The sequence below is a fragment of the Acidovorax sp. GW835-FHT14G06 genome, from assembly GCF_058793595.1.
In genome coordinates this window covers 1-49,037 of record NZ_JBXAGA010000011.1, presented here as the reverse complement: position 1 = coordinate 49,037, position 49,037 = coordinate 1, and the positions used below count along the sequence as shown (strand labels likewise).

At 61.5% G+C, this 49,037-nt stretch carries 40 protein-coding genes and 3 tRNA genes; 24 read left to right on the top strand and 19 right to left on the bottom strand.

The features are described 5' to 3' along the window. Positions 1-108 precede the first annotated feature (108 nt). The 7 genes from AC1Q64_RS19045 to folC all read right to left on the bottom strand — a co-directional run bounded on the left by AC1Q64_RS19045 (position 109) and on the right by folC (position 6,213). Positions 109-184, bottom strand: a tRNA-Glu gene (locus AC1Q64_RS19045). A gap of 32 nt (positions 185-216) precedes the next feature. Continuing rightward, positions 217-292: transfer RNA gene (locus AC1Q64_RS19040), tRNA-Ala, on the bottom strand. 65 nt (positions 293-357) lie between these two features. After that, positions 358-1,779: a glutamate--tRNA ligase gene (gene gltX, locus AC1Q64_RS19035; RefSeq protein ID WP_291437732.1), complete on the bottom strand. Its 1,422-nt coding sequence runs from the start codon at positions 1,777-1,779 to the stop codon at positions 358-360. 145 nt (positions 1,780-1,924) lie between these two features. Next, positions 1,925-3,430 carry an amidophosphoribosyltransferase gene (gene purF / locus AC1Q64_RS19030; RefSeq protein ID WP_291437730.1) on the bottom strand — a complete coding sequence of 502 codons (1,506 nt, stop codon included), beginning with the start codon at positions 3,428-3,430 and terminating at the stop codon, positions 1,925-1,927. 78 nt (positions 3,431-3,508) lie between these two features. Further along, positions 3,509-3,997, bottom strand: coding sequence for a CvpA family protein (locus AC1Q64_RS19025; protein WP_291437728.1), 489 nt, complete (start codon positions 3,995-3,997; stop codon positions 3,509-3,511). A gap of 25 nt (positions 3,998-4,022) precedes the next feature. Then, positions 4,023-4,865, bottom strand: a complete 843-nt coding sequence (locus AC1Q64_RS19020) for an SPOR domain-containing protein (RefSeq protein WP_291437726.1) — start codon at positions 4,863-4,865, stop codon at positions 4,023-4,025. A gap of 22 nt (positions 4,866-4,887) precedes the next feature. Next, on the bottom strand, positions 4,888-6,213 hold the full coding sequence (folC, locus tag AC1Q64_RS19015) for a bifunctional tetrahydrofolate synthase/dihydrofolate synthase (protein WP_492252423.1): 1,326 nt from the start codon (positions 6,211-6,213) through the stop codon (positions 4,888-4,890). Positions 6,214-6,265: 52 nt separating this feature from the next. On the opposite strand from folC, the gene AC1Q64_RS19010 reads away from it, so the two are divergent. The 6 genes from AC1Q64_RS19010 (at position 6,266) to AC1Q64_RS18985 (ending at position 12,513) form a co-directional block, all read left to right on the top strand. Next, complete coding sequence (locus tag AC1Q64_RS19010; RefSeq protein ID WP_291437723.1) at positions 6,266-6,658, top strand: arsenate reductase; 393 nt, start codon at positions 6,266-6,268, stop codon at positions 6,656-6,658. Between the two features lie 135 nt (positions 6,659-6,793). After that, positions 6,794-7,456 carry a glycine zipper 2TM domain-containing protein gene (locus AC1Q64_RS19005; protein WP_056063736.1) on the top strand — a complete coding sequence of 221 codons (663 nt, stop codon included), beginning with the start codon at positions 6,794-6,796 and terminating at the stop codon, positions 7,454-7,456. A 163-nt stretch (positions 7,457-7,619) separates the two neighbouring features. Then, positions 7,620-7,937 carry a pyrimidine/purine nucleoside phosphorylase gene (ppnP, locus tag AC1Q64_RS19000; RefSeq protein WP_015014470.1) on the top strand — a complete coding sequence of 106 codons (318 nt, stop codon included), beginning with the start codon at positions 7,620-7,622 and terminating at the stop codon, positions 7,935-7,937. Between the two features lie 85 nt (positions 7,938-8,022). Next, the gene (argG, locus tag AC1Q64_RS18995) at positions 8,023-9,360 is read left to right on the top strand and encodes an argininosuccinate synthase (RefSeq protein ID WP_291437718.1); all 1,338 of its coding nucleotides are present in this window, start codon (positions 8,023-8,025) and stop codon (positions 9,358-9,360) included. Positions 9,361-9,691: 331 nt separating this feature from the next. Beyond that, complete coding sequence (locus tag AC1Q64_RS18990) at positions 9,692-10,105, top strand: putative pterin-binding protein (protein WP_291437716.1); 414 nt, start codon at positions 9,692-9,694, stop codon at positions 10,103-10,105. Between the two features lie 8 nt (positions 10,106-10,113). Further along, positions 10,114-12,513: an ATP-binding protein gene (locus AC1Q64_RS18985; RefSeq protein WP_492252422.1), complete on the top strand. Its 2,400-nt coding sequence runs from the start codon at positions 10,114-10,116 to the stop codon at positions 12,511-12,513. A gap of 66 nt (positions 12,514-12,579) precedes the next feature. Here AC1Q64_RS18985 and murB read toward each other — a convergent pair whose 3' ends face one another. Then, complete coding sequence (gene murB, locus AC1Q64_RS18980; RefSeq protein ID WP_492252421.1) at positions 12,580-13,653, bottom strand: UDP-N-acetylmuramate dehydrogenase; 1,074 nt, start codon at positions 13,651-13,653, stop codon at positions 12,580-12,582. Positions 13,654-13,726: 73 nt separating this feature from the next. On the opposite strand from murB, the gene AC1Q64_RS18975 reads away from it, so the two are divergent. From AC1Q64_RS18975 to AC1Q64_RS18965, 3 genes are read left to right on the top strand one after another with little or no spacing between them, the layout of a single operon-like run. Further along, positions 13,727-14,212, top strand: coding sequence for a YajQ family cyclic di-GMP-binding protein (locus AC1Q64_RS18975; RefSeq protein ID WP_492252420.1), 486 nt, complete (start codon positions 13,727-13,729; stop codon positions 14,210-14,212). A 1-nt stretch (position 14,213) separates the two neighbouring features. After that, a complete protein-coding gene (locus AC1Q64_RS18970) occupies positions 14,214-14,984 on the top strand; it encodes a retropepsin-like aspartic protease family protein (RefSeq protein WP_492252419.1) in 771 nt (256 codons plus the stop codon). Positions 14,985-15,000: 16 nt separating this feature from the next. Next, a complete protein-coding gene (locus tag AC1Q64_RS18965; protein WP_492252418.1) occupies positions 15,001-16,020 on the top strand; it encodes an HD-GYP domain-containing protein in 1,020 nt (339 codons plus the stop codon). 35 nt (positions 16,021-16,055) lie between these two features. Here AC1Q64_RS18965 and plsY read toward each other — a convergent pair whose 3' ends face one another. The 3 genes from plsY to AC1Q64_RS18950 all read right to left on the bottom strand — a co-directional run bounded on the left by plsY (position 16,056) and on the right by AC1Q64_RS18950 (position 18,328). Continuing rightward, the gene (gene plsY, locus AC1Q64_RS18960) at positions 16,056-16,748 is read right to left on the bottom strand and encodes a glycerol-3-phosphate 1-O-acyltransferase PlsY (RefSeq protein WP_492252417.1); all 693 of its coding nucleotides are present in this window, start codon (positions 16,746-16,748) and stop codon (positions 16,056-16,058) included. Between the two features lie 57 nt (positions 16,749-16,805). Then, positions 16,806-17,297, bottom strand: a complete 492-nt coding sequence (locus tag AC1Q64_RS18955) for an aminoacyl-tRNA deacylase (protein WP_056063754.1) — start codon at positions 17,295-17,297, stop codon at positions 16,806-16,808. A gap of 71 nt (positions 17,298-17,368) precedes the next feature. Continuing rightward, positions 17,369-18,328 (bottom strand): LysR family transcriptional regulator, encoded by a 960-nt coding sequence (locus tag AC1Q64_RS18950; RefSeq protein ID WP_492252416.1) that lies wholly within the window; start codon positions 18,326-18,328, stop codon positions 17,369-17,371. Positions 18,329-18,505: 177 nt separating this feature from the next. Here AC1Q64_RS18950 and AC1Q64_RS18945 point away from each other — a divergent pair, with 177 nt between their 5' ends. Together AC1Q64_RS18945 and AC1Q64_RS18940 are read left to right on the top strand one after the other, a co-directional pair. Then, positions 18,506-19,504, top strand: coding sequence for a Bug family tripartite tricarboxylate transporter substrate binding protein (locus AC1Q64_RS18945; RefSeq protein WP_492252415.1), 999 nt, complete (start codon positions 18,506-18,508; stop codon positions 19,502-19,504). Between the two features lie 25 nt (positions 19,505-19,529). After that, complete coding sequence (locus tag AC1Q64_RS18940; protein ID WP_492252414.1) at positions 19,530-20,954, top strand: M20 family metallopeptidase; 1,425 nt, start codon at positions 19,530-19,532, stop codon at positions 20,952-20,954. 92 nt (positions 20,955-21,046) lie between these two features. Here AC1Q64_RS18940 and AC1Q64_RS18935 read toward each other — a convergent pair whose 3' ends face one another. Then, positions 21,047-22,108 (bottom strand): aldo/keto reductase, encoded by a 1,062-nt coding sequence (locus AC1Q64_RS18935; RefSeq protein ID WP_492252413.1) that lies wholly within the window; start codon positions 22,106-22,108, stop codon positions 21,047-21,049. Positions 22,109-22,265: 157 nt separating this feature from the next. Between AC1Q64_RS18935 and AC1Q64_RS18930 the strand changes: the two genes are divergently transcribed. The 9 genes from AC1Q64_RS18930 (at position 22,266) to AC1Q64_RS18890 (ending at position 33,386) form a co-directional block, all read left to right on the top strand. Further along, positions 22,266-23,174, top strand: coding sequence for an alpha/beta fold hydrolase (locus tag AC1Q64_RS18930; protein WP_492252412.1), 909 nt, complete (start codon positions 22,266-22,268; stop codon positions 23,172-23,174). Positions 23,175-23,375: 201 nt separating this feature from the next. Then, positions 23,376-24,480 (top strand): peptide chain release factor 2 gene (gene prfB / locus AC1Q64_RS18925; protein ID WP_099730502.1). Its coding sequence is split into 2 segments (ribosomal slippage): positions 23,376-23,456 and positions 23,458-24,480, totalling 1,104 coding nucleotides; the frame shifts between segments, so codons are not numbered across the junction. A 9-nt stretch (positions 24,481-24,489) separates the two neighbouring features. Next, complete coding sequence (locus AC1Q64_RS18920; RefSeq protein WP_291438991.1) at positions 24,490-25,164, top strand: HAD family hydrolase; 675 nt, start codon at positions 24,490-24,492, stop codon at positions 25,162-25,164. Then, a complete protein-coding gene (gene pepN, locus AC1Q64_RS18915; protein WP_291438988.1) occupies positions 25,148-27,904 on the top strand; it encodes an aminopeptidase N in 2,757 nt (918 codons plus the stop codon). The genes AC1Q64_RS18920 and pepN overlap by 17 nt, the downstream gene beginning before the upstream one ends. A 23-nt stretch (positions 27,905-27,927) precedes the next feature. Next, on the top strand, positions 27,928-28,935 hold the full coding sequence (locus AC1Q64_RS18910) for a class 1 fructose-bisphosphatase (RefSeq protein ID WP_291438990.1): 1,008 nt from the start codon (positions 27,928-27,930) through the stop codon (positions 28,933-28,935). Positions 28,936-28,946: 11 nt separating this feature from the next. Further along, a tRNA-Thr gene (locus tag AC1Q64_RS18905) sits at positions 28,947-29,022 on the top strand. A gap of 350 nt (positions 29,023-29,372) precedes the next feature. After that, entirely contained in the window at positions 29,373-29,927 is a 555-nt protein-coding gene (locus tag AC1Q64_RS18900) for a hypothetical protein (protein ID WP_492252411.1), read from the top strand. Between the two features lie 86 nt (positions 29,928-30,013). Continuing rightward, positions 30,014-30,973 (top strand): hypothetical protein, encoded by a 960-nt coding sequence (locus AC1Q64_RS18895; RefSeq protein ID WP_492252410.1) that lies wholly within the window; start codon positions 30,014-30,016, stop codon positions 30,971-30,973. A 406-nt stretch (positions 30,974-31,379) separates the two neighbouring features. Further along, entirely contained in the window at positions 31,380-33,386 is a 2,007-nt protein-coding gene (locus tag AC1Q64_RS18890; RefSeq protein WP_492252409.1) for a hypothetical protein, read from the top strand. 371 nt (positions 33,387-33,757) lie between these two features. On the opposite strand, the gene AC1Q64_RS18885 is transcribed toward AC1Q64_RS18890, so the two are convergent. The 6 genes from AC1Q64_RS18885 to AC1Q64_RS18860 form a co-directional block, all read right to left on the bottom strand. Next, entirely contained in the window at positions 33,758-36,895 is a 3,138-nt protein-coding gene (locus AC1Q64_RS18885) for a type I restriction endonuclease subunit R (RefSeq protein ID WP_492252408.1), read from the bottom strand. Positions 36,896-36,923: 28 nt separating this feature from the next. Further along, positions 36,924-37,790 (bottom strand): GIY-YIG nuclease family protein, encoded by an 867-nt coding sequence (locus tag AC1Q64_RS18880; protein ID WP_492252407.1) that lies wholly within the window; start codon positions 37,788-37,790, stop codon positions 36,924-36,926. Beyond that, on the bottom strand, positions 37,787-39,088 hold the full coding sequence (locus AC1Q64_RS18875; protein WP_492252406.1) for a restriction endonuclease subunit S: 1,302 nt from the start codon (positions 39,086-39,088) through the stop codon (positions 37,787-37,789). The genes AC1Q64_RS18880 and AC1Q64_RS18875 overlap by 4 nt, the downstream gene beginning before the upstream one ends. Next, the gene (locus AC1Q64_RS18870) at positions 39,085-40,830 is read right to left on the bottom strand and encodes a type I restriction-modification system subunit M (RefSeq protein WP_492252405.1); all 1,746 of its coding nucleotides are present in this window, start codon (positions 40,828-40,830) and stop codon (positions 39,085-39,087) included. Before AC1Q64_RS18870 ends, AC1Q64_RS18875 begins: the two co-directional genes overlap by 4 nt. Positions 40,831-41,667: 837 nt before the next feature. Further along, positions 41,668-41,868 (bottom strand): type II toxin-antitoxin system VapB family antitoxin, encoded by a 201-nt coding sequence (locus AC1Q64_RS18865; RefSeq protein ID WP_492252404.1) that lies wholly within the window; start codon positions 41,866-41,868, stop codon positions 41,668-41,670. A gap of 53 nt (positions 41,869-41,921) precedes the next feature. Further along, on the bottom strand, positions 41,922-42,611 hold the full coding sequence (locus tag AC1Q64_RS18860; RefSeq protein WP_492252403.1) for an SOS response-associated peptidase: 690 nt from the start codon (positions 42,609-42,611) through the stop codon (positions 41,922-41,924). Between the two features lie 36 nt (positions 42,612-42,647). On the opposite strand from AC1Q64_RS18860, the gene AC1Q64_RS18855 reads away from it, so the two are divergent. Both AC1Q64_RS18855 and AC1Q64_RS18850 read left to right on the top strand, forming a co-directional pair. After that, on the top strand, positions 42,648-43,094 hold the full coding sequence (locus AC1Q64_RS18855) for a LexA family protein (protein WP_492252402.1): 447 nt from the start codon (positions 42,648-42,650) through the stop codon (positions 43,092-43,094). A gap of 20 nt (positions 43,095-43,114) precedes the next feature. Next, positions 43,115-44,413: a Y-family DNA polymerase gene (locus tag AC1Q64_RS18850; RefSeq protein WP_492252504.1), complete on the top strand. Its 1,299-nt coding sequence runs from the start codon at positions 43,115-43,117 to the stop codon at positions 44,411-44,413. 152 nt (positions 44,414-44,565) lie between these two features. Here AC1Q64_RS18850 and AC1Q64_RS18845 read toward each other — a convergent pair whose 3' ends face one another. Next, positions 44,566-46,281: a GIY-YIG nuclease family protein gene (locus AC1Q64_RS18845; RefSeq protein ID WP_492252401.1), complete on the bottom strand. Its 1,716-nt coding sequence runs from the start codon at positions 46,279-46,281 to the stop codon at positions 44,566-44,568. A 347-nt stretch (positions 46,282-46,628) separates the two neighbouring features. On the opposite strand from AC1Q64_RS18845, the gene AC1Q64_RS18840 reads away from it, so the two are divergent. After that, positions 46,629-47,432, top strand: coding sequence for a DNA/RNA non-specific endonuclease (locus tag AC1Q64_RS18840; RefSeq protein WP_492252400.1), 804 nt, complete (start codon positions 46,629-46,631; stop codon positions 47,430-47,432). 591 nt (positions 47,433-48,023) lie between these two features. Then, positions 48,024-49,001, top strand: a complete 978-nt coding sequence (locus AC1Q64_RS18835) for a hypothetical protein (RefSeq protein WP_492252399.1) — start codon at positions 48,024-48,026, stop codon at positions 48,999-49,001. Positions 49,002-49,037 lie beyond the last annotated feature (36 nt).

The following is a 49,037-nucleotide window of genomic DNA, read 5'->3' as shown; positions in this document are numbered from 1 at the left end:
ACCCGCGACCCCCGGCGTGACAGGCCGGTATTCTAACCAACTGAACTACCACTCCTGGCAGGCAGCTTTTCGCTTGCATTTACCAACACAAGCCAAGCGCTACAAACTTGGCGACCCTACGGGGATTCGAACCCCGGTACTCACCGTGAAAGGGTGATGTCCTAGGCCTCTAGACGATAGGGTCAAAACCTTGGAACTAACCGTTGTCAAGTGACGTGGTGGAGGTAAACGGGATCGAACCGATGACCTCTTGCATGCCATGCAAGCGCTCTCCCAGCTGAGCTATACCCCCACTAAATGACTTCAAACACTTAGTATTTGTTGTCATCACCTGAGCCTTGAATTATAGACAGATTTTTAGCGGTTTCGCAAACGCGCTACAACTTTTTCGCGTCCGACCAGTTCCAGCACAGCATCGACCGATGGCGTGTGGGCTGTTCCAACCGTCAGCACGCGGGCGGGCATCGCCAGCTGAGGCATCTTTAGGCCGTGAGCCGCCAGCACCTGCTTGAACGCCGCGCTGATAGAAGCCTTGTCCCATTCACATGCCACCAGAGCATCAGCCAGTGCATCCAGAGCGGGCGCAATGGTATCGGTGACATGCTGGGCGCGCTCTGCATCCACAGGCGACACATCGCCATAAAAAACCTGTGCCCAATTGGCAAGCACGACTGTGGTGTCGCACCGGTCTTTGAACAGCGCACAGATCCGGGACAGACGGCCATCAGCCAACGCATCGGCCGAAACACCACGCGCCTGCAACTGCGGAGCAACCAGCGCGGCCAGCGCATCATCAGCCATCGCTTTCAAGTGCTGGGCATTCACCCAGCGCAGCTTGGCTTCATCGAACTGCGCAGCGCTCCGGCCCAGATGGTCCAGGTTGAACCACTGCAGGAACTGCTCGCGGCTGAAAATTTCGTCATCTCCGTGACTCCAACCCAGACGCGCCAGGTAGTTCACCATGGCATCGGGCAGATACCCTTCATCACGGTACTGCGTGACGGGCTTGGCGCCATTGCGCTTGCTCATCTTCTCGCCCTGCTCATTGAGCACGGTGGGCAAGTGGGCGTACACCGGAGGTTCCTTGCCCAGGGCGCGGAAGATGTTGATCTGGCGCGGTGTGTTGTTCACATGGTCGTCGCCACGGATCACATGCGTGATCGCCATGTCGATATCGTCCACCACCACGCAGAAGTTGTAGGTGGGCGTACCGTCGGGGCGCGCGATCACCAGGTCATCCAGCTCGTCATTGCTGATCTCGATGCGGCCCTTGACCTTGTCATCCCAGGCCACCACGCCTCCTTGCGGGTTCTTGAAGCGCAGCACTGGCAAAACCCCTTCGGGAACAGGCGGAAGAGTCTTGCCGGTTTCGGGGCGCCAGGTGCCGTCGTAGCGGGGCTTCTCCTTGGCAGCCATCTGCCGCTCACGCAGGGCATCCAGCTCAGCCACGCTCATGTAGCAGGGATATACGTGGCCAGCCGCCTGCAACTCCGCCAGTACAGCTTTGTAGCGATCCATGCGCTGCATCTGATAGAACGGGCCTTCGTCGTGGTTAAGGCCCAACCAGGCCATGCCCTCGATGATGACGTCCACTGCCGCCTGGCTGGAGCGCTCCAGATCGGTGTCTTCGATGCGCAAAATGAAATCCCCCCCCGTGGCACGGGCAAACGCCCAGGGATACAGCGCCGAGCGGATATTGCCCAGGTGAATGAAGCCCGTGGGAGACGGAGCAAAACGGGTGCGCACGCGGCCGGCGCTCGAGGCAGTGTTTTCAGTCATAACAATCAATTCTGGCCCTCAACGGGGCCAGTTTCACGGTGGAGTCAATCCAGCAAGGCGCAGCCAGCGCGGCTGCCGCATTGCCCGAAAAAGCCGGGGCTACACAGGGTGTGCAATGGCCCGCGGTGCTTGCGCAAGTCCTTGGCTACGCTTCCTGTGCATTGGGCAGAGCCAGGCGCGAGGTGTCTTCCTCTCCCTCCTCTGCGCCCACACGCCCTTCGTTCAAGCTGGCGATGCCTTCTGCTGTGATGTCGCCGGTCACATACACGCCGTCAAAACACGAGGCATCGAACCCAACGATGGCATTGTTGAGCGCGCCCACGGCCTTCTTCATGCCGTCCACGTCCTGGTAAATGAGAGCGTCGCAGCCGATGGCCTGGCGAATCTCTTCCACTGTACGGCCATGGGCCACCAGTTCACTGCTGGTGGGCATGTCGATGCCGTACACGTTGGGGTAGCGCACGGGTGGCGCTGCGCTGGCCAGGTACACCTTGCGAGCACCTGCGTCGCGCGCCATCTGCACAATCTCGCGGCTGGTCGTGCCACGCACGATGGAGTCATCCACCAACAGCACGTTGCGGCCTTTGAATTCGCTGCCAATCACGTTCAGCTTCTGGCGCACCGACTTTTTGCGCACTCCCTGCCCCGGCATGATGAAGGTGCGCCCCACGTAGCGGTTCTTGACGAAGCCTTCCCGGTAGGGGACGCCCAACAGATGCGCCAGTTGTGTGGCGCTGGGGCGGCTGGACTCGGGGATCGGAATGATCACATCGATTTCGTTGGGTGGCACGGTGGACACCACGCGTTTGGCCAAGGCTTCACCCAGGTTCAGACGCGCCTGATAGACAGATATGCCGTCAAGCACCGAATCAGGCCGCGCGAGGTACACAAACTCAAAAATGCAGGGGTTGAGCTGCGGGTTCTCTGCGCACTGGCTGGCGTGAACCTGTCCATCGAGCGTGATGAAAATCGCTTCGCCCGGGTTGATATTGCGCTCGAACACATGGGACGTGCCCTCCAGCGCTACCGACTCGCTGCCCACCATCACCGTACCGTCCTGGCTGCGCCCCATGGCCAGCGGGCGGATGCCGTGAGGGTCGCGGAAGGCCAGCAGGCCATGGCCAGCGATCAGCGCGATCACGGCATACGACCCCTTGATGCGCTTGTGCACCGCTCGCACTGCGGTGAACACGTCCTCAGGCTGCAACGGCACGCCACGCGTAGCGCGTTCGAGTTCGTGCGCAAACACGTTCAGCAGGACTTCCGAATCACTTTCGGTGTTGGTGTGACGATGGTCCGTCTGGAACAGCTCGGTGCGCAGTTCGCGTGCGTTCGTCAGATTACCGTTGTGCACCAGCACGATGCCGAACGGGGCGTTGACGTAGAACGGTTGCGCTTCTTCCTCGCTGTAGGCATTGCCGGCGGTGGGGTAACGCACCTGGCCCAGGCCCACGTTGCCCGGCAGAGCACGCATGTTGCGAGTGCGAAAGACGTCGCGCACCATACCCTTGGCCTTGTGCATGAAGAATTTGCGGCCCTGCTGGGTCACGATGCCAGCCGCGTCCTGGCCGCGATGCTGCAAGAGCAGCAAGGCGTCATAGATCAGCTGATTGACGGGCGCAGGACTGACGACGCCGACGATTCCACACATAGTTGTATTCCATCCGTTTGCGGGAACAGCCCCGCGGTCATCCAACAGCAGCAGCTTCTGGCCGCTGCCGCTTCGATCTCACGAAGGCAGATGCCTTCCAAATTCGTCCGGCAGCGCCGGTTTCAACCCCTTGAGCACGTCGGTTAAGACCGGTGCGCCCCGCGATTCCTGCCACCACTGCGCCTCGTGCACGGGGGTCATGCCAGCCACCACGGCCACGGCAAGCAACAGAACCAAACCACGCAGCACACCAAAAACGGCGCCCAAGGTGCGGTCCGCAGGGCGCAGCCCCACAGCTTCCACCAGCTTCTTGGCCAGCCAGGCCAGAAAACCGCACGCAAAAACCGAAGCCACAAACACCACCACGAAGCCCGCCGCATATCTCAGCGACTCCCCCGAACCACCCATGGGCAACAAGGCCGCCGCATCGGCTGCAAACCACTGCGCCACAAAAAACGACACCACCCAGCCCAGTACCGATAGCACTTCAAAAACCAGACCACGCCACGCACCAATCAGCATGGAGGCCAGCAGCACGGCCACAAACACCCAATCCAGCGCAGCCATGGACAACAGAGAACCTGATCGATGCTTACAGGGTCAGCACCGAAGCCGACAGGTCCAACGCCTTGATGCGCGCCGCCGCCTTGTCTGCCTCTGCCCGGTTGGTGAACGGGCCCACACGCACCCGGGTGCGCTTTCCGTCCTTGGTATCCACCACCTGGGTATAGGTCTTGAGACCCGCCCGCTCTACCTTGGTGCGGGCTTCCCGGGCTTTTTCAGCGTCAGCGAAGGCACCGACCTGCACGATAAAGCGGGCCTCTTCGGCGCTCGTGGCCGCTGGCGCTTCAGTGGTGCGGCCTTCCAGCAAGGCGCGGGCACGCGCAGAGTCGTCGGCACGCGCAGGCTTGGGCTCGGGTGCAGGAGATGGCGCGGGGGCCAAGGGCGGCTTGGCCTCGTGTTTTACCTCGGGCTTAGCGGGTACAGTTGCTGGCGCCGCCGCAGGTTTGCTCGTTGCTGGGCGAGCGCTAGGCACAAGTTCCTCACCCTCGGCCAAGCCGTTAGCGGCGGCGGTACGCGAAGGCGCAGGCCGTTGCGTAGTGGCAGTCGGGGCTGGCTCTGGGGTGGAGGGTGCAGCCGGCTTGGCGGCGGTAGTTTCAGCCACTGGCGCAGGCACCACCAAAGGCGCTACCTTGTTCCGGTCCGGGATTTCGATGGGAATATCCACCGGAATAGGCCTTGGCTGGGTATCAAACAGCAGGGGAAATCCGATGACCCCCACCAGCACCAGCACCGCAGCGCCAATCAACCGATGCCGGGCGCGGCGGCGCATCACTTCGATGCTCTCAGCCTGTGGTGTACGCGGGCGCTTGGACGGCTTTTCGGCCTGTTGCTGCTCACCCTGACCGGGCCACCGGAACTTGAAAAATGCCATGGACTAAGGACTCGTGAGGCGCTCAGGCGCCCAGATGTTTGGCGTGCAAGCGGGGTGTTCCATTGATCAACACTCCCCCCACCGTGTAGAACGAGCCAAAGACCACAATTCTATCAGCGGGGTCTGCGGCAGCCACCGCCGCCTGCAGGGCCTGCAGTGGGTCGGCATGCAAGCTGGATGTAACGTCCCGGCGACCACCAGCCACCATGTGCACGGCATTCCACTTCTGCTGCAACACGGCGGCCGACTCTGCGCGCGGAGTGGGCAGATCGGTGAAATACCAACGGTCCACCAGAGGCCCGACCTTGGCCAGCATGGGCGCCAGGTCTTTGTCCGCCATGGCGCCAAACACCGCGTGGGTAACGGGGAAGAACCCCATCGCATCCAGGTTGGCCGTGAGCGCCGCCACGGAGTGCGGGTTGTGCGCCACATCCAGCACCAGGGTCGGTTGCCCCGGCACAATCTGAAAGCGCCCCGGCAACTCCACCATCGCCATGCCGTTGCGCACAGCCTGGGCGGTCACCGGCAGCCGGTCACGCAATGCCTCGAAAGCGGCGAGCACGCCCGAGGCGTTCACGAGCTGGTTGGCACCGCGCAACGACGGGTAGGCCAGCCCGGCATAACGCCGCCCCCGTCCGGCCCAGCTCCACTGCTGCTTGTCGCCCGAAAAGTTGAAATCGCGCCCAAAACTCCACAAATCTGCGCCAATCTCCCTCGCATGGTCCACCACGCTCTGGGGTGCCACGGGATCGCTCACGATGACAGGGCGGCCTGTGCGCATGATGCCCGCCTTTTCGCGGCCAATGCTCTCGCGGTCCGGGCCGAGAAATTCTGTGTGGTCGATGTCAATGCTGGTGACGATGGCGCAGTCGGTGTCGATCACGTTGGTGGCATCCAGCCGCCCTCCGAGGCCGACTTCTAGAATTGCCACATCCAGCAGCGCATGGCTCATCAGCCGCAGGATGGCCAGGGTGGTGAACTCAAAATATGTGAGCGACACCTCGTTGCCGTTCTGGGTTCTGGCGCTCTCCACTGCCTCGAAATGGGGTACCAGGTCTGCCGCCGAGACGATTTCGCCATGCACGCGGCAGCGCTCTTCAAAATGCACCAAATGCGGTGAGGTGTACACGCCGGTGCGATAACCTGCCTGCAGCGCCACCGCTTCGAGCATGGCGCAGGTCGATCCTTTTCCGTTGGTGCCCGCCACCGTGATCACCGGGCACTCGAACCGCAGCGCCATGCGGCGGGCGACTTCGGCGACCCGATCCAGGCCCATATCAATGCTGCGGGGGTGCAGCTGCTCGCAGTGGCGCAGCCAGCCTTCCAGGGTGTGGGGTTTGGTTTGCATACAGCCGGGGATTGTCGCCGAGCCAGCATTCACCCCCGCGATTTCGAGGATGATGCGCAGCATGAACACCGCCATCACCGTCTACGGCATCCCCAACTGCGATACCGTCAAGAAATCCCGCGCCTGGTTTGCCGAACAGGGGCTGGATATCCAGTTTCATGATTTCAAGAAGCAAGGCGTTCCCACCGAGCTGCTCCCTGGCTGGCTGAAGGCTGTGGGCTGGCAGAAGCTGATCAATCGTCAGGGGACCACTTGGCGCAAGCTGGACGCAGCCACACAGGCATCGGTGCAGGACGACGCCAGCGCCAGTGCGCTGATGCAGCAACAACCCAGTGTGATCAAGCGCCCCGTGGTGCAGTGGCAGCACGCCCAAGGCACGCATGTGACCGTCGGATTTGTGCCAGAGCAGTGGCCTGCCGGGCTGAATGGCGCATCCAAGGGCTGACTTGGGACGGGGAACGCGGGAAAATCGCACAAATCTTTACGCAGATTTACGGCGTCCGGGCCCCGAATTGACCTTGCGGGCCTAAACTTTTCTGCAGTCTGGTGCGTTATGTACCGACCCGAAAGGAGTTTCTCCATGAAAAAGATCGTCATTTTTTCTGCCCTGGCAGCCGTCGCCGTCGTGGCCAGCGCTCAGGAACAAGGCCGTGTGCTGTCTGCCACGCCCATCATTCAGCAGGTCGGCGTTCCGCAGCAGGTGTGTGGCAACGAGACTGTCTACAACGGCAACCGCACGACGGGCGCCGGCGCTGTGATTGGCGCGATTGCCGGGGGCGCTGTGGGCAATACCATCGGCAAGGGCAGCGGTCGCGCAGCAGCCACCGCCATCGGGGTGCTGGGTGGCGCCGTAGTAGGCAACCAGATCGAGGGCAACGGCCAGCCGCAGTATCAGAACGTGCAGCGTTGCTCCACCGAGACGTACTACGAAAACCGTACCGTAGGCTACAACGTGGTGTATGAATACGCAGGCCGCCAGTACACCACCCGCACCCAGAACGATCCGGGCCGCTGGATCCCCGTGAACGTGCAGCCCGCCGGCCAGACCTATTCCACACAGCCCGACCCGTATGCGGCCCAGGGTGTTTACAGCCAACCGGGTGTGGTGACCTCCACCTACCCCGTGCAGCCGGTGTACCAGGCGCCGCCCACCTATGTGACGCCCCCGGTAACGGTCATTGAATACGGCTACGACAGCGGCCGCCCCTACTACCCGCACCACCGCAACCCGTACTGGCGTTGAAGGCTGGCAGCGTAGCCGCACAAACCAGTGAATAAAGAGCCCTTCGGGGCTCTTTTTCTTGGTGCAAGCGGCGGCGGGCATGGGTTTCGTTGGGTCGCACAGCCCAATGCGTCAGCACCCTGCCCTAAAATCGCGGGTTTCCTCCATTCCTACGCGCGCATCCATGACCACCGAAAAAATCGACGGCGTGTCCGTCACCACCCAGGCCAATGTGTACTTTGACGGCAAGTGCGTGAGCCACGGCATCACCTTCCCGGACGGCACGAAGAAGTCGGTGGGCGTGGTGCTGCCCGCAACGCTCACGTTCAACACCGGCGCTCCTGAAATCATGGAATGCGTGGCAGGCTCGTGCGAATACAAGCTGGCAGGCACCGATGCATGGGTGAAATCGTCCGCAGGCGAAAAGTTCAGCGTGCCCGGCAACTCCAAGTTCGACATCCGCGTGACCGAGGCCTACCACTACATCTGCCATTTCGGCTGAGATGTTCGGGCTGAAATTTGCTTGATTTTGGCCTCTAGCGCTAGTCCACAATGCGCTGGCAGCTATCATTTTTGAAGAAGATTCCATGGCAACCATCCTCCAGAACCTCCCCCTCGGCCAAAAGGTCGGCATCGCCTTCTCTGGCGGCCTGGACACCAGCGCCGCACTGCATTGGATGAAGCTCAAGGGCGCCGTGCCCTACGCCTACACCGCCAACCTGGGCCAGCCTGACGAGCCCGACTACGACGCCATCCCCCGCAAGGCCATGGAATACGGCGCCGAGAAGGCCCGCCTGGTGGACTGCCGCACGCAACTGGCCCACGAAGGCATTGCCGCCCTGCAGGCTGGCGCCTTCCACATCAGCACCGGCGGCCTGACCTACTTCAACACCACCCCCCTGGGCCGCGCCGTGACCGGCACCATGCTGGTGGCTGCGATGAAGGAGGACGACGTCAACATCTGGGGCGACGGATCGACCTTCAAGGGCAACGACATCGAGCGCTTCTACCGCTACGGCCTGCTGACCAACCCCTCGCTCAAGATCTACAAGCCCTGGCTGGACCAGCTGTTCATCGACGAACTGGGCGGCCGCGCCGAAATGTCGGCATTCATGACCCAGGCTGGCTTTGGCTACAAGATGAGCGCCGAGAAGGCCTACAGCACGGACAGCAACATGCTGGGTGCGACGCATGAAGCCAAGGACCTGGAGTTCCTGTCCAGCGGCATCCGCATCGTCAACCCCATCATGGGCGTGGCGTTCTGGAAGCCAGAGGTCGAAGTGAAGGCCGAGGAAGTGTCCGTGACCTTCAACGAAGGCCAGCCCGTGGCGCTGAACGGCAAGGAGTTCAATGACCCGGTCGAGCTGATCCTTGAAGCCAACCGCATCGGCGGCCGCCATGGCCTGGGCATGAGCGACCAGATCGAAAACCGCATCATCGAAGCCAAGAGCCGCGGCATCTACGAAGCCCCCGGCCTGGCGCTGCTGCACATCGCCTACGAGCGCCTGGTGACCGGCATCCACAACGAAGACACCATCGAGCAGTACCGCATGAACGGCCTGAAGCTGGGCCGCCTGCTGTACCAGGGCCGCTGGTTCGACCCCCAGGCCATCATGCTGCGCGAAACCGCCCAGCGCTGGGTGGCCCGCGCCGTGACCGGCACCGTGACACTGGAACTGCGCCGTGGCAACGACTATTCGCTGCTGAACACGGAATCGCCCAACCTGACCTATGCGCCCGAGCGCCTGTCGATGGAAAAGGTGGAAGACGCGCCGTTCAGCCCACTGGACCGCATCGGCCAGCTGACCATGCGCAACCTGGACATCTCGGACACGCGCGGCAAGCTTGGTGTGTATTCGCGCGCTGGCCTGCTGTCGCTTGGCGGCAACGCAGCTTTGGCACAGCTGGAAAACGATCGCAAATAGGACCACACGGAATATTGGTCGTCAAATGGGGCTCTAGCGCCGTCACATAAAGCGCTATGAGCTACTAAATTTGCAGTAAAGCCACCGACAACGGTGGCTTTTTTTTATGCCCTGATGGCAGCAATGCTGCTCGCATACCCATACATTCATCAAAAAAATATCATTTAAATCATATTTATCATAGAATGAACCCATCACACACCCGATAAAGGAGTCATTCATGCCTACCGCTTTCCCCCCCCTGAAGTTCAGTTTGCGCCGTACGCTCGCACTTGTCGCCGCCCTGCTCCTATGGATGCCGGCCTGGGGGATGCAACCACCTGCAGGTCCCGTGATCCTGACCATCTCAGGGAAGGTGGGGAGCACCAACCTGCAAGGCGTCGCAGCGTTTGACCTCGCCATGCTAGAAGCACTTCCCCAGCGGAGTTTTGTGACCAGTACGCCCTGGTACAAGGAACCCACCAAGTTCACTGGTCCGCTGCTGCGCGATGTGCTGGCCGCCGCGAAAGCCAGCGGCGTCGCGCTGGAGGCCATGGCTCTCAACGACTACAAGACCAGCATTCCCATGGAGGATGCGCGGCAGTTCGACGTGATCGTGGCCCACCGTATCAACGACCAGCCCATCTCGGTGCGCACGAAGGGGCCACTGTTCATCATTTACCCGTTCGACACCACGCCTGAGCTCAAGGCGGCCAAATACTACGGCCGCTCTGCATGGCAGCTCAAATCTCTGAAGGTGGACTAAGCCTCGCCATGCCCGCTCACCGCGACAGTCGGCGCTACATGCTGTGGCTGGCCCTGGGCACCACCATCATGGCAGCAGCCATGGCAGTGCTACTGGTATTGCAGTTCACACAGCAGCAGGCCATCCGCAAGAGTGCCGACTTGCGGAGCGACTCCATCATCGCCTTGTCGTTCCAGCTGGAACGCGAGTTTCTCCGCCTGCGGCAGGCGGTTGACGTCAATGCCCACAGCAGACTTCCGATAGACCTGGAAACACTCAGACTGCGAAGCGATATTTTTGCGAGCCGCCTGCAACTGATGCAGGACACGCCCAGCACCATCGCCCTGCAGGAGCGCTCGGAATACCAGAGCACGATCCCCCAGCTCGTCGCCCTGCTCGACCAGGTGGATGCGGCCCTATTGCCCCCTAGCAATCCCACGCGCGATCAACTGGTCAACTTGCTGCCGACCTTCAATGCCATCGGCCCCAGCGTGCAGGAGCTCACCATGTCGGCCACCCGCCAAACGGCGGCCTTGCTTGAAGGGCAGGAGTCGACCATGCTCGACCAAAGCCGGCAGATCATGGCACTTATCCTTGCACAACTGTTGCTGTTGCTGGCCGCTGCAGCATCACTGGCTTGGCGCCATCACAGGGTGGAGCAGGAGCGCCTCGCCATGCAGCAACTCACGCACAACCTGCAAGAGGCCAACCTGGCAGCGGAGGCAGCCAACAGGGGCAAAAGCCAGTTCCTGGCCAACATGAGTCACGAACTTCGAACCCCCTTTAACGGTGTGCTGGGCATGCTGAGCCTGCTAGAGCGGACAACACTCACACTGCGGCAGAAGGAGTATGTAAACACAGCACGTGGCTCGGCAGACCACCTGCTCTCCCTCTTGAACGATATTCTGGATGTGTCAGCCATGGAGACAGGGAAGATGGCGATCCATCCGCACGCCACGGATCTGCATGCCCTGATCGACAGCACAAAGAGCCTGACGGAGCCCCTGGCCAGGCAGAAAGGGTTGGATTTTCATACACATCTTGATACCGATGTGCCTCAATGGGTCCAGGCAGACAGCACCCGGCTCAAGCAGATTGTTCTGAACCTGGTCACAAACGCGATCAAATTCAGCGAGAGCGGGAGGGTATCCCTGCTTCTGCGCCGCAGTGAGATGGGGCAATCGCAATCGCTAGGCGATGTCTCGGCCGGTGCTGTCGACACCTATCCATTGCGCATAGAGGTCCTCGACGAAGGTATCGGCATGGACGCCAACACGCTGTCCAAACTCTTCAAGCGATTCACACAAGGGGACGACAGCACTTCCCGCCGGTTTGGCGGCACAGGACTGGGGCTGGAGATATCGCGCAACCTCGCGCGGCGCATGGGAGGTGATATCCATGTTGCCAGCGCGCCCGGAAAAGGTAGCACTTTCACGGTAGAACTGTCCCTGCCGATGACGGCAGCGCCGGAAACCGCACCTGAGCAGCATGCCGCTCAAATCGATGACCTGCCGCCGCCCACCCGCCCGGCCAACGTGCAGGGCCTGACCGTACTAGTAGTGGACGACCACCTTGTGAACCGCAAATACATGGGCGCACTGCTGGAGGACATGGGGCACACAGTGGTGTTTGCCAACGACGGCGTACAAGCCTGCGCTGCCGTTCGCGACCAGCGCCCAGACCTGGTGCTGATGGACCTGCACATGCCCATCATGGACGGCTTCGAGGCCACACGCAGGATCCGTGATCAGATGGGATCCGAGCAATTGCCCATCGTCGCACTGACAGCGGACGTGTTTGCACAGACGCGCGATAAAGCTGCAAGTTGCGGCATGAACGGCTTCGTAAGCAAACCGGTCAATGTTGCAACCCTTCAGGCCACACTGGAAAGCCATTTTGGCTTGCGCGGCGCGCCTGCTCAATCGGCCTCGGACGCCGAAACGGAAGTTGCTGCGGCGAAGAAGATGCCAGCAGCAACCGCCCCCCAGAAAACATCGCAGAGCCCGCGAAAACGTTTCAAACCCGGCGATTTGACCGCACACATTGACATGGCGATGGTGGGGGATGTGTGCGTTGGCATCTCGGCGCAGGGCTACCGCTCCCTGCTACGCAGCTATTTCAGCGATGAATCAGGTGCCTTGGACGCTTTGGTGCATGCCCTGCACCAGGCGGAGCAGGAGCCGGGGCTCAACCTGCGCAGTCCCGCCCACACCTTCAAGGGTGCAGCGGCCAACCTGGGCTTTCACAAGCTGGCAGCATTGGCATCACACCTCGAAAAAAATGGTGTCGAAGCGGCGAATGCCGCCAAGGTCCGAACAGAGTTTCTGGACGCGTGGGAAATGGCACACGCACTGTGCCTGCGTATGGGACTGACCGATGTCCAGACGCTGGCAACAAGGCACAGCGCGGGGGATATCGGCAGCGTCTGAACGCCTACCCAGCCCGGCTCAATAGACGAAGCCCACGCACTTCTCAAAAAGAGGGCAATGGGCCAATCACACGACCACGGGCTCGGGCTCCAGCCGGATGCCAAAGCGCTCGTACACACTGGTCTGGATGGCCTTGGCCAGGGTCATCACCTCGCCGCCCGTCACGCTGTCGGCGCCCTGCCCCCGGTTGACCAGCACCAGAGCCTGCTTTTCGTACACCCCCGCCTTGCCGATGGACTTGCCCTTCCAGCCACAGGCGTCAATCAGCCAGCCCGCCGCCAGCTTGATGCTGCCGTCGGGCATGGGGTAGTGCACGATTTTCGGCTCGCGGGCGATGATGTCGGCGCACTGGTCGGGCGACACGGTGGGGTTCTTGAAGAAGCTGCCCGCATTGCCCACCACGGCAGGGTCGGGCAGCTTGGCGCGGCGGATGTCGCAGACCCAGTCAAAAATCTGCGTGGCACTGGGGTGCTCCACCCCTGCCTCGGCGCGACGGCGCTCCAGGTCCAGATAGCCCAGCACCGGCTTCCACGGCCTGGGCAGCCGAAAGCGCACATGGGTGATCACAGCCCGGCCTGCCAGCCCCATGCCGCGCGGAAGCCCGCTGCCGTCCTGCGCTTCTGAGGGCGCATGCTTGAAAACGGAATCGCGGTAGCCAAAGCCGCATTGTGCGGCGTCCAGGCTGAATGACTGGCCCGTGGCCAGATCGATGGCGTCAAGCGACTCAAAACGGTCCTGCAGCTCCACGCCATACGCGCCAATGTTCTGAACGGGCGATGCACCCACGGTGCCCGGGATCAAGGCCAGATTCTCCAACCCGGGATAGCCGTGCGCCAGCGTCCAGGCCACGGCGTCGTGCCACACCTCGCCAGCGCCCGCCTCCACGATCCAGGCCTTGGGCGTTTCCTCCACCAGGCGCAGGCCCTTGATTTCCATCTTGAGCACAACGGACTTCACGTCACCGGTCAGGATGATGTTGCTGCCACCACCCAGCACAAATTTCGGTGCGGGCACGAGCTGGGGGTCAGCCAGCACAGCCCGCACGTCGTCCACCGAATGCACGCGCACCAGGGTTTGGGCGCGCGCTGCAATGCCGAAGGTGTTGCAGGGCTGTAAAGGGGCGTTTTTCTCGACTACCATTGGCTCGATTGTCGCACCCGACCTTTCGGCTCTCTGCGATCTGCACCTGTTTTCCCTGAGATTGAGACCCACCATGCCATCTTTTGACACCGTTTGCGAAGCCAACCTCGTTGAAGTGAAAAACGCGGTCGAGAACACCGCCAAAGAAATCGCCACCCGTTTCGACTTCAAGGGCACTTCTGCCAGCATCGAGATCAAGGACAAAGACATCACGCTAATCGGCGATGCCGACTTCCAGCTCACCCAGATCGAAGACGTGCTGCGCAACAAGCTCACCAAACGCAATGTGGACGTGCGTTTTCTGGACATGGGCGATGTACAGAAAATGGGCGGCGACAAGGTCAAGCAGGTCATCAAGGTGCGCAACGGCATCGAGAGCGATTTGGCCAAGAAAATCCAGAAGCTGCTCAAGGAGAGCAAGCTCAAGGTGCAAGGCGCCATCCAGGAAGACAAGGTGCGCGTGACCGGCGCCAAGCGCGACGACCTGCAGGCCGCCATGGCCCTGATCCGCAAAGATGTGACGGACGTACCGCTGTCGTTCGACAACTTCCGCGACTGATATGAAGCAACACCCCCCTGAGGTCCTGCGGGCCTTCCCCCCGCTCTTGCATTGCGGAGCGCTGCGGACAGGGGGATGCCGCCAGCACGGCGGGGCGGCCCTTGCGCAGCAGGTCTCGCCTGGATCGCGCCGGTATCAACGCATCGTAGCCCTGTGGATCAGTTTGCTGCTTGGCCCCGCATTGGCGCATGCACAGGCCGTGGCGCTGGCAGGTGTGCTGGGCAGCAAGGCGCTGATCGTGGTGAATGCCAACCCGCCCAAGGCGGTGGGCGCGGGAGATGAGTTCCAGGGTGTGAAAGTCATCGCCGTCGCCAAGGACGAAGCCACCGTCGAGATCCAGGGCGCGCGGCGCACGCTGCGGCTGGGCGAGGCACCCGTGAGCGTGGGCGGACGCAGTGGCAGCGGCAAACGCATTCTGCTGGTGGCAGATGGCCGAGGCCATTTTGTGAACAGCGGCACCATCAACGGGCAGGTGATGCAGTACATGGTGGACACCGGAGCTTCCACTGTCGCCATCGGGCGGCCGGATGCGGAGCGCATGGGCCTCAACTACCAAAGCGGCCAGCCGGTGCGCGTGAACACCGCCAATGGCGTCGCGCAGGGCTGGCGCATGAAGCTCGACTCCATCCGCATTGGCGAAGTCGAAGTCTTTGGGGTGGAGGCCATCATCACCTCGCAGCCCATGCCCTATGTGCTGCTGGGCAACAGCTTCCTGAACGAGTTCCAGATGACACGCACCAACGATCAGATGGTGCTGGAAAAGCGCCACTGACGCCTGTACACCCGCCATGTCTGCACACCCCTCCTCCACCCACGCACACTCCGAAGGGGAGTACGAAGACCTGCTCAGTCTCTGGTCCGACCTGGAGTCGGCCCTTTCGGTGCTGCTGAGCCGGCCGCTGCAGGTGCAGGACTTTCCGGGTAAGGTACGGCAGTTTGATGCTTGGCTGCAAGATTTGGTGGCGCATGACATCGATGCGGCGCTGTACCTGATGTTCCAGCATGCCTCCACGTCCACTGTGGGCTACAGCGCCTCGCACGCGCTGGTGTGTGGCACGCTGTGCCACATCATGGCGCTCGAACTCAAGCTACCGAAGCGTGAGCGCGACAGTCTGGTGCGGGCGGCACTCACCATGAACATTGGCATGACGACCCTGCAGGACGAACTGGCCGTGCAGCGCGAGCGCCCCACGGCGGAGCAGCAGGAGGCCATCAAGAGCCACCCCGAAGACAGCATGCTGCTGCTGGAACGCCTGTTCATCAACGATCCGCTCTGGCTGGACGTCGTGGGGCAACACCATGCCAGCATTGCCGAACGCGTGCCTTTGGCCAACCAGGAGCCGATAGACCGGCTCACCCGCATCCTCGGCACCATTGACCGGTATGCCGCCATGATCAGCCCGCGCAAATCCCGCGCAGGGCGCAGTGCCACCGATTCGGTGCGTGCCATCGTGGGACAAGAAGTGGACCAGCGCGACGAGGTCAGCTACACCCTGGTGCGCTCCATCGGCCTGTGCCCCCCAGGTACGTTTGTGAAACTGGACAACGGCGAAACCGCCATCGTGCTGCGCCGCAGCGACAAGGCCAACCACCCGCTGGTGGCCAGCCTGCTGGACAGCACCGGCAACCACCGCAGCCAGCCCAGCCTGTACCAGACCGCGAGCGGCAAGCCCCGCATCCAGTCGGCCCTGGCCCGGTCCGCAGTGAGCCTGGAACTCAACCACCGCACCATGGTGCGGCTGGGGCTGTACGCCGCCCAGCACAGCGCAGGGCTGCGCGGGCTGGTGACGGCGCCCGGCGCGCTCTGACACAGGGCACGCGCCCAACCGGGCGCGTGGCTATATCAGTGTTTGGCCTTGGCTTTTGCTGTGGGCTTTGCCTTGGCGCTCTCTTCACCCTCGGCAGGTTTCGCCTTCTTGCTGCCCAGGCGTGATTCCGTGCCGGCAATCAGACGCTGGATGTTCTCGCGGTGCCGCCAGGCCAGCAGCAGCGCCATCACCACGATCGAGGCGGCAATCGTGCCTTCGGCATACCAGACCACGCCATCCACCAGCAGGTAGTACACCGGAGCAAACGCGGCGGCCACCAGCGAGGCGAGCGACGAGTAGCGGAAGAAGAACGCAATGATGAGCCAGGTGGCCGCCGTGGCCAGGCCCAGCCAACCGCTGATGCCCACCAGCACGCCCAGTGCCGTCGCCACGCCCTTGCCGCCTTCAAACCGGAAAAACACTGGCCACAGGTGCCCCAGGAAAGCGGCCAACCCCACCAGCGCCACGGTGCCGTCTTCGAGCCCATAGGGGTGGCCAAACCACATCACCAGCGCCACGGGCAGCCAGCCCTTCATCGCATCGAGCATCAGGGTCACGATGGCCGCCGCCTTGCTGCCCGAGCGCAGCACATTGGTGGCGCCGGGGTTCTTGCTGCCATAGGTGCGCGGATCGCTCAGGCCCATGACACGCGTCACGATGACGGCAAACGACAGCGAGCCCAGCAGGTAGGCGGCCACGGTGGCAAGAACGGGATAGACGGCGGTCAAAGCAACTCCTTGGAAATCAAATGGTCAGCCTTCTGACGGGCTGTATCGCGCGGCGGCCTATTCTGCCAGCGCGCACTGAACCGGTTTGGCGCCCAGCAACTGCACACACACCTGCGGGTCCAGTTGCACCAGAAAGCCCCGGCGCCCACCGTTGATGGCAATGCGGGGCAACGCAAGGATGGTTTCTTCGATGTAAACCGGCATGGTGCGCCGCGTGCCAAACGGAGACGTCCCCCCCACCAGGTAGCCACTGTGCCGGTTGGCGACCTCGGGTGCACAGGGCTCGACCGACTTGGCGCCGATCTGGCGTGCGAGGTTCTTGGTGGAGACCTTGCGGTTGCCGTGCATCAGCACCAGGAGCGGCTTGGCGTCCTGGTCCTGCATGACGAGGGTCTTGACCACGGTGAACGGGTCCAGGCCCAGCACCTCGGCGCTGTGCATCGCGCCGCCGTGCTCCAGGTACTCATACGGGTGTTCGGTGAACGCCACCTTGTTCGCCTTGAGCAGCTGGGTGGCTTGGGTCTCGGAAACGTGTTCTTTCTTTGCCATGGTGTGGTGCGGATAGGGCACCGATGGTATCCGTATCCAAATGTGAGCGCGCTGGAACCTGTGGTGATGAGTCAGAACACCGAGGCAGGCGCTGCGGCGGCCTTGCGGCGCCGCCCTACCTTGCGTTTGCCGTATTCCTCGATGGCGACCACCAGCGCCTGCGTGAACTGCTGCACCAGCGTGGACTGAATGCGCCCCTCGGCCGCCAACACCTGCAGGCGGCGCTGCTGCAGCTGCGCCTCGTCAAACGGCCGGGCTGCCAGCAGGCCCGCCTCCACCCAGCGCGCCGCCGTGAGGTAGCTGGCCAGCACCACGTCCTGCCCGCTCAGCAGCGGCAGCAGGGCCGACGAGAAATTGCTCTCCACGGCGGGCACGTAGCGCAGCCCCTGCACCGCACAGCTCAGGTCAAACAGCTGCCGCCCTGTGGTGTTGGCGGCGCCCAGCAGCAGGGGGTAGCGCACCACATCGGCCACTCTCACACTGCGCTGGCGCGCCAGCGGGTGCTGCGCGGGCATGACGGCGTAAATGGGTGCGATGGCCGAGTGCAGCACCTGCAGGCCCTTCTCGGGTGCCGTGCTGTACTTCAGCGCCAGATCCGCCTCGCCGCGCAGCACCAGGGCCGACACTTCTTGCGGCACGGCCACCTGCAACTGCAGCTGCACCTGCGGGTGCGCCTGCCGAAACCCCGCCATGACCAGCGGCATGAACGCTGCCGCAAACCCTTCGGTACACGCCAGCCGCACCCGAAGGGCACCTTGGGCGGACAGATCCTGCAATTGATCGACCAGCTCCAGCGCCTGCGCATCGTGTGCACTGGCATGGGCCAGCAGGCGGGTGCCCGCTTCGGTCAGGGTCATGCCGCGCGCCTGGCGCTCGAACAGCACCACACCCAGGCTGTCTTCCAGCTTGCCCAGCTGCCGGCTCACGGCCGAAGCGGCCACGTGCAGGCGCTGCGCGGCCTGGTTGACGGAGCCGGTGCGCGCGACCTCCAGAAAGTAGCGCAAGGGCAGGCTGAGCAGTGAAATGGCCATGGTTGTTTGAATCACAAAAAGGCAATGGTCAGTTGCCAAATCTCTATTCCAAGCAATGGTAAACCAGCATCCATCTTGCATGGCTTGAGGCTCCAATTCACCCATGCCCTTGCGCGGGCGCCCCGTGGTCATTGCTCCCACGCCGCCCGCTGCCGGGGCCCTACCACCGGAGTCCGCATGAAACGTCTTGTTCGAGCCTCTTTCCTGTCTGCCACCCTGGCAGTTCTTGCCGGCCATGCCAGCCTGGCCTGCGCCCAGGCAGCAGCCCCTGCCGACGCGTGGCCCCAGCGCCCCGTGCGCATGGTGGTGCCCTTCCCGCCGGGCGGCGGCACCGACGTGGTGGCGCGCGCGCTCGCGCAGAAGCTGGCCAGCCGCCTGGGCACGCCGGTGGTGATCGACAACAAGCCGGGCGCCTCCACCATCATCGGCACCGAAGCCGTGGTGCGCGCCGATCCGGACGGCTACACGCTGCTGGTCTCGGGCTCCACCAGCTACACGGTCAACCCGGCGCTGCGCAGCAAGCTGCCCTACGACCCCGCCAAGGACCTGATGCCCGTGGCCACCGTCGCCCGAGCACCGCTGGTGTTGGTCGTCAGCGCCAGCGCACCCTTCAAGGACCTGAACGCGCTGATCGCAGCGGCCAAGGTCAAGCCCAAGAGCATCCACTACGCCACCTTCGGTTCGGGCTCCGGCCCGCATCTGGCGGGCGCACTGCTGGAGCAGGCGGCAGGCATCCAGTTGCAGGACGTACCTTACCGGGGCAGCAGCCAGTCGCTGATCGCCCTCATGGGCGGTGAAATCCAGTTGGGTATCGACACAGTGGCCGCTGCGGCGCCTCAGGTGAAGGCCGGTAAGCTGCGCGCACTGGCTATCGCGGGCAAATCGCGCTCCAGCATGCTGCCGGGGGTACCCACTGTGGAAGAACTCAAGCTGCCAGACGCGGCGTTTGACGCCTGGTACGCCATCGCCGCCCCCGCCAAAACACCACAGTCCGTCATCCGAAAGCTGGTGACTGAGGTGGAAGCCGTCACCCGCGACAGCGGCCTGCAGGAACAGATGCGCACCCAAGGCATGGAACCTGTGTACCTGGGTCCCGTGGCCACGCGCGCCATGATCGATGACGAGATCGGCCGCTACCGCGCGCTGGCCCACCGCGCCAAGATCGTGGTGGACTGACGAACACCCAACAAGGACCTGCACGATGAACCGCCAACAACTCATTCAAGACGTCCAGCGCTACTTTGACGATGGCCGCTTTGCCACCGACCTGCGCCGCCGCGTGGCATGGCGCACCGAAAGCGACACTGGCAAGGTGCCGCCCGAGCTGCGCACCTACCTCACCGACGAAATGGTGCCCTGGCTCACGCCCCAGGGTTTTGAGTGCAAGGTGCTCGACAACCCGTCGCCACAAGGCGGCCCCTTGCTGGTGGCCCGCCGCGTGGAAGACCCGGCGCTGCCCACCATACTCACCTACGGCCATGGCGACGTGGTCAACGGGCAGGACAGCCAGTGGCGCGAGGGCCTCTCACCCTGGGAGCTGACCATCGAAGGCGAGCGTTGGTATGGCCGGGGCACAGCGGACAACAAGGGCCAGCACACCGTGAGCCTGGCCGCACTGGCCCACACCATCGAAGCCCGGGGCGGCCGCCTGGGATACAACGTGACGCTGCTCATGGAGATGGGTGAAGAGGCAGGCTCGCCCGGCCTGGGCGCCTTCTGCGAGCAGCATCGCGATGTACTGAAAGCCGACCTGTTTGTGGCCAGCGACGGCCCCCGCGTGAACGCGGGCCATCCCACCCTCTTCCTGGGTTCACGCGGAGCCATCAACTTCTCACTCGCAGTGCGCAGCCGCGACAAGGCCTATCACTCGGGCAACTGGGGCGGTGTGCTGGCCAACCCGGCCACCGTGCTTACCCACGCCCTGGCCACACTGGTGAACGCGAAGGGCCGTATCCTGGTCAACGGCCTGCTGCCGCCTACAGTGCCCGACAAGCTGCGCACCGCCCTCAGAGACGTAGTGATTGGTGCAGGCGCCGATGACCCCGCGCTCACGCCCGGCTGGGGCGAGCCCGGCCTGACCCCCGCAGAGCAGTTGGTGGGCTGGAACACGCTGGAGGTGCTGGCGCTGGGCGCGGGCAACGCGCAGCGACCCATCAACGCCATCCCCGCGCAGGCCGTAGCGCACTGCCAGCTGCGCTTTGTGGTGGGCACCGATTGGCAGAACGTGCAGGCCACGCTGCGTGAACACCTGGACGCGCATGGCTTCAGCCAGGTCGAAATCACCATGGGCATGCACTGTGGCGCCACACGGCTCGATCTGCACAACCCCTGGGTGGACTGGACGATGGCCTCGCTGCAGGCCAGCGCAGGCCAGCCCGCCACGCTGCTGCCCAACCTGGCTGGCTCGCTGCCCAACGACATCTTTGCCGACCAGCTGGGCCTGCCCACGCTGTGGGTGCCGCACTCGTACCCCGCCTGCGCCCAGCATGCACCCAACGAACATTTGCTGGCGCCCGTGGCACGAGAAGGACTGGCGGTGATGGCCGGGTTGTTCTGGGACCTGGGTGAGGCCCAAGGGACGCCGTGGGTTGAAGGGCGCACCACCCGGCAGGAGGCAACTGCCTGACAGCAGCGCGCACAAACTCGCAGAAAAACCAAGGGGCCTGTACGGCCCCTTGGTTTGATCTTGCCGATTCGCAGGGCCACGCCCTGCCCCGGTCACAGCGCAGGGTCGCGCAGCTCCCAGCGGATCGCATCGATGGCCTTCAGCACCTCGGGCGACAGCGTGGTGCCCCAGGCATTCAGGTCTTCCTCCAGCTGCGCCACCGACGTCACGCCGATGATGGTGCTGGCCACTTGCCACTTGGTGTAGCAGAACGCCAGCGCCATCTGGGTGGGTGTCATGCCGTTGGCACGCGCCAGTGCGTTGTAGCGGCGCGATGCCTCCAGCGCCTCGGGGCGGCCCCAGCGTTGTTTGCGCACGGATTCATACGATGCAATGCGCGCACCCTGCGGGGCATTGGGGCCAGTAATGCCGCTTTCGTCGTACTTGCCCGTCAGCAGACCAAAACCCAGCGGCGAATAGGCCAGCAGCGACACATCCAGGCGGTGGCAGGTTTCATCCAGTCCGTTTTCCCACGTGCGGTTGATGAGGCAGTACGGGTTCTGCACCGTGGCCACACGCGGCAGGCCGTGCTGCTCGGCCAGGCGCACGAACTCGTGCACGCCATACGGGGTTTCGTTTGACAGGCCGATGTAGCGCACCTTGCCCGCCTTCACCAGCCCGGCCAGCGCTTCCAGTTGCTCGCGGATGGGGGTTTGCGAGGTTTCCTTGGAAGGGTCGTAATACAGGTTGCCGAACGCTGGCACATGGCGCTCGGGCCAGTGGATCTGGTAGAGGTCGATCACATCGGTCTGCAGGCGGCGCAGGCTTGCCTCGCACGAAGCCACGATGTCGGCAGGGGTCATGCCCTTGCCCTCGCGCACCCAGGGCATGCCGCGCGATGGGCCGGCCACCTTGGTAGCCACCACCAGCCTCTGGCGGGCGCCAGGGTTCTTGGCAAACCAGTTGCCGATGATGGTTTCGGTGGCACCAAAGGTCTCGGCCTTGGCGGGCACGGCATACATCTCGGCCGTGTCGATGAAGTTCACGCCGCGTTCCAGGGAGCGGCTCAGGATGGCATGCGAATCGGCCTCATTGACCTGCTCGCCGAAGGTCATGGTGCCCAGGCAAATGGGGGTGACAAGCAGGTCACTCTGACCCAAGCGGACGGTATTCATCGGTGAAGGCTCCAGATGGTGAGAAATGTAAACGCGGCCTGCTGCGGCCCCGGCGGGCGATGGTACAAGCGAACGCCAAAACCTGCCGGACGCCGGACTCCTTGGTGACACCGCAGGGCGCCCCGCGAGCGCGTGAGCAACGTAACATTGGCGCAGCATGTACCAAGTTCTTACACCCTCGCGCAGCATCTCGCTGGCGCTGCGCCACCTCAACTACCACGTCCGCCACTGGGGACCGGAGCAAAGCAACCTGCCCACACTGGTGTTGCTGCACGGCTGGATGGACGTCAGTGCCTCCTACCAGTTCACCGTGGACGCTCTGCGGCAACCACGCCGCATCATCGCGCCGGACTGGCGTGGCTTTGGCCTCACCACCGGTGCGCCGGTGGATCACTATGTGTTTGCCGACTACCTGGCCGACCTGGACCTGCTGCTGGACCACTACGCGCCCGGCGAAGCCATCGATCTGGTGGGCCACAGCATGGGCGGCAATGTGGCCATGATGTACGCCGGTGTGCGGCCCGAGCGCGTGCGCAAGCTCGTCAACCTCGAAGGCTTCGGCCTGCCCACCACACGGCCCGCGCAGGCACCCACACGCTATGCGCAATGGATCGACGAGATCAAGCAGCTGCACCAGGGCACAAAGGACCTGAAGACCTATGACGGTGCCGACGGCGTCGCCCGCCGCCTCATGAAGACCAACCCCCGTCTGTCCGAGGACAAGGCCCAATGGCTGGCCCAGCACTGGGCCAGACCCAACGCGCAGGGGCAATGGGAGATCCTGGGTGACCCCGCGCACAAGATCACCAGCGCGCAGCTGTACCGCGTGGACGAGGCCCTGGCCATTTACGAGCGCATTGCAGCCCCCGTGCTGGCCATCGAGGCCAGTGGCGACAGCCTGGGGCAGTGGTGGAACGGCCGGTACACCCTGGACGAATACCACCAGCGACTGACCCATGTGCGAACCTGCAGCACTGCCGTTGTGCAAGACGCGGGCCACATGCTGCACCACGACCAGCCCGAGCAGGTGGCGCAGCTCATCGAGGCTTTTTTGGATGCCGCCTGAGGCAATTGGATGCCGCATCGCATCCAAGCGCCAGCGGATATTTCCTGAGTAGCTATCATTTTTGACAATCACGAGGCCAATTGCCCCCCGGCCTTCGTGCGCAGATCCGGCGGCCGTCTGGCACAAAGGGCATTGGCGGGGCAGTTGCTCGTCCCATGAGAAAATCGTGGGTTATTCCACAGAACACCCAGGACAAGAATCATGGACGCAGAACGCATCAACCTCATTGGCACCACCCTCAGCGACCTGGCTCTGCGAACGCAAGAGTTACGGAGGTATCTTTGACTTCGATGCCAAATTTGAACGCCTGCGCACGGTAAACGCATCGCTGGAAGACCCCTCCGTCTGGAACGACCCCAAGAAGGCCCAGGAGCTGGGCAAGGAACAAAAATCGCTCTCCAGCGTGGTCGTCACGCTGGACAAGCTCACCCGCGATCTGGCCGACAACGCCGAGCTGTATGAGATGAGCAAAGAGGAAGGCGATGAAGCCGGCCTTTTGACCATCGAGTCGGAGGCCGCCACGATGCGCGCAGCGGTGGAAGAGCTGGAGTTCCGCCGCATGTTCCGCAACGAGGCGGATCCGCTCAACTGCTTTGTGGACATCCAGGCCGGCGCCGGTGGCACCGAGGCCTGCGACTGGGCCAGCATGCTGCTGCGCCAGTACCTCAAGTACGCCGAACGCAAGGGCTTCAAGGCCACGGTCGAAGAAGAAACACCGGGCGACGTGGCCGGCATCAAGAGCGCCACGATAAAGATCGAGGGTGAGTACGCCTTCGGCCTGCTGCGCACCGAAACCGGCGTGCACCGCCTGGTGCGCAAGAGCCCGTTCGACAGCTCGGGCGGCCGCCACACCTCGTTCGCGTCGCTGTTTGTTTACCCCGAGATCGATGACTCCATCGAGATCAACATCAACCCAGCCGACGTGCGCACCGACACCTTCCGCGCATCGGGCGCGGGCGGGCAGCACATCAACAAGACCGACTCGGCCGTGCGCCTGACGCACATCCCCACCGGCATCGTGGTGCAGTGCCAAGACGGCCGCAGCCAGCACAGCAACCGTGACGTGGCATGGCAGCGCTTGCGCAGCCGCCTGTACGACTTTGAGATGCGCAAGCGCATGGAAGAGCAGCAGAAGCTGGAGGACACCAAGACCGACGTGGGCTGGGGCCACCAGATCCGCAGCTACGTGCTGGACAACAGCCGCATCAAGGACCTGCGCACCAACGTCGAAATCTCGGCCACGCAGAAGGTGCTGGACGGCGACCTGGACGCCTTCATCGAAGCTTCGCTGAAGCAAGGCGTCTAAGCGATGCGGATGCGCACCGACGCCATCATCTTCGACATGGACGGCACCATGATCGACTCCATGCCCTGGCACGCCCAGGCGTGGGTCGAGTTCGCGCGCCGCAGGGGCATGGACATCGACGTGCCCGACCTCATGGCCCGCACCACGGGCCGCAATGGCACCGAGTGCATCGTGGAACTGTTAGGACGCCCCGTGTCGCAGGACGAGGCCGACGCGCTCACGCACGAAAAAGAAACCATCTACCGCGAGCTGTTCGCCCCGCGCTTCTCCGAAGTGGCGGGCTTTCGCAAGTTCGCAGCGCAGGTGCGCGCGCGCGGCCTCAAGGTAGCCGTGGGCACCGCGGGTGACATCGGCAACGTGGAATTCGCACTGGGCCACCTGGGACTGGAACCCGCGCCCCAAGCCATCGTGCGTGGCGACGAGGGCCTGCCCGGCAAGCCCCAGCCCGCGATCTTTCTGGAGGCGGCACGCCGTATTGCGGCAGCGCCCGAGCACTGCATCGTCTTTGAAGACGCGCCTTTTGGCATCGAGGCAGCACGCCGCGCCGGCATGCGCGCCGTGGCCGTCTGCAGCACCCACACGCCCGAGCAATTGGCTGGGCCCCATGTGCTGGCGGCCGTGCGCGACTACACCGAACTCATGAATACCGACTTTCTGGAGAGCATCCATGTTGCAACTGCATAAAGCCGACGGAAGTGGAGACGGCGCGGCCCCGGCCATCGCCATCCGCCGCGAGGACTACACCGCCCCCGCCTACTGGATCGACAGCGTCGAGCTGACCTTCGACCTGGACCCGAACAAGACGCGCGTGCTCAACCGCATGACGCTGCGCCGCAACCCCGACGTGGCCGCGCAGCCGCTCAAGCTCGATGGCGATGACCTGAACCTGGCACGTGTGCTGGTCAACGGCCAGGGCACCTCGTTCAAGATGGAGGGCACCCGCCTGGTGCTGGAGAACCTGCCAGAAGGCTCCGAGCCCTTTGCGCTGGAGATCTTCACCACCTGCTGCCCCGCCAAGAACACACAGCTCATGGGCCTGTATGTGAGCCAGGGCACCTTCTTCACGCAGTGCGAGGCCGAGGGCTTTCGCCGCATCACCTACTTCCTGGACCGCCCCGATGTGATGGCCAGCTACACCGTCACGCTGCGCGCCGACAAGGCCCAGTACCCGGTGCTGCTGAGCAACGGCAACCTGGTGGACAGCGGCGACCTGGAAGACGGCCGCCACTTTGCCAAGTGGGTGGACCCGCACAAGAAGCCCTGCTACCTGTTCGCCCTGGTAGCGGGCAAGCTGGTGGCCCGCGAGCAGAAGATCAAGAGCCGCTCGGGCACCGACCACCTGCTGCAGGTCTACGTGCGCCCCGGCGATCTGGGCAAGACCGAACACGCCATGAACTCGCTGATGTACAGCGTGGCTTGGGACGAGGCCCGCTTCGGCCTGCCGCTGGACCTGGAGCGCTTCATGATCGTCGCCACCAGCGACTTCAACATGGGCGCGATGGAGAACAAGGGCCTGAACATCTTCAACACGAAGTACGTTCTGGCGAGCGAATCCACGGCCACCGACACCGACTTCGCCAACATCGAAAGCGTGGTCGGCCACGAGTACTTCCACAACTGGACCGGCAACCGCGTGACCTGCCGCGACTGGTTCCAGCTGAGCCTGAAGGAAGGCCTCACCGTCTTCCGCGACCAGGAATTCAGCATGGACCTCGCGGGCAGCCCGTCCGCCCGCGCCGTCAAGCGCATCGAGGACGTGCGCGTGCTGCGCACCGCCCAGTTCCCCGAAGACGCGGGCCCCATGGCCCACCCGGTGCGGCCCGACAGCTACGTCGAGATCAACAACTTCTACACCGTCACCATCTACGAAAAGGGTGCGGAAGTGGTGCGCATGCAGCACAACCTGGTGGGCCGCGAAGGCTTTGCCAAGGGCATGAAGCTGTACTTCGAGCGCCACGACGGCCAGGCCGTGACCTGCGACGATTTTGTGCAGGCCATCGCCGATGCCAACCCGGGCAGCCCGCTCACGCAGCACCTGGCGCAGTTCAAGCGCTGGTACAGCCAGGCCGGCACGCCCCGCGTGCGCGCCACGGGCCGCTACGACGCTGCCACGCGCTGCTATGCACTCACGCTGTCGCAAAGCTGCACGCCTACGCCCGGCCAGAGCGAGAAGCAGCCCTTCGTCATCCCGATCGAACTGGGCCTGATCGATGCCACCACCGGCGCTGCCCTGCCCGTGCACCTGGCAGGCGAAGGCGCTGCAGAAGGCGCCGCCCACACCACCTCGCGCGTGGTGGTGCTCACCGAGGCATCGCAGACCCTGACCTTCACCAACCTGGATGCCGAGCCCGTGCCATCGCTGCTGCGCGGCTTCAGCGCCCCCGTGGTGCTGGACATCGACTACACCGACGCACAGTTGCTCACGCTGCTGGCGAACGATGCAGACGCCTTCAACCGCTGGGAAGCAGGGCAACGCCTAGCACTGCGAATTGCTATTAATACAATAGCTAATGAGGCATATACAACTAGCGCCACCGGCCGATTTGAGCAAGCCATCCTGTCTACAGAGTTTGTAGCGGCCATGCGCAGCGCGCTGCGTAACCCGGCCCTGGATGCAGCCTTCAAGGAGCTAGTGCTCACGCTGCCATCCGAAACCTACATCGCCGAGCAACTGGATGTGGTGGACCCGCAGCGCATCCACGCGGTGCGTGAAGCCATGCGCGAAGAGCTGGCGCTGGCGCTGCAGGCCGACTGGGAAACCGTCTGGGAACAGAACCAGGACACCGGCGGCTACCGCCCAGACCCCGTCTCCTCCGGCCGCCGCGCACTCAGTGGCCTGGCGCTGCACATGCTGTGCATTGCCGCGCAGAAGACAGGCGATGTGGTCTGGCCTGGCAAGGCGTACCAGCGCTTCAAGGTCGCCGGCAACATGACCGACCGGTTCAACGCCCTCACGGCCCTGGTGGCCAGCGGCAGCGAACTGGCAGCCCCGGCCCTGGCGCGCTTCCATGCGCTGTTCAAGGACGAGCCCCTGGTTATCGACAAGTGGTTTGCACTGCAAGCGGGTGCGCCCGATCGTGGCGGCAACGTATTGCCCGCCGTGCGCCAGCTCATGCAGCACCCGGACTTCAGCCTGAAGAACCCCAACCGGGCGCGCAGCGTGATCTTCAGCTACTGCAGCGCCAACCCTGGCGCGTTCCACAGGTCGGACGCTGCGGGCTACGTGTTCTGGAGCGACCGTGTGATCGAGCTGGACGCCATCAACCCGCAGGTTGCCGCCCGCCTCGCGCGCGCGCTCGACCGCTGGAAGAAGCTGGCCGAACCCTGGCGCAGCGCCGCGCGCGAGGCCATTGCTCGCGTGGCCGCCAAGCCTGATCTGTCCAACGATGTGCGCGAGGTAGTGACCCGCGCACTCGCCGAATAAACCACGACCGAGAAGAGACTGACATGGCAAAAAGCATCAGCCTGACCCGTTACCTTGTTGAGCAACAACGGGTGGACGGACTCATCCCATCGCAACTGCGCCTGCTGCTGGAAGTGGTGGCCCGCGCCTGCAAAAGCATCAGCCACGCCGTGAACAAGGGCGCACTGGGCGGCGTGCTGGGCACAGCCAGCAGTGAAAACGTGCAGGGCGAGATCCAGAAAAAGCTCGACATCATTGCCAACGAGGTGCTGATCGAGGCCAATGAATGGGGCGGCCACCTGGCGGCCATGGCGTCGGAGGAAATGGACGGCATCTACCTGGTGCCCAACCGCTACCCGCAAGGCGAATACCTGCTGCTGTTTGATCCCCTGGATGGCTCCAGCAACATCGATGTGAACGTGAGCATCGGCACCATCTTCAGCGTGCTAAAAAAGCCCGATGGTGACCGCGGCGTGGAGGAAGGCGACTTCCTGCAACCCGGCACCCAGCAAGTGGCCGCGGGCTACTGCATCTACGGCCCGCAGACCACCCTGGTGCTCACCGTGGGTGACGGCGTTGCCATGTTCACCCTCGACCGCGAACAGGGCTCCTTCGTGCTGACCGAAGAGAACGTGCGCATCCCCGAGGACACCAAGGAATTCGCGATCAACATGAGCAACATGCGCCACTGGGACGAGCCCGTGAAGCGCTATATCGACGAATGCCTGCAGGGCAAGGAAGGCCCGCGCGGCAAGGACTTCAACATGCGCTGGATCGCCAGCATGGTGGCCGACGTGCACCGTATCCTGACCCGTGGCGGCGTCTTCATGTACCCCTGGGACAAACGCGAGCCCCACAAGCCTGGCAAGCTGCGTCTGATGTACGAGGCCAACCCCATGGGCTGGCTGGTTGAACAAGCCGGCGGCGCTGCCACCAATGGCAAGCAACGCATCCTCGACATCCAGCCCACCCAGCTCCATGAGCGTGTCAGCGTGATCCTCGGCTCAAAAAATGAGGTCGAGCGCGTGACCAGCTACCATTCCACGCTATAATCCAAGGCTAAGCCGGTGTAGCTCAGTCGGTAGAGCAGCTCATTCGTAATGAGAAGGTCGGGTGTTCGATTCATCTCTCCGGCACCAAGTCAGTAAAAGAAACCCCGCTATCGTTAAGATAGCGGGGTTTTTCATTTTTAGTCTCTTACAGACTGTTTACAGACTACGTCCGCGGGTTTTCAAACAATCGAGAGCGATTTGCCTAGGGCAGCCCTGGGAAAAACCCGAGAGACTACTCAAGTTTAGTGATCTGCCTGGCACCGGCCCTCAAGGCGAATCTCCCCCGCGAAACGCGTGTCTCCGATCAACCGAACTCACAACAATTCGATCTCGGCATGAGCAGAAAGCCCAGCGGTTCGCCAGAAGATATTGAGCGGGCCTTGCACACATCCAGAGCGACGGAGTCTGCCACTGAGCTCCGTAGGGCACTGGCAGTCATGTTGCCCGTCCTGCATGGTCTGAGCCTTAGTGAAACCGCATCCTTGGTCGGCCGGTCAGAGACATGGGTTGCGAAGGAACGGAAAAACTTCATCCACAACACGATTCCTGTCGCGGCGGAGCGACCATTCCGCGGCTCGAACAACCAGTTGATACCTGCGGCTGAGGAAGATGCCTTCATAGCGACTGTCTGCCAAAGATATATACGACTGCACACCGCCTGGCGCCTCGGGCTCCTCAACGGTCCCATCACACGTCGAAATGTTGAAATGAGCTTTGTCGAGGTCGCGCAACAAGCTCTAGAAGAGCGCATTCAACGTAAAACTACAAGAACCACGGTCTACAACCTTCTGGAAAGAGTGGGTAGACGGCGCTTCGCAAACTATGAACCCATTCTTTGGGAACTTGCGTGCCAAAAGGGCTTGCCTAACGCTTGGTACGACAACGAAGAGATCTCAGCAGCACTGGCGAAGCGCTATGGTTTGAGCCGGAAGAAGCAGTCAGCGCCCATGCAGCAGCATGCCGTTCCATCATCGCGGTTACAGGAAAAATAAGTAAACCCTGACTTTGAATCTCGGGCCTAAGATCAACCGCCACAGTCCTTTCTCCGGCCAGCAGCCGGCAGCAAAGAAAGGACTCAATGGCCACCATCCCTACCGTCGATCTCAGTGACTTCAAATTCACTGCCGGCATCGACTACATCACCCTCAAGGGCCTTCCCAAAGTCGCCCTGCCACCGCTCAGCGGGAAAGCGATCTGGCCACGGAAGTTTCCGGGCCGACTGACGGTACATGACGCAACCGCCAAGGACGTTCGCATCTTGGCCGAGCTCTTTCCAAACGGAATCATCGATGAACTCGAAGTCCGGGTGGACATTCGGAGCGCCAAGCAACTTACCGAAGAGTTGCAGCGGAAAGCCCTCGCAGCCTTCAAAGCCGAATTCGTCGCGAAGGGCCTCTTGCCAGACTTCATCGCGGGTACTAACAGTGGATTTCGCGGTGCATACGATCACCGTATCCAAAAGACCGTCCCTTACAACCACAGGGTGCCCAAAGCCGATCAGCAGTTGCTCATGGGGCATCGCAATGATGGCGCACAGGTTAAGTCCTACTACAAGCGTCTCGACCAACACCAATACCTTGCTGTCAAACAGCATTGCATTCGCGTGGAGGTCCGCCTCAATAGGATGGCCTTGGATCACCATCACCTGCTGACCGTACGGGACCTTTGCGGCTTCAAATTCCGCAGGGGACTGATGCGGTATTTCAGCCATGTGTCCGGCTCCCGGGCGCGGAAGGCTCGCAAGTCCCGTAGGACTCCCCTTCTTGAATTGCTGCACGCCACTATGGAAAAGATCGACAACCCTTACTGGGATCGGGTCGGTATTGGTGCTTTTCTGGAGGGAGGAAAGCGCCACAGGGCCAACATCATTTTCAGGCGCGACACCGCTCTTAACGACAGGATCGGGCAAGCATTGGGGCGCTTGGAGAAGTCGTTTTCTGCCGAAAAATTCGTGCGTTTGCTGATCTTTCCAAGCACGAGAAGACCAGTATCCATGCGGCTTCCAGCCGCATGGATTAAGTCAGCTATGACTTACTAAGACTTACTAAACAAACCCTTCTTCTGCACCGAGAGGGCGACAGCAATACAGCCTTGTCTGCCCTCCCCTGCTGCTCCTAAATACCTTTGGAAATTCGTTCCACATGCTGACTCACAACACAGCCACACCTCTCGAAATGGAAACCCGAATCGTGGTGGATACCGCTACAGCTGCGTATCACCTCAACCGCCGGCCACAAACCCTCCGCGCATGGGCTTGCTACGAGGATGGACCTATCCGCCCCAAGCGGGTCAACGGAAGGCTGGCTTGGCCCGTCGCAACGCTCCGCAGCATCCTCGGATGTGCTCCAGCAACCAACGACGACCAGTATTCCAACAGGGCCTGATTCGGGCGTCCTCTCATCATTCGCAGCCCCTCTGCATCACCATACAAAGAACACATTGAAATGAACGAAACCACCTTTGATCAGTCACTTTTCGCGGATGCCGAAACCCATCAGGTCGAGCCAGACGTGTCGTATTTCCCGCCGGATGATGAAGTTGAGGTAAGCCAAGAATCGGTTATCGACGATCTGGCCGGCGCGAAGAATGCCCTGTCGCAGTACACGCTCCAGACCGAGGACAACGAGGCCCGCAATGGACCGGATGAGTCTGCTGGCGTTGCAGAGGACGCGGCGCAGGCAGTTTTGCGGGCCCTTGGTCTCACCCCCGGCGTGTCCCTCTTCCCTCCCGACACGACCCCCGAGGAAGACGAGAAGCGTTTGCAAGATCTGCTGGACGATATGGGACTGAACGATGCAGGACCTGGGCGTTCAGTATCGCCGGTATCCAGCTCGACCATCGCTCAGGGCGAGGCCCCTGTTTCGCATGACAAGGGCGTGGATAAGGAGGATGCGGCTTCAACTGGGTCTTCCGAAGCCGATTGCGCTCCGCGGGACCTTCCGATCATCCAGGTGAAGGCAGGTGAGCTGGAAAAGACGCTCGCTTCTGCGGAGCATGTCCTGGCGGATACCGGTGACTACTATTCACGTGGCGATCGCATCGTCAGCGTCCGCTTTGATACTGCGGTGAGCAGGCATCACGTCCGCGAAATGAACGGTCAGGACCTGATGGTGGCCTTCGCTGGGCTCAGTAAATGGTCTCGTTTCGACAAACGCAAAGGCGAATGGATGGCCATCGACCCATGCCCCCGGATCTGCAGGCTTCTCGCCGAATCGTGGAAGTTCGGTCGGCTCCCGGTCCTGAACGGTATCGTCAGCCAGCCATTTCTTCGAGCCGATTCCACCGTGCTGTCCGCCCCCGGATATGACCCTCACACCCGCATTTTGGGCATGTTCGACGCTGGTGGCTTTTCCGTACCGGAACATCCCAACCGTGATGACGCAATGAGCGCACTTTCCACTCTGGACGAGCTTCTCTACGAGTGTGCTTTTGCGACCTCGGTGGATCGTTCTGCAGCTCTTTCTGCGCTGCTGACCGCCGCAGTTCGGCCAAGCCTTCCGCATGCGCCCATGTTTCACGTCATGGCCCATCAGCCCGGCTCTGGGAAGTCGTTTCTGTGCCAGTTGATCAGTGCCTTTGCAACGCCCACGCCTGGATCGCCGGTTGCCTTCCCGCGCAGCAACGATGCTTGCGACAAGCTGCTTTTGTCGCAGCTGATGAAAGCCCCCGCGGTAGTCGAATTTGACAATCTCACCACTGATTTGCGGCCGTTCGACAAGCTGTGCAGTGCGCTGACCAGCGAATACCTCGAAGGCCGCCAGCTTGGACAATCCCGGACCGTCGTAGTGCCCACTAAGACCCTGTTTCTTTCGAGCGGAAACAACGTCCGTCCGATCGACGACATGGTGCGGCGTTGTATCTGCATCCATCTGGATCCCGGCATGGAGTCACCCGCTGCGCGCGTCTACAAACGTCCCAACCTCCTCGACGAGGTTCGCCGGGACCGCATTAAGTTCATCGGCGCGGCACTGACAATCGTGCGCGCTTGGGTTTTGGCGGGTCGCCCCATTGCAACCTGCCCATCTCTCGCCAGCTACTCGGACTGGAGCAACTGGTGCCGGCAACCCCTGCTTTGGCTCGGGCAGCCTGATCCGGCAGAAAGCGTTTTCCAGGGTTTGAAGGAAGACCCCTCACAGCTGCTTTTGGGCAGGGTCCTTGCGGGCTGGCATGAGAAGCACGGTGGTGCCCCAAGGATGGTTCGCGACGTCGTCAACGCTGCGGTCCACCTCGATGAGACCGATGATTTCCGGGACGCGCTGGCTGAAGCTGCGGGTGGCAATGAAAGCATCAACGCCAGGAAGCTCGGTCACTGGCTCGCTCGTAATGAGGGCAGGATCGTGGGTCCCTATCGGCTGCGCAAAGCACCCAAGACTCGGAACGCTGAGAACTGGCAAGTCGTTGAGTCGGATGTGTCGGTATCGTCGGTTCTTCCGAGCTCCAAGTCCACTTGATGACATTGAGGAGCGAGGGTGTCCATCACCCTCTCCCATCACCATGGTCTGTGCTCGTGCCAAGACGTCGGCACTGATCCTTATGCGGTGCGAAACGCAAGCTCTTTCAGGAAGGATGCGTTCAGCACCGCATTAAAACAAATCGACTGCAAAACCAAGAGGATTGGCCCATTTAATAGCGCAAGGTTCTCCGCTCCACGGAGTCTGACTGAGTCTTCAAAAGTAGCGAGAACTACTCTAGCTGAGAGTTGTCCGTCACAGTTCTCGCTGAGCATGGCCCGTACCTACAAGACATCGAGCTAAAAGAGTCCCTTGGTGCTTGATCAAAGAACCCGCTTCCCAGGAAGTGCGCGGAAAAGCAAGTCCACAAACTACGCTTCACCACCACGGGCACGCAGCGCCTCATACAGCTGCGCAGGCCCCAGCAAGATGGCCTTGAGCCCGGCTCGCACCCGCTCGCTATCCAGCGCCTGTTTGCTCATGCTGGTGTACGCCCCGAAAGCATCGATGATCGCGTCGGTCAGCGCGCTGTCCAGGTCGGGGGAGTTATCGAACTGACCCTTGCTGTTGTTGCTGGCCTGCTGCACCAGGATGTCGGACTCCAGCAGCTTGCCTTTGACGTGGTTCACATAGACCAATCGGTCATCATCGCTGAGCTCGCCATCAAATAGGTCGTTCACCTTGGCGAGGATCTCAGACAGCAGCACTTTCTGCTTCTCCTGAACAGCTCCACCGCCGGTATCGGTCAGTGGTTGCAGCTTGTGTTCACCATCGTCGTCATGCAGAGCCAAACTACGCTTGCCCTGATCTTTGAGACGGTGGTGGGTCAATACGACCTTCGAGAGATCCACCCCTTCCCGCTCGCGGCCGAAGTCGAGAAGGGGCAGCAAGCGCTTGAAAAACATTGCGCGCTTTTCGATGGCAGTGTTTCCGTAGTCGAAAACCTGGCTCAAGAAGGCGTACACACGCACAAAGGTACCCAAGTCGCGCTTGAAGAGTTGCAGCGCCGCCAACTCATCCTTGGCCGCTTGCGTGGCCGGCCCCTCCTTGGCCGTCTGTTGTGCCTGAGCAAGCGCCAGCTGCGCAGCCTTGTATCGCTTAAGCAATCGATCAGCCACCGGCTCAATGGCAGCCACCAGCATGGCTTGCGTGGCCTTTGTGTTCATCTCGGCCAGCACTACGCGCTCGACCTCGAACTCGTCGTAATGGCCCGAGGCATCGAGCTTGGCGCGCAGGTCATACACCAGGTGCGGGTCGGTGACTCCCGCCAGCTCTGCGGTTTCGTAGTAGGTCTTGAACGCAGCCAGGATGTCCTCCGGCTCGTTCACGAAGTCGAGGATGTACGTGGTGTCCTTGAGGCCATAGGCGCCGCTGTAGGCCCGATTGAGACGGCTCAGGGTCTGCACCGCCTGGATGCCGCCCAGGCGCTTGTCCACGTACATGCCGCACAGCAGCGGCTGATCAAACCCGGTCTGGAATTTGTTGGCCACCAGCAGGATTTGGTACTCGTCGGTGGCAAATGCCTCGCGCATGTCTCGGCCCTTGAGCAAGGGGTTCAGACGGGTGCTGTTTTCAGTGACGGCTTCGTCTACCTGCTCTGGGTCATTCACCTCCCCAGAGAAGGCCACCAATGTGCCCAGCTTGTAGCCGTTGTCTTGGATGTACCGCTGAATGGCCAACTGCCATCTCACCGCCTCCTGGCGACTGCCGACCACCACCATGGCTTTAGCGCGACCATCCAGCAAGGGCTGTACGTTCTCTCGGAAGTGCTCCACCACCACCGCCACCTTCTGACTGATGTTGTAAGGATGCAAGCGCACCCAGCGCATTAGGCCCTTCATGGCCTCGCTGCGCTCGACCGCCTTCTCGTCCCATTCCTTGCCGTTGTTTGCGAGCTTGAAGGCCAACTTGTAGGGCGTGTAGTTCTTCAGCACATCGAGGATGAAGCCCTCCTCGATGGCTTGGCGCATGCTGTAGATGTGGAACGGCGCCGGTAAATTGCCCGGCCCGGCGGGCTGATCAGGCTGTGGGCGGCGGCCAAACAGCTCCAACGTCTTGGCCTTGGGCGTGGCGGTGAAGGCCACGTAGGTGATGCCCTTGTCGTTGGCCCGGGCTGCCATTTGCGCGGCCAACAAGTCTTCAGTGCTGACCTCGCCGCCGTCAGCTAGGTCTTTGAGCTCTTCGGCGCTCAGCAGCTGTTTGAGCTTGCTGGCCGCCTCGCCCGTCTGGCTGCTGTGCGCCTCGTCCGCGATCACGGCAAAGCGCTTGCCCTGGGTGGCGGCCAGCTCCTGCACGGCCTTGAGGGCGAAGGGAAAGGTCTGGATGGTGCAAACCACGATCTTCTTTCCGCCGCCCAGTGCCTCGGCCAGCTCGCCGCTCTTGCTGCCGCCTTCTCCCTTGATGGTGGCCACCACGCCCTTGGTACGCTCAAAGTCGAAGATGGCCTCCTGCAACTGCGCGTCGAGCACGTTGCGGTCGCTCACCACCAGCACGCTGTCGAACAGCTTATTGCTCCGGGCGTCGTGCAAGTCGGCCAGAAAGTGTGCAGTCCAGGCGATTGAGTTGGTCTTGCCGCTGCCCGCGCTGTGCTGGATCAGGTACTTGTGCCCCGCCCCTTCGGCCAGCACGGCCGCTTGCAGCTTGCGTGTGGCGTCGAGCTGGTGGTAGCGCGGGAATATGAATCCCGTCACCTTCTTCTTGCTGTCGCGCTGGGTGACCAGGTAACGGCCAATGATCTCCAGCCAGCTGTCGCGCTGCCACACCTGCTCCCACAGGTAGGCGGTGCGATGGCCTGCCGGATTGGCCGGATTGCCAGCGCCGCCGTGGTCACCCTGGTTGAAGGGCAGAAAGCGCGTGGCGGGGCCCTGCAGGCAGGTGGCCATCATCACCGTGCGGTTGCTCACGGCAAAGTGGACCAGCGCGCCACGGGGGAAGTCCAGCAGCGGCTCCGCAAACGGCCGGCCCTTGGGCTTGGGAATGCGGTCAAAGCGGTACTGATCCACCGCCGCGTTCATGTCCTGAGTGAAGTCAGTCTTGAGCTCCGCCGTGGCCACCGGGATACCATTCAGGAACAGCACCAGGTCGATGATGTCGTCGTGGTTGGTGCGGCACTGACGCACCACGCGCATGCGGTTGGCGGCATAGCGAACCTGCAGTTCAGGATTCATTGCCAGCGCGGGCTTGAACTGCGCCAGCTTGAGCGGGCTCTTGAGCCCCAGCAAGTCGATGCCTACACGCAGCACCTCCAGCGTGCCACGCTCGTCCAGCGCCTTGCGCAGGCGGTCCAGCAGCATGGCTTCGGCTGCCGCGCCGTGGTTCTTGACTAGCGCCTCCCAGGCTTGCGGCTGGGTCTGCTGCACCCAGGCCAGAAGGTCGGCCGGGTACAGGGCGCGGGGGGTGTCGTAGCCGCTGGCGTCGCCCTCGGTGCCTTGTTCACCATAGAGCCAGCCCTGCTGCGCAAGATGGTTGCAGATGTCGGTCTCGAACGCGATTTCGTTGTGCAGTGCCATCCCTCGCCCTCAGCAGCTTTCGTTGTTGTTAGGTGCCTATCGCTTGGCGCTTCAGGGCGTCCAAGGTTTTCCCGTCTTTGTCCTTCCAGACGTTCCAGCCATTGGCCGTCGTACCGAGCAGCGCCACCGCCGCCATGCTGGGAGATCGGAACAGGTGGTTCTTGGTGAAGACCACGGCATCGCCGTTCACACTGAGCGTGCCGTTGGCCACCAGCTTGTCCCTAAAGCTCGCGTTGCTCGTGCCTGCGATGGACTGCATGTTCTCTTTGCGTCCCACCGATCCTGCCAAGACCACGAACCCCTCTTGCGTGTACAGGCCACGGCCATCCACTCCACTGACCGTACAAAAGAGATAGTCTTGCGGTGACGTATCTTGAGGCGCCCCTGCGACAGGGTCAAACATTGGATGACCCAGGGTTGCCAACAGGGTCCGGGCCGTCTCAAAGACTTCAAGGCAATCGGCTTCCATGGGAGCGAGGGTGTGCGGGCGCGATCCCCCGTTTCCATTGAGATCCGTGTACCGCTTCACTTTCCGAATGGCTTGCAGGCTGCACCATTCCAAAAACAGGCCGTGTGTTTGGGTGAGGGATTTGGTGCGTGAGATGAGCACCAAAGCGCGTTCCCAGAACGGCTTGTCCAGATCGTGCTTGGCAAGGCGTATACGCAGATCGCCTGTCTGGCCCACGTACACATTCAGCTCTGTTCCGTCATCAGATTCGCCGACTAGGAAATACACCGCGACTTCATTGCTCTCTGGCATCTCCAAGAAGTCTGTGAGAAGCTTCCGAGGTACGTCGATAACCTGGACGATGCGCGTGGTGATTTCTGCCACGCGGATGCCTGTGGGGCTGCCGCCTGGCAGGAATATCTGGATGGTCTTGGGCGTGGTGCTCATGCGACTTCCAATGGTGCCAGCCTGCGCACGTCGATCTGGCCGGTGACGGCGGCAGAGATCAGGGCGGTGCGGCGTTCTTGCAGGAGGGTGATGGCGGTGCGGGCTTCGGCCATCAAGTTGTCGAGCTTGGTCGTCTCGCCATCAAGAAAAGTGGCTACAGCTATCTGCTCCTTCAGTAAAGGTGATGGATATTTAATTTCACCTAGCCGCGCGGCATTCAGTATTTTTAGAACATTTCCAGTCGCGGAATTTTCGAGCTCCGTCCGAGCAGCGCATGTACAAAAGTAGAAGTAACGATCACTCCCATGAAATTTTGCTGCGGTGATTTGTTGGTTGGTCGAAACGCTTTCATCAACGATACCCACTTTCCCGATCGTGCCGATGCAGCAAATGAGACTCGCGCCGGACGGAATCTGCCTAGCCAGCGCTTTTCCCTTTTCAGATAAAAACCTCGATGCTTTTGTGATTGCGCCACTTTCATCCAAATCTTCTGGTCTAACCCACGGATAACCTACTTCTTCGTAGTTCTCTTGGTCATCGGTGGGCGGAGTCATCCCTGTAGTTAGCCGCGCCAAATGCTTAAGCGATCGAACTTCCCAATGCCCCGGCACCTCCCCCAGCCACTCCACGCCCGAGTCCTTCATCGGTACGTTCGGGTTCAGCCCCTTGGTAACAGCGTGGGAGATGACAGCCTGGCGCTTTTCCTGCAGCAAGGCGATCAGCTTTTCCTGTTCGGTTATGAGCGCATCGATCTTGGCGGTTTCGCGGTCGAGGAAGCTAGCGATGGCGGCTTGTTCATCAACTGGCGGAAACGGAAAGCGAAAGTCATTGAATTGGTCCGTGGAGAGACGCCAACGACCAATCTCTGATGCTCCCTGCCCATACGCGTAAAAAACCCTCTGCCTGAAGCCATTCTGCAAAAGAGACAAAAGGTACCTCGGATCGCACTGCGTTCCTTCTCGCGCTACGAACACGCGATAGTCCGGGCTTGTCACACCAGCATAAGGAGAGATATCTACAAAGCCAGTCAGTAAATCCATGTGATTCATGGCGTAGTCACCTGGCTGGACGATTTGGTACTTGGAGTAATCCATAGAGAGCTGGCCGTCATTGCTCTCGATGTCCCTAATCCGGATACCTCGCTGAGTAATTGACAAGACCTGATGTCCGTCCTCGCCGACGATGCGCTTGCGGATTTCAAACAAATTCTTCAGTCGATGCACTTGCCAATGCGTGGGGACCTCTCCCAGCCACGCCACACCACTGTCCTTGTACTCCAGGTATTGCGGAAAGCTCATGCCGACAGCCCCTTGATCATGTCCAGGATGCGGTCGGTGGTCTGCTTGAGCTCGGCATCAATCTCGGCCAGCGGGCGCGGTGGCTTGAACACGTAGAAGTGCCGGTTAAACGGGATTTCGTAGCCCACCTTGGTCTTCTCGGCGTCGATCCAGGCGTCGGGCGCTTGGGGTAGCACTTCGCGCTTGAAATACTCGCCCACGTCTTCGGTGTAGGGCACGTTCTCGGTGTCGCGCAGGGCGCTATCGGGCTGGGGCTTGCCCTTTTGCTTGCCCTTGATACCCAGCACTACGTTACCCGCTTCATCGCGTAGCGGGCGCTCGACAGTGATGGAGTGGTAGCCAAAGGCTTCGTTGTCGAAGATGCGACTGATGGGGGTGCCGTCGTCTTCCTGCGCCTCCACAAAGTCGCCAAACAGGCGGGTGATGCGCTCGATGTGCGCGTCGCTCAGTTCCTTGCGCTTGGAGCCAAGGCTTTTGCGCATTTTCTGCCACATGCCGGATGCATCAATCAATTGCACCTTGCCTTTGCGTGCTTCGGGCTTGCGGTTGCTGATGATCCACACATAGGTGCTGATGCCGGTGTTGTAGAACATGTCGGTGGGCAGACCGACGATGGCCTCACACAGGTCGTTCTCCAGCACGTAGCGACGGATTTCGGATTCGCCCGAGCCTGCGCCGCCGGTGAACAGCGGCGAGCCGTTGAGCACGATGCCGAAGCGGCTGCCGCCCTCAGCCGCCGGGCGCATCTTGCTCAGCAGGTGTAGCAAGAACAGCATGGAGCCGTCCGACACGCGGGGCAGGCCCGGGCCAAAGCGACCGTTGTAGCCTTGCTGCTCGTGCTCTTTGCGCACTTCTTTTTCGACCTTTTTCCACTCCACGCCAAACGGTGGGTTGGACAGCATGTAGTCGAACTTCTTTTGCGCGTGGCCATCGTCGCTCAGGGTGTTGCCAAAGGCAATATTGGCCACGTCCTGGCCCTTGATCAGCATGTCTGCCTTGCAGATGGCGTAGGACTCGGGGTTGAGTTCCTGGCCAAAAACCGTCAGGCGCGCCTGGGGGTTGTGCTCGGCTAGGTATTCGCCTGCCACACTGAGCATGCCGCCCGTACCCGCCGTGGGATCGTAAATGGTGCGCACCACGCCGGGCTTGCTCAGGATGTCGTCATCCTCAATGAAGATGAGGTTGACCATCAGCCGGATAACTTCACGCGGGGTGAAGTGCTCCCCGGCGGTCTCGTTGCTGATTTCAGCGAACTTGCGGATCAGCTCTTCAAACACCAAGCCCATCTGCATGTTGCTGACCACCTCAGGGTGAAGGTCGATCTGGGTGAACTTCTCGGCGACTTGATACAGCAGCCCTGCCTTGGCCAGGCGCTCGACCTGAGTGTGGAACTCAAAGCGCTCGAACACATCGCGCACGGCGGGCGAGAACGCCTGCACGTAGCTGAACAAGTTCTGCGCGATGTGGTCGGGGTCACCAAGCAACTTCTGAAGATCCAGAGGCGAGGTGTTGAAGAAGCTCTGCCCGGCTTTGCGCAAGAGGAAAGGTTCAGGATTGATGCCTAGCTTTTCCTTGTCAACCAGCTCCGCCAGCACTGCGGACTTGGTGGCCTCCAGCACACAGTCAAGACGGCGCAATACCGTGAAAGGGAGGATGACCTTGCCGTAGTCAGATTGTTTGTAGTCGCCGCGCAGAAGATCGGCGACAGACCAGATGAAAGCGGACAGGGTTTGTTGGTTCATTCGAGAGCGATGCTGACAATTCTTTACCGGGGGCAGTATGCCAGCGCGACCGAGTCAAATAACCACCGCACGCGCGCGTTTCGCTCTCAGATTCCGCCCTATGGTCCAACTTCTGAGATCTCTAATGAATGCAGTCGGTCACACGTTGCAGACCGCGATTCTTGGGGGGTTGATGGAACACGAAACTGCGCCACAGTGGTTGGCCGATCAGCATGTATTGGCAAGCGGGGCAGACGCGGACCTGGTTGGCACTCAGGGCGACTGCGCTGCACCCCGGTCAAATGATGCTCCAAGGGTGTGCCATCGTCACTTTGGGGGGGGAATGACGTGGAGAGGCAACGGTGGTTGAGGGAGAAAACACTACTCGGCGACAAATGTCACCATTGCATCGCATCCTGGAATGGGGTATCGAGGGCTGCACTGCCACCGCTGAACTACGCCTGTCAACGTTGAACTATGCCCCCCAGTTTTTCGGTGTTGAAGCGCACCCGGACCGGGGTTTTTGGGGCGAAAACGCCTTTGAGCGCTATGAATGTCACCGTTGAACTATGCGTGTCGCTGTCGGAGGGCGTCCAGGATCGAGTTCGGAGGGTAGAAATGTCACCGTTGAACTACGCCACTCAGAGTTGGAACGCTCCCTGGACTCACACTGGAGGTACCAGCGTCACCGTTGGACTATGCCTGGCAACGCCGAAGCGCGCCGAGAGTGAGAGCTTCACGGAGCGACCATGACCTTTGCTCCCCTATGTCGTAGTGCGTCCGGGCGAGGCCCTTCATGCCGTTTTTCCTGGCTCCTCCAGGAGCATCCTTATAGGGCCACCGAACAGACCACCTGCATCAATCGTCGTTCTCACGGCGCCGAGCCACATCCTGCATTTCAGGCTCCGCGCCACCAAGGGCTGCCAATCTCTTTGCACTCTTGACCCGAACGAAGGTCTTGAGGGCCTCACTCAACAGGTCATCCCGCTCCATTGAAGGCTCGGCTAACTCCAAGGCCCTTTCATAGAGGGCGTCATCGATGGTCACCGTGATCTGCATTCGTCCCTCGATCCGTTGAAACAAGCATTACTCAGAAGCCTACAGCGTTTTGGTCATAGAGGTAAGGCAACCATCGCGCTCCGATCTACCGGCCTGTGAGTGAACAGTTCAATTTTGGGCAAGCGGATCAGCGCCTCGGCCTGCTCGATAGTGCCGCGCAGCCAGGCATCCCAATCTCCCTTTTCCAGTGGCACCACCGTGCGCTTGTCCTGCATGTCCGGCGCGCGCTTGGGATCCGGCCGATGCATCAGGCTGAGCACCGGCACGTCGTCGCAGTTCTGCGTGATCATGGCGTAGCTGAGCACTACCTCGCCCGTGGCCGGGTCGGTCCACTCGCTCCACAAGCCCGCCAGACCCCAAGGCTCGCCATCGGCGCGCTCGAACTGCCAGGGGATGTGCTTACCGGTACCCCAGTAGGGCTCGACATACAACTGGGCGGGGATGATGCAGCGCTGTCCCTTGCGCCAAGGGCCGCCGTAGGTCCATGACTTGGCCATACCCTCGCGCCGGGCGTTGACGGTGCCCAGGCGCTTGCCGTCCTTGCCGGTGGGGATGTGTGTCTTGGAGTTTGGCGGAATCATGCCCCGCTGCCCTACCACCAGCTCGCGCACTGCCTCGCCCTTGGCCCGCAGGAACGGTCCCCGGTAAAGCGGGCTCATCTTGTCGCGCCACTCTTCCTCGGGCACATCACCGAAGTGCAGCACCAGCTGCTCACGGCCCGGGACCTCGTAATAGGTACACATGGCAACATTCTGGCAGCAGGGAGCTATACTGTAAATATGTACAGTTTTTGGAGTTCCCCGCTACCCGTGCCATACGACACGGCGGCGCAGTCGCTGGCCTTGCCCCTGTGCGGGGTGAGCGTGCGCGCGGGGTTTCCATCCCCAGCTGACGACTTCGTGGTGGAGCGGCTGGACATCATGAAGCTGCTGGTGAAGCACCCCCAGGCCACCTACTTCTGGCGCGTGCGGGGCGACTCAATGCGCGACGCTGGTATTGAAGACGGCAGCATCATCGCTGTGGACCGGGCGATCAAGCCGAAGCACAACAGCATCGTGGTGGCCATTGTGGACGGCGAATGCACCGTGAAGTATCTGCACCAGCGCGCCGGTCGGATCAAGCTGCGCGCGGCCAACCCCACCTATCCCGACATCATTCCCCGCGACAGCCAGACCATTGAGGTGTGGGGCGTGGTGAGTGGGTGCGTGAAGCTATTTCTCACCTGATCTGATGGATGGAGGCCAGCATGTATGCGCTGGTGGATGGCAACAATTTTTACGTGAGCTGCGAGCGGGTGTTCCGCCCCAGCCTGAACGGCCGCCCGGTGGTGGTGTTGAGCAACAACGATGGCTGCGCCATCGCCCGCAGTAATGAGGCCAAGGCCCTGGGCATCAAGATGGGGGCGCCGTGGTTCCAGATACGGCACATGGAAGAGACCCACGGCCTGGTGGCCTTGAGCGCCAACTTCACCCTGTACGGCGACATGAGCAACCGGATGATGAGCCTGGCGGCGGGTCTGGGGCCTTCACAAGAGATCTACAGCATCGATGAGTCGTTCATCGGCTTGCAGGGGATGCGGGGCGATCTGATCACACGCAGCCACGCCATCCGCGCCCGCATCCACCAGTGGGCGGGCATTCCTTGCGGTATCGGCATTGGTAACACCAAGACGCTGGCGAAGCTGGCCAACCACATCGCCAAGACGGCCGAGCGCAAGCCCGGCAGCTACCCGGCTGAGCTGGCCCAGGTGTGCAACCTGACCGCCCTGCCCGCTCAAGACCTGGATGATGTACTGGCCAGCACGCTGGTGGAAGAAGTCTGGGGCGTGGGCCGCAAGATAGCGGCGCAGCTGCATGAAGGTAGCGTGCATACCGCGCTGGACTTGGCGCGGCTGGACCCCGCCACCGTGCGCAGGCGCTGGAGCGTGGTGCTGGAACGCACGGTACGTGAGCTGCAGGGCATGCAGTGCATTGACCTGGACGACGCGCCCGCGCCCAAAAAGGAGATTGCCTGCACCCGGTCGTTCGGCCAGGCGGTGACCGAGCTGCCGCCGCTGGTGGAGGCCGTGAGCGAATTTGCCAGCCGTGCGGCCGAGAAGCTGCGCAAACAAGGCAGCCTGGCCAGCCAGTTGCTGGTGTTCTGCCACACCTCGCCCTTCCGCCCCGGCCCTCGCTTCAACAAGTCCGTGGTGGTGCCCCTGCGCCGGCCTACGGCCGACACCGGCAAGCTGGTGTGGGCGGCCACAGCCGGCATGCGCCGCATGTACGAGCCGGGCTACAAGATGGCCAAGGCCGGGGTGATGCTGCTGGACCTGGTGCCGGGCAATGTGCTGCAGGGTGAGCTGGATCTTGAGGATGAACACCACCGGGACCGCACCCAACTGATGGCAGCGCTGGATGCCCTCAACCAGCGCTATGGCAAGGGTACTGTGCATTCAGGCGCCACGGGGGGCACCAGCCGGGGTAAGGACTGGGGGATGAAGCAGGAGAGGCGCACGCCGCAGTACACGACGCGTTGGGAGGATGTGCCGGTGGCGAGGGCGTAGGAATGCGAAAGCTGCGGCGCTACGGGTCGGCTCTGCAGCCGTGCCGACCGTGTCGTTGCTGGTCTTCTGGAATGGACACGGGCTAAACGCGGATCTTCACCTTCTCCACTGTCAGTGCCAGAGGCATCAACATACCGAAGCACAGTCGCCGCTCAACCTATGGTGGCGCTGAACGCATTTTTTCTGGCTTGTTGATTGTTTGCACTCATTCTTGCCGCTTCAGACCGGGAAATCCACGCACAGTTCGCAGGTTCAAAACCTCGAGATTTATCTAGCCTCACAAATGCCATCGTCTCTGACGGGGGTTGACCGACGTCAGCCAGAAAAGCCTGAAAGTCTCTCCACGCCCAATGCACGGCAAGTCCCGGGATGAAATCGCGACTCTTAGGATTCGTTGTGCAGTGAACCACCTGAGACCACGCCTTGTAAGCTTTGGTCTTGGAGATCGCGTGACCAGGCTTTGATGGAGCCCTTACGTCAATACGGCCGCTTCGGATTCGGCCCTTAGCCGCTTCAAATGAAATCCCGCGTGTCCTTGCAACATATTCGGCCGCGGCTCGCACGCTGTCGAAACGAATGCCGTCTACGACAACAGCGCGCCCGTGAGCACCACCACTACCACCACCCGGTGAAATATTGAACCCCGCTGGCGCTAGGGAGGAAAGCTTGTTGATCCAGTAGCGCTCCTTGCCTTCTAGATCGCTTTTACAGACTCCTTGGTCAATCTGCTGAATTTTGAAACTTTCTGGACCATATTCACGGATCGCGGCGTGCAGCGATTCGTAATTCTTGATCTGGTTCATATAGGCTTGTTCAACATGCCTGCGCCAACGCTCCACAATCTGAACTATCGTCAAACCGACATACTTCCTCCCAGAGGCGATGTGCTCGACCAAATAGATGATCCCATTCGCGTAGCCTGGATTGGGTATCTTGGCAAATGCCTCGTCTGGCGACATACCGGCTTCGATCCAGCGAGCTATGGTTGCACTGGAAGCCACGGGATCGAGAGCCCTGACAGCAGCCTCAAGATTGGGGTACTCGATACCACCAACTGTGACGGGGTTGACTTTGCGCTCTCCACGCAAATAAGCGCCCGTAAAGACTTGCGCATCCGCCATTCCGGCTTGTCGCCGCTTGAGCGCGCGGTGATAGTCAACGCCCAACTCAATGCATCGAGCTTTAAACGAGGCTTGGTGCTTCTTTGCCTGTGAGCACTTCGGACATTGACCTCCTCGAAGATGGTTGGTTGCCAACTGCAAGAACGGACCATGAAGACGGCAGATGATTTCGATACTTTGCGCGGCACCTCTATAGTCAACTTGACTGTAATCGTACGAATCCCCATGAACGGACTTGGCTCGCGCGACAAAATCCTTCTGCAGGGCAGCCGGGGTTTTGTAGGTGCCAATGGTTGACTTGCCGCCAAGCAGCTTTGAAGAACGGCACTCAGGACAGCCGGTATGCCCCGCGACATGGGCGCTTGCTGTCTGTTCAGAAACCAGTCCATGAACCAGACAGCGAATCCGGACTTTGTCCTGAAGCCTGACGTCAGAAGGGACCAGGCCGTAGTCATATCGTCCGTCAGGGTGTGCTTTTTCTGCGCGGAGGATGAAGTCAGCTAGCTTTTTCCTGTTGCCATCGAAATAGCAATGCCGGCAGCCAACCCCGTTCTTATGGTGGCCAGGCGCCACATCGAAGGCACCGTGGACAGGGCAGATCACTTTGATGAGTTCATGGCCCCCTCGGTATGTAACCAACCTGTAGTCGTACCTACCACCATGGACCTGCCTAAATTGGGCGAGTACTTCATTCTGAGTCAATTTTTTTGGCATTGTCGCGATCAACTGCTGAGAATCAGTCTTCATAAGGCGAAACGACGCCGAGGCGGACTGCGCGAAGCGATAAATCCCCCGGGGTGAGATGGCTCGTGAGGGAAAGTCTTGGCGCATGTTTCCTGGCGATGTCCCATTCATGGAGACCATCTATCCAATGCGTAGCTGGCTGCAAGCGGGATGTTCTGAGCCCACTATCAGGATCAGCAACATTTCACTCGCTTCCGATACCCAATGGATTACATGCATTCACGTTACCCCATCTGCAGATCTCTGTAAGCAACGGAAAATCCCTACGGGGACTGAGCGGTCCCCCGTAAAGGGGCATGTAAATGGTGCTCCAATCAGGCTCCGTTTTGTTCTACTCGATTGCGCACTCTGTGAATCGTTTGTTCTCTTGGCCAGGCCGCGCGCGCCTGGCAGCAGTGCTGGCACTGTCTCTCGCCAGCATTGCTCTCCCGAATCCTTCCTGGGCACGTTCTCCGCAGTTCGACAGTGCGGCCCTGCTCACTCCCGAGCCCACTTCGTTTGCGCAGTGTCCGCAGTTCTTTGCGAATGGCACACCACCCGCCATTACGCCCCGGCCGCAGTTGCGCGAGCTTTGCTATGAAGCCTTTGCGGTGCTGCACTCCGGAACCACCAAGACCCCGGTGTTTGTGGCCCAGCGCCTGAACCGCAGGCTCATCGAGGATGCTGACGAGAAGCGGGCCAAGCGGTTCTTTGCAGATGCGCGCTTGCCCAGTGGCGAGCGGGCGGAGCTGGAGGACTACAAGCACTCGGGCTACAGCCGTGGGCACATGGCGCCGGCGGGAGACATGCCGACGCCGACGGCCATGGCGCAAAGCTTCAGTCTGGCGAACATGGTCCCGCAAAACGCCCAGCACAACGGAGGCGCCTGGAACAAGATCGAGCAGGACACGCGGCACTATGTGAAGCGGGCCGAGGGGGATGTGTTCGTGATCACTGGGCCGGTGTTCACGGATGCGGGGCCGCGCATTGGCGCCAATGGGGTGAAGGTGCCGACCTATCTGTACAAGCTCGTGTACGACGCCACGACCAACAAGGCCTGGGCGCACTGGCAGGAGAACCGTGAGGGTGAGATTGCAAACCGCCCGATCACCTATCAGGAGCTGAGAAAGAGAACGGGAGTGGAGTTTCTGCCCGGAGTGACGGCTCAGCCCTGATGGTCTTATTCACATGTCCTATGCCGGCGGCACAGCGGAGCGACTCATCAGTACATCAATCCGCAGGCGACGATGCAATGTCGATCAATAGCCGCGGGATTGACAGCTGACCGAATCCTCAAGGCGCGACAGACTGTTTCCAGGCTGGGAAGAGCCATTCGCCGTGGGGTGGTACGAACGGCGGCGGCCATCATCATTGCTGATTCGACGGAAGGCTGCCCCATGACCGCTGTGTTGTCGAGACCCGACACTAGACATCGCACAACCGCTGGCAGATCTCGAACAACCGGTCGGACGCGGCACCAACTGGCGTTGTCGGCCCACAGCAGTCCTCAATCTCGCAGGACAACACGCGCTCTCTCAGCCGACCAGCACTGGCAGCGAATGGTCGTGCTACATTGCATTCGAACTGGACGCGCTCGAAAGACCTTTCCTCACGTGGCTGATCGCCGGCAACCCCGAGGACATCAGACTGCCCGATGAACGCTTCCAGCGCCTAATCGTCCGTGTTCGGCATAGACGCAATGTCGCCGCAGGCGATCTGATGCACTCCACCGAATTCACGCGCGATAGGAGCCCTGGAGCTACGCAATGACGATATCGGACAACACAATCCTGCCACAGCGCGTGGGCGGCGCGTCGATCAACATCGAAGACGAACTCGTCACCTACATGCGTTCGCTGGCCGGGACGTCCGATCGCAAGATCGAATCAGTCCTTTCCTGGTATGGGCTGCGAGGCGGAAAACGGCTAACGCTTGAAGAGATCGGCGATCAGTTGGGCGTCACTCGCGCGCGGGCGCAGCAGGTGATCAATAGCGCGTTTCGAACGACAATCGTCGCAAAGCCATTGCCTGTGCTCGCTGCTGTCTCGCAACTGTTAGACGAGCAGCAGTGCATTCGTGGCGATGAGTTGCTGCGATTACTGTCGGCCAACGGAATCACCTGGCCCGGAAGCATGGATGGCCTGCTGGTACTGTTGCATGAGGCGAATCTTTGCACAGGGCTTGGCTTGTACACGCCGACTTTCCAGAACACCACTCGCGGCGTCGTAGCTGAGCCTGCCTCACTGTACCTGGGCCGAGAGCGATTCGTCGAGACGCTGAGGCGATGCTTCAAGGAGGCCTCCGATCAGCCGGGGCAACTTGGTATCGCCAACTTAAGGGAGCTTGTCGCCCGCAGCAATTGGCCGCCTGATATCGAGCGCGTCGTGCGCGGCGCCATCAAAGCCTCGGGGGTCACCTGGTTCGATGAGAAGGGCGAAGACTTCTGGTATGTCTTCGAGACCCGCTCCAACACGCTGTTCGGCCTGTTGGCCAAGGTGTTCGCGGTGATTGGTGCGGCCGAGATCTCACAGCTTGGACCTGTGCTGTCCAATGCTCTTCGCAAGCGCACGCAGGCCTATGAATATCCGAGTGTGACAGTTATCGAGTCGTACCTGCGCAACTCCGTTTATTTGATCCGACACGAGGAGATTGTGACCTGGGCCGGACGCGAGGAACAGGACGGCACAAGCCATCAGTTGTCGCCTGTTGACGCCGACCGAAAACTGAGCCACTTTTTGGTGTGATGCCGACCTAAAACTGAGCCAGGTGTTTTACCTACC

Excerpts from the sequence above, each read along its gene's own strand:
- gltX (WP_291437732.1), bottom strand. The coding sequence starts at position 1,779 with ATGACTGAAAACACTGCCTCGAGCGCCGGCCGCGTGCGCACCCGTTTT.
- AC1Q64_RS18955 (WP_056063754.1), bottom strand. The coding sequence starts at position 17,297 with ATGGCAAAGAAAGAACACGTTTCCGAGACCCAAGCCACCCAGCTGCTC.
- AC1Q64_RS18945 (WP_492252415.1), top strand. The coding sequence starts at position 18,506 with ATGAAACGTCTTGTTCGAGCCTCTTTCCTGTCTGCCACCCTGGCAGTT.
- AC1Q64_RS18855 (WP_492252402.1), top strand. The coding sequence starts at position 42,648 with ATGTACAGTTTTTGGAGTTCCCCGCTACCCGTGCCATACGACACGGCG.
- AC1Q64_RS18860 (WP_492252403.1), bottom strand. The coding sequence starts at position 42,611 with ATGTGTACCTATTACGAGGTCCCGGGCCGTGAGCAGCTGGTGCTGCAC.
- AC1Q64_RS18975 (WP_492252420.1), top strand. The coding sequence starts at position 13,727 with ATGCCATCTTTTGACACCGTTTGCGAAGCCAACCTCGTTGAAGTGAAA.
- AC1Q64_RS18885 (WP_492252408.1), bottom strand. The coding sequence starts at position 36,895 with ATGGCACTGCACAACGAAATCGCGTTCGAGACCGACATCTGCAACCAT.
- AC1Q64_RS18845 (WP_492252401.1), bottom strand. The coding sequence starts at position 46,281 with ATGAAGACTGATTCTCAGCAGTTGATCGCGACAATGCCAAAAAAATTG.
- AC1Q64_RS19010 (WP_291437723.1), top strand. The coding sequence starts at position 6,266 with ATGCGCAGCATGAACACCGCCATCACCGTCTACGGCATCCCCAACTGC.
- AC1Q64_RS18985 (WP_492252422.1), top strand. The coding sequence starts at position 10,114 with ATGCCCGCTCACCGCGACAGTCGGCGCTACATGCTGTGGCTGGCCCTG.
- AC1Q64_RS19005 (WP_056063736.1), top strand. The coding sequence starts at position 6,794 with ATGAAAAAGATCGTCATTTTTTCTGCCCTGGCAGCCGTCGCCGTCGTG.
- AC1Q64_RS19025 (WP_291437728.1), bottom strand. The coding sequence starts at position 3,997 with ATGGCTGCGCTGGATTGGGTGTTTGTGGCCGTGCTGCTGGCCTCCATG.
- AC1Q64_RS18970 (WP_492252419.1), top strand. The coding sequence starts at position 14,214 with ATGAAGCAACACCCCCCTGAGGTCCTGCGGGCCTTCCCCCCGCTCTTG.
- folC (WP_492252423.1), bottom strand. The coding sequence starts at position 6,213 with ATGCAAACCAAACCCCACACCCTGGAAGGCTGGCTGCGCCACTGCGAG.
- pepN (WP_291438988.1), top strand. The coding sequence starts at position 25,148 with ATGTTGCAACTGCATAAAGCCGACGGAAGTGGAGACGGCGCGGCCCCG.
- AC1Q64_RS18835 (WP_492252399.1), top strand. The coding sequence starts at position 48,024 with ATGACGATATCGGACAACACAATCCTGCCACAGCGCGTGGGCGGCGCG.
- AC1Q64_RS19020 (WP_291437726.1), bottom strand. The coding sequence starts at position 4,865 with ATGGCATTTTTCAAGTTCCGGTGGCCCGGTCAGGGTGAGCAGCAACAG.
- AC1Q64_RS18900 (WP_492252411.1), top strand. The coding sequence starts at position 29,373 with ATGTTGCCCGTCCTGCATGGTCTGAGCCTTAGTGAAACCGCATCCTTG.
- AC1Q64_RS18965 (WP_492252418.1), top strand. The coding sequence starts at position 15,001 with ATGTCTGCACACCCCTCCTCCACCCACGCACACTCCGAAGGGGAGTAC.
- AC1Q64_RS18920 (WP_291438991.1), top strand. The coding sequence starts at position 24,490 with ATGCGCACCGACGCCATCATCTTCGACATGGACGGCACCATGATCGAC.
- AC1Q64_RS18930 (WP_492252412.1), top strand. The coding sequence starts at position 22,266 with ATGTACCAAGTTCTTACACCCTCGCGCAGCATCTCGCTGGCGCTGCGC.
- AC1Q64_RS18910 (WP_291438990.1), top strand. The coding sequence starts at position 27,928 with ATGGCAAAAAGCATCAGCCTGACCCGTTACCTTGTTGAGCAACAACGG.
- AC1Q64_RS18865 (WP_492252404.1), bottom strand. The coding sequence starts at position 41,868 with ATGCAGATCACGGTGACCATCGATGACGCCCTCTATGAAAGGGCCTTG.
- AC1Q64_RS18890 (WP_492252409.1), top strand. The coding sequence starts at position 31,380 with ATGAACGAAACCACCTTTGATCAGTCACTTTTCGCGGATGCCGAAACC.
- AC1Q64_RS18935 (WP_492252413.1), bottom strand. The coding sequence starts at position 22,108 with ATGAATACCGTCCGCTTGGGTCAGAGTGACCTGCTTGTCACCCCCATT.
- argG (WP_291437718.1), top strand. The coding sequence starts at position 8,023 with ATGGCAACCATCCTCCAGAACCTCCCCCTCGGCCAAAAGGTCGGCATC.
- AC1Q64_RS18880 (WP_492252407.1), bottom strand. The coding sequence starts at position 37,790 with ATGAGCACCACGCCCAAGACCATCCAGATATTCCTGCCAGGCGGCAGC.
- AC1Q64_RS18870 (WP_492252405.1), bottom strand. The coding sequence starts at position 40,830 with ATGAACCAACAAACCCTGTCCGCTTTCATCTGGTCTGTCGCCGATCTT.
- murB (WP_492252421.1), bottom strand. The coding sequence starts at position 13,653 with ATGGTAGTCGAGAAAAACGCCCCTTTACAGCCCTGCAACACCTTCGGC.
- purF (WP_291437730.1), bottom strand. The coding sequence starts at position 3,430 with ATGTGTGGAATCGTCGGCGTCGTCAGTCCTGCGCCCGTCAATCAGCTG.
- ppnP (WP_015014470.1), top strand. The coding sequence starts at position 7,620 with ATGACCACCGAAAAAATCGACGGCGTGTCCGTCACCACCCAGGCCAAT.
- AC1Q64_RS18950 (WP_492252416.1), bottom strand. The coding sequence starts at position 18,328 with ATGGCCATTTCACTGCTCAGCCTGCCCTTGCGCTACTTTCTGGAGGTC.
- AC1Q64_RS18940 (WP_492252414.1), top strand. The coding sequence starts at position 19,530 with ATGAACCGCCAACAACTCATTCAAGACGTCCAGCGCTACTTTGACGAT.
- AC1Q64_RS18875 (WP_492252406.1), bottom strand. The coding sequence starts at position 39,088 with ATGAGCTTTCCGCAATACCTGGAGTACAAGGACAGTGGTGTGGCGTGG.
- AC1Q64_RS18895 (WP_492252410.1), top strand. The coding sequence starts at position 30,014 with ATGGCCACCATCCCTACCGTCGATCTCAGTGACTTCAAATTCACTGCC.
- AC1Q64_RS18850 (WP_492252504.1), top strand. The coding sequence starts at position 43,115 with ATGTATGCGCTGGTGGATGGCAACAATTTTTACGTGAGCTGCGAGCGG.